Below are 57,671 nucleotides of genomic sequence, written 5' to 3'. Positions count from 1 at the left end.
TAGTGAGTTAGTTTATGAATATTTGATGACAAACGTTACTGAGAATACTGCTTAATTAATGATTATTTTCCCAAAGTCTCTTCTCGGGCCTTCCTGAGCAAGTGCAGGTGCCCGACGCACACTCTTTAGTAAAATATAAAGATTAACTCTATAGCGCTAAAGCCAACAAATATTTATTGAGGAGAACGTTTAAATAATTTCACTGAAATGACTTAATTTTATATCACTTTTTCAGTTTTCGTTTGAGCTCTTCCATTGTCAACATTGCTTGTGGAGACTGCAGTAATTCTGCGTTTAAGTCGGCAACGGCACTTAAGCCATTAGCCACAATAGTATCGGTATTTACATTTAAACTGCGTTTTGTCGCTTTTACGGCATAATTAGGTAATAAAGCAATGCGGTTGGCTAAACTGAAAGCAGCTTTCATTAAACGCTTACGTGTTAAATAGGTATCATTAATCATGCCCCATTTTTTTGCCTGACGTCCTGAGAAAATAGCCGAAGTGTATGCTAATTCTCGTAATCGCCCATCGGGTAAATTAAAATGCAAGCGTTGCAATGTTCCCATATCTGCAGGTATACCTAATTGCGTTTCCAAAATGCTAAAGTAAGACCGCATCGACGCTAAACGAATATCGCATGCCGAAATTAAATCAACCGCCCCCCCGATACATACACCATGGACCGCTGCGATTGTTGGAATAGAACAATCAACAATCGCTGAAAATGCTTGTTGCATATTAATGATTTCAGCCCTCAAGTGCGCTGTTTTATCATTTTGGCAATCTTGTGTTGACGCCATAACGTCTAATAAAAAGTTGATATCGGCGCCCGATGAAAATTGTTTCCCCTTGCCACTCAATACCACGACATGAATATCGTTTTGGTTATTTATCCAACGATAAGCGTCACCAATTTCAAACCACATTTTTTTATTCATCGCGTTCGCCTTATTCGGGCGTGCAAGTTGTAAATGTAAGACATTATTTTGGAGCGTTAAATCTAAATATTCAAATTCAGGCATGTTCAGTCCATAGTAAAAAATTTATTCTTATTGATTAAAGATGACACGTAGGTATCGAAGAGGGCAAGATAAAATTGCTAAACCAGTAAAGTGAATTTTATCTTGGTACTTAGCTGTTATCCAACTATCAAATATTACATTACATTTTCGTAAACGTTGAGAGTGCCAACAACACGCTTTTAATTTAAAGGGTTAAGTAATTAACCTTTCAAGCATATTACATCATCAAAATCTCTGTGTTAAACTGCTAAAAAATAACCCAATCATGCAAGTACCTAACTCATAATGAATGCAGAAGAATTATTAATACAAGCAAAAGAGTCTTGCAAGAAGCGTGGTGCACGATTTACTTTGGCTCGCGAACAAGTATTTAAACTATTAACCGGACATAGCGGTGCTATTGGTGCTTATGATTTGCTTGACGAATTAAAGCTAATTGACCCAGCAGCAAAACCAGCAACCATCTATCGTGCTTTAGATTTCCTTGGTAAGCAGGGCTTTGTTCATAAGATTGAGTCTATAAATGCTTTTGTGATGTGCCATCATTTCAGTGAATGTAATCATCCCGTGCAATTACTTATTTGTGACCGTTGCGGACATGTTGAAGAAATTCAATCGTCTAATTTAGACTTAGCTTTACGCTCGATGGCAGATGCAACCGGCTTTACCATTAGCCATCAAATTGTTGAAGCGCATGGTGCTTGTCAAAGCTGCAGTAAATAGCGTTATTATTCAGGAGTAATAATAACTTTAACACCCCATTAAACTCATATTTAGAGCTATTGGTCGCATAAGAAGTACCCTCCCCCTTAACTCAGTGAACTTATTTATGCTATAAGTACACGGTTAAACATGCCCATATTATAAAATATTCAGGAAGCCTATGAAATATTCAATCAAGTCAGCGTTAATTTGCTTATTTGTTGTTGCCAGTGGTAGCGCAATAGCGAAAAACACCATTAGTAGCGATAAATTTCGTCAATTAGAAGAATCTTTACCAACACCCAACACTTACAGAACTGCATCAGGCGCACCAGGTCACCAGTATTGGCAACAACAAGTTGATTATAAAATTAATATTCAACTTGATGATAAAACGCAAACCTTAACGGGTAGCGAAACAATGAGTTATACCAATAATTCACCTGACACTTTACGCTACTTGTGGATACAGCTAGATCAAAACCGCTTAAAACGTGACTCTGATAATCGCTTAACAGCGACAGCTCCTAGTAAAAAAATAACTTATAGCGGATTGCGTGGCGCTATCGAGTCAACTGAATTTGATGGTGGTAATACAATTACTGCAGTTACAGCATCAAACGGTAGTGCTCTTGACTATGTGATTAACGGCACAATGATGCGCGTTATCTTACCTAAGGCATTAAAATCCGGCGATGATGTTGAATTAAATATTAAGTGGAACTATAAGCTTCATGAACAAAAAGTGTTAGGTGGCCGTTCGGGTTACGAATACTTTAAAGAAGACGATAACTATTTGTATGAGCTTGCTGGCTGGTTTCCTCGCGCAGCAGCATACTATGACGTTATGGGCTGGCAAAACAAGCAGTTTTTAGGTAACGGCGAATTCACTTTAGAATTTGGTGATTACGACGTTAAGATCACCGTTCCTGCTGATCATATTGTTGCCGCTACCGGTGAGTTACAAAATGAAAGCAAGGTCTTAACAAAAACACAGCGTAAACGTTTAGAACAAGCTAAAAACGCAAAGAAACCTGTGCTTATCGTTACCGTTGATGAAGCACTTGAAAACGAAAAATCTCGCTCAACAAAAACGAAAACCTGGCATTTTAAAGCTAAAAATGTTCGTGATTTTGCTTTCGCATCAAGCCGTAAATTTATTTGGGACGCTCAAGGTTATAAAGAAGGCGGTACCGATACCATGGCGATGTCTTTTTACCCTAATGAAGGTAATCCATTATGGGAAAAGTACTCCACTGAAGCTATTATCCATACCATGCAACAGTATAATAAATACACCTTTGCTTACCCATACCCAGTATCAATTTCAGTCAATGGACCCGTTGGTGGCATGGAATATCCGATGATCACTTTTAATGGTCCTCGCCCAACACTTGACAAAGAAACAGGTGAAAAAACCTATTCTCGTGGTACTAAATACGGCTTAGTTGGAGTAATTATTCACGAAGTGGGTCATAACTACTTTCCAATGATCGTTAACTCTGATGAACGTCAATGGACTTGGATGGATGAAGGTTTAAACACTTTCCTACAGTTTTTAGCACAACAAGCATGGGAAGAAGGTTATCCTTCACGCCGTGGTCATGCTGCTGACATTACTAATTACATGAAAAGTACTAACCAGGTACCTATTATGACCAACTCTGAATCAATTCTTCAGTTTGGTAATAATGCCTATGGTAAGCCAGCAACAGCATTAAATATTTTACGTGAAACCGTTATGGGCCGTGAATTATTTGATTTTGCCTTTAAGGAATATGCACAACGTTGGATGTTTAAACGCCCAACACCTTCAGACTTTTTCCGCACCATGGAAGATGCATCAGCCGTTGATTTAGATTGGTTCTGGCGTGGTTGGTTCTACACAACAGATCATGTTGATATCGCTTTAGGTAATATTCATTTATATCGTCCTAATAGCCAAAACCCTGATACAGAAGCCGCTTGGAATCGTGCCTTAGAGAGTGAAAAGCCAACATTTATTAGTGACCTTCGTGATAAAGGTCAATGGCTTAGAACAACTGACAAGCCTGAATTGTTAGATTTTTACAATGAGCATGATAAATTTACGGCAACCAATAAAGCACGTAATACCTATAACAGCGCAAATAAAAAGTTAGAACAATGGCAAAAAGATCTCCTTGTTGATGAAAGAAATTTCTACATCGTTGATTTTGAAAATAAGGGTGGCTTGGTCATGCCTATTATTGTGCAATTAACTTTTGCAGATAAAACAACAGAACAAGTACATATTCCTGCAGAAATCTGGCGTAAAAACAGTAAAAATGTTTCTAAATTATTTATTACTGATAAAGAGATTACCGCTATCGCTATTGATCCAAACTGGGAAACAGCCGATGTAGATGTTAACAATAACTACTGGCCAGCACGCCCTATTAAATCAAGCTTTGAATTATACAAACGTAAGAAAAAAGACATGATGCGTGACTATAATGTTAAATTAAAGTCAGCTGATGACGAAAAAGAAGACAAGGAATAAGAAGATAAATAATGTCAAAAACCTCATTATTTAAAAGCTTTATTTTTTGTTTATTGTGTGGCGTTGCGCTTTCAAGCGCAGCCCACCGATACTTCTTTGGATTAACTGATTTATCAGTTAATCCAAGAACCCATAACATAGAAGTTATTCATCAATTTACGGCTCACGATATTGATAATGCTATTGCTGAGCAACAGCAAATACGCTTTTCAGCTGAGCATCCTGAATACGAAAAGTTCATTCAAAACTATGTTGAAGCACATTTCCAACTTATTGATGTTCAAGATAATAAAAAACAGCCAATCAAGCTCAATTGGATAGGTTTAGAAGTCGCTAAAGGTAATGTTTATATTTACCAAGAAGCTAATTTTGAAAACTTTTTATCCGGATTAGTGGTAAAAAATGATTTACTCATCGATACTTACCCTAAGCAAGTAAATACTGTAAATTATAAAGACGAAACAATTATTGGCAGCTTAACTTTTTCGAAATCAGTTAAAATTGCGATAATAAAAAACAATAACTAGTAGGAACGATTTACATTTGCTAAATTAACATGCAAAATAAAATGACTAGTATAACTAAGCCCTTGGGAAACATTCATGAATGTAGAGTTTATTAACCCTTTTTTATCTTCAATGCTCAATGTAATGTCTACTATGGCACAAATGGAATTAGTACCTGAAAAACCTCGTTTGAAAAAAAATGAAGTTGCTATGGGCGATGTTTCTGGTTTAATTGGTATGGTGAGCGCTCAAACAAAAGGCTCACTATCAATTACTTTTGAAGGAAAGTTAGCACTGGCCACCATGAAAAAAATGGTTGGCGAAGGTCCTGACGAAGTCAATGAAGAAATTACCGATTTAGTCGGTGAAATTACTAATATGGTCACCGGTGGCGCTAAGCGTATGCTGAGCGAAAAAGGCTTTGAATTTGACATGGCAACGCCTATGGTTGTTTCTGGTCAAAACCATACTATTCACCACAAAGCTGATGGCCCTATCATTATTATTCCGTTAAATTCTGAATTTGGTAAAGCTTTTATTGAGTTCAGTTTCGATAAATAGTGAATTAAGTAATTTGTAGTCATAGACCAAAACCTCGTTTAGCAATATACGAGGTTTTTTATTTTTTACGCTATATTTAGTTTATTGACTCAATAACAACTGACAATTAATGACATTATAATAAACAGTGGCGGTTAAGTGCGCTGTAAATGAATTTTTGGCGACTTTACCAAGAAGATTAGTAGTTTACTTAGTATTTAAAAAAGACCTTTACTGCGCTGACAAGGTGATTTGTACACGGCGAGTAATATTACATAAGAGCTCATAGGGAATGGTAGTTGCACATAGCGCTATTTCGGCAACAGATAATTGCTCTCCCCACAAAGTCACAACATCGCCAACCTGTTCTTGTGCATTTATCCCTAAATCAACAGTGATCATATCCATTGATACTCTTCCTACCAAAGGAACCCTTCGTCCATTGACCAAAACAGGTGTGCCATTTTTAGCATGCCGAGGGTAACCATCACCGTAACCAATGGCAACAACACCAATAATAGTCTTTTGCTCACTTGTCCAAGCATTACCGTAACCGACTGATTCGCCAGCGGCTAATTCACGTACGGCGATCAAACTTGACTTCAGCGTCATTACTGGCAGAACATCCAAGGTTATATCTTTATTGTGCAAAGCACTCTCTGGCGCACAAGTTGATAAATTTGCTGCGTTACTTTCAAAGGGTAAAGGAGAAATCCCGTATAATAATAAACCGGGGCGAAGCCATTGGTAATGGCTTGCTGGCCATGCACAAATACCGGCAGAGTTTGCCAATGTTCGTTCTTCGTTACAGCCTAACGTTACTTTTTCAAAGAGTGATATTTGTTGGCGAGTCGCCTGATTGCTTTTATCATCAGCACAACCTAAGTGACTCATTAGCACAATATTTTTTTGCACGTTTACTGAGTCCGTTAATTGCTGATAAAAATGGCTAAACTCCTCTGGATTTATACCTAAACGGTGCATACCGGTATCGATTTTTAGCCAAACCTTTAACGGAGAAGGAAGCGTTGCCGATAAAAGAGCATCAAGTTGTTGATGGTTATGAATAACCGTTTGTAAATTATTGACCGCAAGTATCGCTAAGTCTTTTGCATTAAAAAAACCTTCGAGCAAGACAATCGGTTGAGTAATACCTGAAGACCGTAATGCCAGCGCTTCATCAATTCTTGCCACGGCAATAGCATCAGCGGTGATCGATGAATGACCGTGTTCATTTATTTTAGCTTGCTCAGAAAACAATGCGTGCGCAATGCGTTCAAGGCCATGGCCATAGGCATTAGCTTTTAAAACGGCTAGCACCTTTGCTGTCGGTGCAAGTGATTTTATCTGCGCTAAGTTGTGCTTGAGCGCAGATAAATTAATAATTGCCGTTGCGGTCGTTAATGCCATTAATCTTCATCTAATACATGCGGGCCGGCATAATTATCAAAACGAGAAAACTGTCCTTGGAAAGTCAACGGAACACGACCAATAGGGCCGTTACGTTGTTTACCAATAATAATTTCTGCCATACCTTTAAACTCTGAATCATCGTGATAAACCTCATCACGATAGATAAACATGATCAAATCGGCATCTTGCTCAATAGAGCCTGATTCACGAAGATCCGAGTTAATCGGCCGTTTATCTGAGCGTTGCTCCAAACTACGGTTTAGCTGAGACAGTGCCACAACCGGCACTTGTAATTCTTTAGCTAATGCTTTTAATGACCGTGATATTTCGGCAATCTCTAAGGTGCGGTTATCAGCAAATTGTGGCGCGCGCATCAACTGTAAGTAATCGATCATGATCATACTTATACCACCGTGATCACGGGCAATGCGGCGCGCACGAGAGCGAACATCGGTTGGCGTTAAACCAGCGGCATCATCAATAAACATCTTACCTTTATCAATAAGTAACCCCATGGTTGATGATAAACGCGCCCAATCTTCGTCACCTAATTGCCCCGTACGAATTTTGGTTTGGTCAATACGGCCTAATGAGGCTAGCATTCTCATCATCAGTTGTTCTGCAGGCATTTCTAAACTAAAAATCAATGCGGGTTTATCTTCAGTCATCGCCGCGTTTTCTGCGATGTTCATCGCAAAGGTAGTTTTACCCATTGATGGACGTGCAGCAACGATAATAAGATCTGACTTTTGAAAACCAGCGGTCATCTTATCTAAATCAGAAAAGCCACTAGAAACCCCGGTAACACCATTATTTGGCGATGAACAAAGTTGTTCAATACGATCGACTGTTTTTTCTAGTACTGAGGTAATGTTTTCTGGCCCTTCGGACTTGTTAGCCCGTTGTTCAGCGATAGCAAATATTTTAGTTTCAGCAAAATCGAGAAGCTCTGCACTGGCACGGCCTTGAGGATCATAACCCGCTTCAGCAATTTCATTTGCCACACTGATCATTTCACGAGTAACTGCACGTTCACGAACGATGTCGGCATAAGCGGTGATATTGGCCGCACTGGGTGTATTCCTCATCATTTCGGCAAGGTAAGCAAAGCCACCAGCATCTTCAAGTCGTTGCTCGTTTTCTAAAGCTTCAGATAAGGTAATTAAATCAACAGGGTTGCCTAGTTCAATTAGCGCAGCTATGGTTTCAAAAGTAATACGATGTGAACGACTATAAAAATCCTGAGCGACAACACGTTCGCCAACACGATCCCACGTCTCGTTATCGAGCAATAAACCGCCCAATACAGATTGCTCTGCCTCAAGCGAATGAGGTGGAACTTTTAAAGCATTCATTTGACTATCTTGAGAATACTTTTTATCTTTGAAAAATTTATTTGGCTTGCGCTCTGCCATTTATATACCCTAAAACTCTATCGCAAATGCGAGATTAAAACTTTTGGTAGGTTAGCAGAATTTACTTTGAAACAGAATATAAATACGAGCCAGAAAGCGCCCTAACTCGTTCTATTTTCAATGCCAGAGTCATAAAAATTAATTGCTGACGCTAATATTGCCATTTACCGTATTTACACGTACGTTCGCGTTGGCACTACCGGTTTCAAAGTCTAATTTTGAGCTTGGTCCATACTTAGCTTTATTTGATTTTTGCGTGGTAATTTTATTAGTGATCTGACCACCAGCACTGGCTGATAATCTGAAGCTTGCTTGAACATTTTTTTGTAGTTTTAATGCTAAACCGCCACTAACACTAGACATCTTAACGACACCACCATCATTTAACGATAACGTTGCTGACAGAACGCCACTGACATTTGCAACGGTAAGTTCGTCAATCTCATTTAATCCTATGTTAATATCGCCACTGACATTTTCGATCGTCACTTCTTTTGCTGTTGATTGCGCGTCAATTTCACCACTGACCACGCGCAAACTTAAACGTCCACGTGACTGACGATCTTTAATATTACCGCTAACACTCGACAAACTCACTTTCCCTGATAATTTGCTGCTGTTAATATCACCACTAACTGAAATTAATTCAATGCGTTCACTCAAATTTACCGCTTTGATGTTACCACTTACTGTTTTTGCTTCGGCGCTGGCATGCAAGTTCTCAAAATTAATATCACTGGCAATCCCCTCAAAACTGACACGAATGTTTTTAGGCATATGAATCGTTAATACTGAGCCTTTAGCATTGTTACCCCAGAAGTTGTTGCTATGATTTTCAAGCTCAACCTTAATTTTTACACGCGATCCTTGTTGCTTAAAGAGTAAACCTTCGGCGTCGTCTTCCAATTCTCCCTTTATCGAAATAGTGTTTTTATCCCAACCAATAACCGTAATATTACCGCGTAAATTTTCAATATTTACACTACTGACATCACTGACCAGTAATGACTTGTCTATCTGCTCACCCGCAAAGCTTGAACAAGCGGCTGAAAATAACATCATCGGAATAACTTTTTGTAAAACTCTCATAACTACCTCTTTATAGTGTTATCTTTAAATACTCTGCCATTTAGGGCTGTATAGTTGGCTTAATAGATCTAATTCTTGTTTTTGGGTCCAACGTAATAAATTAAGTAAATCATTATTACTTGGGTCTTCATTTAGAGCCTTTTCAATCGTAGCTTGGGCTGAGCTTAGGTTTATTAACTCTTGTTGAATTTCTTTTGGCAGTGCCGATATTTTAGGCTGGCCAAAGCTAATCAACATCGATTGCTTGGTGTGCTTAAAATTTTCTTGCATTGCAGTTACTAAGGTCAGGGGTGAGTTATTTTGTTGCGCTAAATCCAGCGGCTGTTCTGAAAATTGAGGCGAAAAAGAAAACCAAGTAGCCAATACTGCGAGCACTAAAGATGCCGCCCATGCTGTAGGCATAAACACTTTTTTCACCGGTGATACAAAGACAGGTTTGTCTTGTGTTTTAACTTCAATCGCCCGTTCAATACCAGCCCATAAATCACGTTGTGGTGTCATTTCATCAGGTAATTTTGCCAGTGCTTTTTGTAAAGCTTGCTCTGATAATAATTTATTCATATCTCGATCCACTCCATTAACAAATTTCTAGCTCTATGGTATTGCGCTTTACTAGTACCTACTGCCATGTCGAGCATATTTGCAATTTCTTCATGGCGGTAACCTTCAACCGCGAACAACACAAAAACTAAGCGAGCTCTTTCAGGTAAACGAGCGATATGTTTATCTAATTCGGTTAGACCCGCACTATCTGGCATTTCTACGGCAATATCTGCCATGGTTTGATCTTCGATACTAAAGATACGTTGCAACCAGTTTTTATGTTTGCGCAAGTGTCCAAGTACAATATTGTTGGTGACACTGTGTAACCAAGTAGAAAATTTACTTTCACCACGAAAATTAGCTATTTTTTGCCATAGTTGTACAAAAACCTCTTGGCAAACATCCTCTGCACTATCTTTATCTGCAAGCATACGCCAGCAAATAGCATAAACTTTACGATGATACTGCTGATAAAGTTGATAAAAAGCCTGCTGATCACCCTGCTGTGCTCGACTAATAATTGCACGTTCTTTTGCACGGTTTACAGCAATATGGATCGGCGGTTCAGCACAGTTTTTAATGTTAATAACTTTCGGGTTATCCAAAGGTTAACTCTCAATAATGGTGTCGTTATAAAGTAAGATACAGTATTTATGAAAAGGGTTTAAAGAAAAGCGAAAAATATTATATTTTTTGAGATCACGCCAAAGCTGAATGGTATTTCAATGGATTTTTAGGCATAAAAAAAGCGTCTTACGACGCTTTTTTTACATTTTGATTTTAGCGCAAAATTACTTGCTGCTAAGTGCACCAAAACGTTTGTTGAATTTATCAACACGACCACCGGTCTCAGCAGCTTTTTGTTTGCCCGTGTAAAATGGGTGACAAGCTGAACATACGTCTAAGTGAATATCTTTTTTCGCTGTAGAACGAGTTACGATGATGTTACCGCAAGAACAAGTTGCCTTGAACTCAACATAATTAGGATGAATACCGTCTTTCATAGAAACCTCTGTATAAGGCCGTATCGCCACTTAGTCAGTCATTATTGCTGCTAAGCACCATACGAGTTAAAAATAATGGAGGCGAATTTTAAATCATCGACACATGCTTAGCAATAGCCTAATGACACTAATTGCTAAAAAATGAACAATTAATCCGTTAAGGTGATTAAAGTTAAACTTTCTATAAAATCGTACTTGGCATATTAACAACAAGTCGGCAGAATAAGCTTAATTATGGTCAAAAAAGTACTCGTTATGCAGGTTAGTTATATTCAAGTCGCTATTCCTGTACCTATGCGTCAGTTATTTACTTATATCGTGCCAAAAAGCATCAGTAATGACGAGATTCAAATAGGCGCACGAGTGATCGTACCTTTTAGTCATAGAGAAGTTATTGGTATTATTATAAGTACCAGTGAAGTCTGTGATATTGACGACAAAAAACTTAAGCCGATTATTGGCTTAGTCAATGACAACTTTCGTTTTCCTCCCGCGCTGTTAAAGTTTTTACTGCGTTGTGCTGATTATTATCATCACCCGATTGGAGACGTACTACAACTGGCTCTTCCCGTGTTGCTTCGTCAAATTGAGCAACCTACTATTGATTTAGCGACCACTTGGCATTGTTTCTTGCTTGAGCAAGACAGTGAAGAAAAGCTGGTATTAGAAAAAATAGTTAAGCGAGCCCCCAAACAAGCCGAACTGTATAATGTCATTAAAACCCACCCGGGGCTAACTTGGGCAGAAATTAGAACACTAGGCTATACAAAAGCACAATTAAATACGCTTGAAAAGAAAAAGTTAATTGAAGAAAGGCAACAAAAAGCTGAAACCTTTGTCTATCACCAAGACGCTTTAGCTGAGAATGAAAAGCTAACCTTAACCGTTGAACAAGCGGTTATTGTCTCAGCGGTTAAAGCGTCCTTTGAGCAGTTTTCTTGTCATTTAGTAGACGGTGTCACCGGTAGTGGTAAAACCGAAGTTTATTTACAAGCGATGGAAAAAACTCTCGCCGCCAATAAACAAGTACTGGTATTAGTGCCTGAAATTGGTCTAACACCACAAATGCTCAGTCGGTTTGAACAACGCTTTAATTTACCTATTTGTTTGCACCACTCAGGATTAAACGACAAAGAACGTTTACAAACTTGGCTGGCTGCACAACGGGGCACCGCCGCAATAATTATTGGCACGCGTTCAGCTGTTTTTGCGCCGCTACATCATTTAGGTTTAATTATTGTTGATGAAGAGCACGATGGCTCTTTTAAACAACAAGACAGTTTTCGTTATCACGCGCGCGACATTGCTATTTTACGCGCGGGTCAGTTAAATATTCCCATTGTACTCGGTAGTGCCACGCCTAGTTTAGAAACGCTACAAAATGCATTGTCGGGTAAATATCAATATCATCAATTAACTAAAAGACCCGGTCAAAGTACTCAAGCCAAAATCAGTCTTATTAATGTTGCCCAACAGCAAATGGAACATGGCTTATCAGGTACGTTAAAAAAGGCGATTGAAACAACACTTAAACGCGGTGAACAAGCCTTAATATTTTTAAATCGCCGTGGTTATGCGCCAGCGATTAATTGTCAAGAGTGTCACTGGGTAGCCGATTGTCAGCGTTGTAATAAACCTTATACTTTGCACCAAGGAAAAAAATTATTAATTTGTCACCACTGTAGTAGTCAAAAGCGTATCCCATACCAGTGTCCTAGTTGCGGAAGTGTCCGTATTAAACCTATGGGACAAGGTACAGAACAATTAGAAGAGCGCATCGGCGAACTTTTTGCTGACTATAGTACCGTAAGAATCGATCGCGACAGTACTCGTAAAAAAGGCGAATTAGCAAAATTATTACAAGAAGTCAGTGATAAAAAACATCAGTTACTGATTGGTACACAAATGTTGGCGAAGGGGCATCACTTCCCTGATGTAACACTGGTTGCAGTGTTAGACGTTGATGGTGCACTCTTTAGTTTTGACTTTCGTGCCGCCGAGCACATGGCACAATTATTAGTGCAAGTTGCTGGCCGTGCAGGTCGAGAAAGTAAGCCCGGAAAAGTATTAGTACAAACCAACTTCCCTGAACATCCATTACTGCAAGATTTAGTCAACAACGGTTACCCACACTTTGCTAAATATGCGTTAACTGAGCGCAAACAGGCCTTATTACCACCGTTTAGTTATCAAGCACTTTTTCGGGCAGAAGCTAACTATCCTTCTTATCCTGAAAAATTTCTCAGTGCATTAACCGAATTTACTTTTGATGGCTGCCAATTTGCCGGTCCGGTGCCAGCTGCGATGGAAAAAAAAGCAGGTAAATATCGCTATCATTTAATTGTACAAGCTAAATCACGCAAGCAACTTCATCTTGCTATTTATCAGCTGATTAACGCTATTTCTCAGAATGAATGGCAGAAAAAAGTACGCTGGACAGTAGATGTTGATCCACTTGATTTAAGTTGGTAACTTTAAGTAATAAGCCTTCTGTTACAATTTTCTTTTTAAACTAGTGTCATTTCCTTACCAGTTGGTTAGAATTACCCGACGTTTACCGGTATATTATTATTTCATGGCTCATCAAGATTACGTTTCCCGCGCACAAAACAAAAAGAAAAGTCCCTATAAAGGCAAGGTAGCGCCTAAACCAACCTTCACCTTAAAATTTAAGTTTTTACTCTTTTTAGTCATGTTATTGATCGGTGGTTTTATTTATGGATTATGGTCAATAAAAGACAATAAACCGCAAGTCTCTCCCGTGAAAATAGTCAAAGAAGCCCCACAAGCGGTGAAAGAAAAAGCATTACCCGCTCCACCAAAAGAGATATGGGCATATGTTGACAACCTAAAGAGTAAAGAAGTTGAAGTGGGTAAATATGAAGTTAAGGATAAAGGACCGTATAAGATGCAGTGCGCGTCGTTTAGAACGATGAGACAAGCCGAAGTATTAAAAGCCAATATTGCCTTTACTGGCTTAACGGCTCAAATAAGTGAATCTAAAGGTAAAAACGGAATTTATTACAAAGTGTTTTTAGGTCCTTATGAGCGTAAACGTGAAGCAGAAAAAGACAAACATAAGCTAAAAAGTAATAATGTTAATGGCTGCCAAATTTGGCTTTGGAAATAAAATCCAACGGATTAGTGAACAATAAGTTAGTCCGATTGACATAATAGACACATTTATCTAGCTCCCTCCTTGAAAAAGTCATAATTAGCCTTATCTATTCTTCATAGATATAAATAAATATTTGAGGTTAATTGTGACAACTATCGTATCCGTAAGACGTAATGGCAAAGTAGCAATTGGTGGTGATGGCCAAGTATCGCTTGGAAATACCGTAATGAAAGGTAATGCTCGCAAAGTTCGTCGTTTATATAACGGCAAGGTCCTTGCTGGTTTTGCTGGCGGCACTGCTGATGCTTTTACTTTATTTGAGCGCTTTGAAAGTAAACTTGAACAACACCAAGGCCATTTAACTAAAGCCGCTGTTGAGCTTGCTAAAGATTGGCGAAGTGACCGCGCCTTAAGAAAATTAGAGGCTTTACTTGCTGTTGCAGACGAAACAGCTTCATTAATCATCACCGGCAATGGCGATGTTATACAACCAGAGAATGACTTAATTGCTATCGGTAGTGGTGGTAACTTTGCACAGTCGGCAGCAACTGCACTGTTAGAGAATACCGAGCTTTCTGCGATTGAAATTGTTGAAAAGTCGTTAAAAATCGCTGGCGACATTTGTGTATTCACCAATCATCAACATACGATTGACGAGCTATAAAGCTCAACTTTCGTCTCGCTTAGTAAGTGTATCAAATAAGTAAAATGCTTAAGGAATTATCATGTCGAATATGACACCACGTGAAATAGTCAGTGAATTAGACAGCCACATTATTGGTCAAAGTGATGCCAAACGTGCTGTAGCCATCGCCTTAAGAAATCGCTGGCGCAGAATGCAGTTAAACGAAGAGTTACGCACCGAAGTTACCCCTAAAAACATTCTAATGATTGGTCCAACAGGGGTTGGTAAAACAGAAATAGCAAGGCGTCTGGCCAAACTTGCCAACGCTCCTTTTATTAAAGTTGAAGCAACTAAATTTACCGAAGTCGGTTATGTTGGTAAAGAAGTCGAAACGATCATTCGTGACTTGGCTGATATGGCAATAAAGATGACCAAAGAGCAAGAAATGGCTCGGGTAAAACATATCGCCGAAGAAGCCGCTGAAGAACGAATTTTAGATATATTATTGCCACCACCACGAGACGGTTTTGGCGCTGATGGAGCTACGGATAATAGTAGTACTCGTCAAGCTTTTCGCAAAAAGTTTCGTGAAGGTCAACTTGATGATAAAGAAATAGAATTAGATTTAGCTGCCCCACAAATGGGGGTTGAAATAATGGCTCCTCCTGGTATGGAAGAGATGACTTCGCAGCTGCAAAATATGTTTCAGGGCATGTCTAATGAAAAAACCAGTAAGCGTAAATTAAAAATTAAAGATGCTTTTAAAGCGTTGCAAGAAGAAGAAGCCGCCAAAATTGTTAACAATGACGATATCAAAGAAAAGGCTATTTATGCAGTAGAGCAAAATGGCATCGTTTTTATCGATGAAATTGACAAGATTTGTAAGCGTGGTGATAGCTCAGGTCCTGATGTTTCTCGCGAAGGGGTACAAAGAGACTTACTCCCACTGATTGAGGGCTCAACAGTAAGCACTAAGCATGGCATGATTAAAACAGACCATATTTTATTTATTGCTTCAGGCGCATTCCAGATGGCAAAACCATCTGATTTGATCCCTGAATTGCAAGGTCGATTACCAATTCGTGTCGAGTTACAAGCGCTAACTACCCATGATTTTGTTAGAATTTTGACTGAACCAAACGCATCATTAACTGAACAGTATATTGCTTTGTTGGCAACAGAAGGTGTACATGTTTCTTTTAGTGAAGATGGTATTCAGGCAATCGCTAATGCCGCATGGCAAGTTAATGAAAGTACAGAAAACATTGGCGCAAGACGCTTACATACTATGATGGAACGTTTAATCGAAGACCTATCATTTAATGCTGATAAGCGTGCTGGGGAAGTCATTATAATTGATCAAAAATACGTAGATGACACTATTTCTGAATTAGTTAAAAATGAAGATTTAAGCCGTTTTATTCTATAGAAAGAAAAGAGTAGGAAGTTAACTTCCTACTCTTTTAGCCAATATAAGCGCAGGAATTAATGAAAATCATTCAGTTTACGCTTGATCGCAAGCAAAAAAAATTAACCCTTAATTTTGATAGTAACCTTCAACTTAGTTTCTCCTTTGAATACCTAAGAGTATTTTCTCCTGTAGAAACGAAAGCTAAAAATGGCGTTAAAATACCAGAAGTGTTTCATAAAAAAGACGTGCTATTAACTGATATTGAACCGCTAGGTAAGCATGGCCACCGCTTAGTATTTGATGACAAGCACGGCGCTATTTTCACTGACCAAACATTCAAAAATCTCTTTGATAATTACGACATTAATTGGCAAAGCTATTGTTCAAGTTTAACCACAAGCCAAAATAGAGAAGCGTCGATTAGTTTTGTTGAAGTGAAATAAAATAGAATAAGTTAACACAAACATTCAAGATGGCTTTTATTTAGCGAACTTTGCCTAGTAATAACTAGACAGAGATAACGTTTTCTCTTGAAAACACCTGTTCGGTATCTTCAAGAGAAAAGTATATTTCTAAACTTTAAACTGACTCACTTCATTATTCAACACTGCCGCTTGCTGAGATAACTCTTCACTCATTTGTGCATTTTGATGAGATATTAGCCCGGCTTGTTCGGCGACGTCTCTTATCTCAACCACATGTTGATTAACTTCAGAAGCGACCGTACTTTGCTCTTGAATGGCTGATGCTATAGCTGTATTCATTTCCATGATGGTTGAAACATCATAGGTTATTTCTTCTAGCATTTTACCCGCTGAGCTTGCTTGGTCTGCGCTGTCTTGGCCTTGTGTTCGGCAAATAGCCATATGAGAAACAATTTCTTTGGTTCGTCCTTGTAATGAACTAATAATCGTTTCAATTTCTTGTGTCGAATCTTGAGTCCGACTGGCTAACGTTCTAACTTCATCAGCAACCACAGCAAAGCCACGCCCTTGTTCACCTGCCCTGGCAGCTTCGATAGCCGCATTTAACGCCAGTAAGTTTGTTTGCTCTGCTATGCCTCGAATAACATCTAATACTGAACCAATAGTATCGCTATCTTTAGCAAGTTCGTGCACTATATTTTCTGACTCTCTTAACTTTTCAGAAAGCTCATCAATTTTCGCAATAGTTTGCTCAACCCCTTCTTTACCACTAATCGCATTATTATTGGTTGCTTCAGCTTTACTCGCAGCGGCATTGGTATTATTAGCAATTTCATCAACGGTCGCAACCATTTGAGTCACCGCGGTAGCGACCATATCCGTTTGTTGAATTTGTGAGTCGACTCCGGCATTAGCAAGGTGAATATTTTTTGATAAACTATCTGTTGCTTCGTGCACAGTATCAACAGAAAGGTTAACGGCCGTAATTAAGTTTCTAAACTTACCCAGCATATTATTAAAAATAGTGGCCATTTCGCCGAGTTCATCATCACTGTGAGTAGATACGGTTAACGATAAATCCTGAGTATCAGCCACTTTTTTCATGGTCTCGTTTAGCTGATTTATGCTTAATAAAATACTTCTACTGACAAAAAAGGCAAAACTGATGGCAATAAGTAATATGCTAAAAAAGACACTGTAGGCAACCAAGTCAACAAATCTGGTGTGCTCAACAACCTCATTTTTACTCAGTAAAACAAGTTTATCTAAAATTTCATCCACTTGATGAACAGCGTTACGCATATCACCTTTTAAACCTTCTTTAGCGGTGAAACCAAGCCGTTTTTGTCCGGCAACAAAGTCTGTAAATGCTTGTTCATAGAGAGAGATATTATCAATAGCTTGTGATTTAGCATCACTGGATAAATCGCTTACGTTTATGTCTTGAACAAAAGAACTGGCATTATTATTCCAACGGTCGACGTATTTCGCATCAAGACGTAACATAAAGTCTTTCTCATTGCGTCTAAGTTGTAGCATATTGCTCAGCAATTTATAGTCACTATTACCAATCGACTCTTCAACTACATGAACAGCAGATCTTAATGAGCCGTATAGACCGTCGGTTGAAGATAAACCAAGATCTTTTTGTGCATCAACTAAGTCTTTAAAGAACTGTTGATAATCATTTAGCACAGCGCGAAGCTTATTTAATTCAGGAAGGTCTTTGCCTATCGTTTCGTAAGCTTGCTCAAGTGAACTAATATTTCTTATAAGCTCGGCATAATTTTCACTAAACGCCTCAAAATACTTGATATCTTTTCTAGCTAAAAAATCCTTTTCATTACGACGCAACTGTAAAATTTCGGTTTCGATATTGCCAATTTCTCGAGCAATTTTTATATCAGTTTCCAAAGACGACATAGTAAAATTAAGTAAGCCCAACATAAAGACCATTGATAAAACCAAAATACCGGTGTTAGCAATAAGCTTGTGCTTGATTAGCATAAAGGAGATCCTAAAAATATTAATAGATTGATATTTTTAGTATAGGTAGAAAATTAAAATTTGAAACAAATTTATATGTTTTTTTATATGAAATAATAAGATGATAATTATCGGGCAAAGTATTTTTTCAATGCTTCTTCGGGTATAGGTTTACTGATGTAATATCCTTGAACAGCATCACAGCCAATGTTGCGTAATACCCTTAGTTGTTCTTCGGTTTCAACTCCCTCGGCTAAAACACGCTTACCTAAACCATGAGAAAGCTCAACCATAGATTTAACAATCGTTAAATCTGAATCATTACTTGCGACTTCTTCAATAAAACTCCGATCAATTTTAATTTTGTCGATCGGCAGTTTACGCAGGTATGCCAATGAGGAATACCCTGTACCAAAATCATCAATTGAAACTTTTATGCCCATATTTTGCAAAATAACAATGGTATTCATTGCTGTTGCGATTTCAGTCATCACAACATTTTCGGTAATTTCTAAATCTAAACATCTTGGTGTTATTTGATATTTAAAAAGTAAGGCTTGGATATTTTCAATCAATTTTGGATCTTGAAATTCAACGGCGGTAATATTAACCGCTATGGTCACTCGTCGATGATATTCTTTTTGCAAACGTGCAATAGTTTGGCATGCTCGTTCAAGCACATAACTGTCTAGCTCACTAAGCAGGTTAAGCGATTCAATATCAGGTAAAAAACTTGCGGGTTGTAATAAACCACGTTCTTGGTGTTGCCAGCGAACAAGCGCTTCGAAGCCTTCTATACGATTATTTAATAAGTTAAGCTGTGGTTGAAAATAGAGTACAAATTCATTGTTTTCAAAACCATCGCGAATTTCTTTTTCCATGGCAAGTAATCTTCGACCATGCGATTGCATTCCCGTTTTATATTTAACCGTCGCCACATTTTGACTTTCAGCTTGCGCTAAGGCTAAATTAGCTTTCTGCAATAAATCTTCAGCTAATAGCCCATCCCCAGGATATAAACAATAACCAACAGAGCATTGTAATAATACTTTATGTTGTTTGATATGGTACGCCCGACTTATTAAGCCGTGTAAATGTTCTATTGCAGCCGCTTGTTGCTTTTCGTCAACACCATCAATAATAAAAGTAAAAGAATCACCACTTAATCGTCCAACCACCTGGGGTAAAAAAATACTTTCATCAAGTCTACGCGCTATTTCACCTAAAATAGCATCCCCAACCTTAAGCCCGTATGTATCATTTACAAATTTAAAGCCTTTAATATCTAGTAAAAAAACCGCTAAATTTTGTTGATTACAGGCGGTTTTTTCGATGATTAAAGGCAGTTTCTCCATGACTTGTTGTCGGTTTAACGCCCCGGTTAATGAATCGTGCTTACCTAAATATTGAGCCTTATTCATCGCAGAGGTCGCAATACTTCGCTCTGCCCCTTGCATCCAAATAAGCATAGTAAATGCTAATAAAGTAAAGGCACCCAAATCAAAATAAATCAGTACTTCTGCTAATGGCCTAAACCAATACTCATTGATAAGTACAATAGAAAGAAAGGAAAATAAAACGTACCTGCCCCCCATAATAAGACTATAAATAATAAAAATATGTGCAGAAAAATATTTTTTTGGCAAGTTATATAGATAAAAGGCCGTTAGCAATAAACTACAGCCCATCAAAAATGCAGGTAAACTCTCTCGCAGGTAAAAGCGGTTATAAACCTCGTTAACATCAAATCCATAGAGTAACGTTGCCGTTAGTGCGAACAAAGCACTGAGTATAAAGATGCTATTGGTGATTTTTTTAGAAATATTTTTTTTTGAAACTGCGCTATATATTCCGAGTAAAAGTGCGCAGAGATGAAAATAAAAACTAACTTGAATACCTACTGTAAGAAGAACTTTCTCTAAGGCGATAACACTGAGGTCGGTAAGTTGGGTTTCAATGGCAAGGCAAAGTTGATGGGCACTTAAAGAAAATAGGCTCACCGTCCAGTAGCTAACATACTGTCGACCTATCCCCCGATAATACAACAAAAAAAATGTAGCAAGTAAGCCAAAAACTACGGCTTCAACAGAAAATAATAGACCGTGATAAAAGTCTTTCTCACCTACCATGTTATATTCTCTATTAAGTTGCGGGCGACCATTAAATATTCTTTTGCTTAGCAATACAAGACAGTCGCTATTATTATTTGCTGATTATACGGTTATTTACCATTGAATATATTTCACACAACGTTTGTACATCGAGCTATACTAACAGCCAATCGATTAAATTTTTTCACACTTTATGTTTACTGTTGCCGTGAGCAAAAATTTAGTAGCATAGGTATAAGCATTCAATCATAGCATTAAGGAAAAATCATGGAATACAACACCTCAGAGCTTTGTAATATTTATGCCGACCTTATTGATGTTGTTGATCCTATCTTTTGTAATTATGGCGGGCGCAGCTCTTTTGGTGGTCAAGTTGTTACCATTAAGTGCTTTGAAAATAATGGTTTAATAGCACAAATTGTAGCGACAGATGGACGAGGAAAAGTACTTGTTATTGATGGTGGTGGCTCAACACGTAGGGCACTGATTGATTTTAACATTGCTGAACAGGCCGCTAACAATGCTTGGGAAGGAATTGTTTGCTATGGAAGTGTCCGCGACGTAGATGCAATAGAAGAACTCGACTTAGGTATTCAAGGCTTAGTCTCTATTCCTGTCGGTGCTAGCGACCAAGATATTGGCGAAAGTGATTTAGCAATAAACTTTGCTGGGGTAACATTTCTCCCTGAAGACCACATTTATGCTGACAATACTGGTATTATTTTGTCACCAGAGCCGTTAGACATTGAATAAATCATCTAGACTTTATATTCAGTAAGTTACGCCCACTGACTTAAATTGGGCTCACTTAGCTGGCTCACTATGTGGATATTGTTCGAGCCAACGTCGCGTCCAAATTTCAATTTCATCAAAAACAACCCCACGACTTAAATATCTACCCTGAGCATATTCACCACCCATTGATATAAATGCTTGTTCAATATTACTGTTATTAATTGAGGTGCCAATAAGGGGGAGTTTCATTGCCCGGGTTAAATTGATTAGCGCATTAATAATGGCCTTATCTGAGCTACCACTCTCAATATTATTATCACTATTACCCAACAAGCCACAATTAATTTTTACTTGATGGATACTCAGCTTTCGTAAGTATCGTAATGATTCATAGCTGCCTGAAAAATCCCCTATCGCGATCTTTATATTTAAAGATTTCAGCTGATCAATGATCGCTTTTGCTCTTTGGCTAGCAGATAAAATTAGCGCTTCTTTAAACTCGATAATTAAAGAATTTGTATTAATACTATATTCTTTAGCTTGCAAAACAATGTAGTCAATTAATGCCGGTTCAAGTAACTCTTTACTAGCAAAGGTAATGGTTACTGGCTTTTCAAAACCTACCTTTTGTAATTGAGCAATGGCCTTACATGCTTCAACAATCATCTGCTTTGTTAATAGATAGATATCGCCACTATGCTCAGCAATATCGACAAATTGGTTGAGTACACGCGGTGTTTGATCACCGCAATACCAATGCACCTCCATGTGAAAGCCTACTACTTTTTTATTTGCTAGACCTATTTGTGGTTGTAAATACCAATGTAATTTTTCATCGGCTATATCTTGTTTTAATTGTTCCATACGCTGTAATTGTTGTTCGGTATAGAGTGCACTATTGTGGTCAAAGTAACTGACAACTTGTTGAGTTTGTTCTGAAACGAGTAAGGCATCTTCAGCAAATGAAATAACCTCACTGACACTATGACTGTATTCACCCATATAAGCAGCACCAAAAGCCAATTCGAAATTGAGAGAAAAACTTTTAAAACTCATTGCACTGGGCACAGCAGCCATAAGCTCACGGCAAAGCTGATCAACTTTAGTATGGTCAGGATAGTTGTCAGTACTCAAATCTAGCACGACTAAAAAGTGTAACCCTTGTAGCCGAGCGATTTTTATCGGTGATTGTTCATCTGAAAAGTTAACTAATAAAATATTTTCAGCGACTTTTTTCTGTAAACAATACGCTAATTGTAATAATAAAATATCAGAATTATGGTGACCTAAAACGGTGTTAACCGCTTGAAAGTTTACCGGCTTAAAAACAATACTCACAAAGCGACTTTTAGGCTTCTGCTTTATAACATTGTCTAGTTTTTCTAAGGCTTGCTGATAACAGGGTAAATTTGTTGCTGGGTCTAACAAATATGCTGTTGATATTTTTTGACGAATATCATCGCTATTATTAAGTTCGACGCGAATGGCTTGCACTAAATACCAACAACCATTGACCAAAGCGGCTAGATAAGAAATAACGATTGCCGACACTAACCAAACAACACTGATAAAAGCATTTAACCACGCGAAAAGAATAACCACGAAACAAAGATGTATAAACCACTGTGCCGTTAATCTCACACTACTAGGCTCTTTAATTTTTTTTGATGAAAGCACCGTAACGCCAGCACATGCAAGTACCAGTAAACTTGCCGCCAGCCAGGCTAAATAACCATCAATATCGGGTAAAAACCATAAACTAAAAACAAAAGATACCGCTGTTGCGACAACAATAAAATTGATTAAATAATTTACTTTTTCTGCCGGTTGAGAATAAGTGCTTCGTAGCAAAAAAAATAACACCGAAGAAAAAATCATGGCTGATGAAAGTATCAATTCACTTTGATAGCTTTTTGGATAAGCCAAGGCATAAAGCATCAATAAAACACTCAGAGAAATCAGTAAGGGGTAACGAAGACGAATGTTTTTTAAGGGCTTAACTAAGGCGATAATTAATATAACAGGAAACATTAACCCCAAAACAAAGGCAATATTAAATTCAGTAAAAGAAAAAGAGGCGGCTTGTGCCGTACTCGAAAATAAAAACAAGCTTAACACTACCATCAAAAAACCAGTGAGTGATAAGCGCGTCGAGCGAAAGTGTTTCATATAAAGCCTTTTACCTAATGACAACAAACCTATACGATTGATGAGTTTAACTAGGAAATTAGATCAATTATTGCAATGCCAAACGGGGTTTATAGCTAAACACCATTAGACGAACCTGCGTATTGAAGTAGAACGGGTATATATTAAGACTAAGCAATATAGTGAAGTTTGTATAGGGTGTTTTTAACTAGGCTTATCGCAGAAAAAATTTTCGCCTGAATATAAGCCCATTTAATGAAATTAAATGGCTTTATTACCCGCTACAAATAATTCACTCAGTGGGTTTACGCCAAATTGATAACAAAGTTCCGCTGGTTGCTCTATATTCCACAAGGCAATATCTGCATCAAAGCCAAGCGCAAGCTGACCTTTATTAGCTAAACCGAGTGCTTTAGCACCATAACAAGTAACACCAGCTAGTGCTTCTGCCGGTGTTAATCGAAAGAATGTGCATGCCATATTAAGCATCAGTTGAATATTATGAATGGGTGAGGAACCGGGGTTTGCATCGGTAGCAATCGCCATTGGCACTTGATACTTGCGTAATAATTCCATTGGCGGTAATTGTGTTTCACGAAGAAAATAAAAGGCTCCGGGTAACAGTACTGCAGTCATGTCTGCATCTTTCATGGCTTTAATACCGGTTTCATCTAAAAATTCGATATGATCAGATGAAAGCGCATTATATTTTGCCGCTAATGCGGTAGCGCCTAAATTTGATAATTGCTCAGCGTGAACTTTTATCGGTAGATGATGCTTTTGAGCCGCAGCAAAGACACGTTCTGTTTGTACTAAACTAAAACCAATACTTTCGCAAAAAACATCAACCGCATCGGCTAATTTACCTTCGGCAATAATGGGTATCATTTCATCACAGACTAAGTCGACATATTCATCGGGATTATCTTTGTATTCAACAGGTAAAGCATGAGCGCCAAGGAAAGTCCGCTTAATAGTAACCGGCAGTTTTTCAGCTAACTGCCCTGCTACTTTAAGCATTTTAATTTCGTTTTCTGTATCAAGACCATAACCCGATTTAATTTCAATACTGGTCACACCTTGTTGATGTAATGCAGTTAACCTGGGTAAGGCACTGGCTAATAATTCACTTTCACTGGCTTTGCGTGTGGCAGATACTGTTGAGACTATGCCTCCGCCGGCATTAGCAATTTCTTGATAACTTTTCCCGAGTAAGCGCATTTCAAATTCATTGGCTCGGTTACCGCCATAAACGATATGAGTATGACAATCAACGAGTCCGGGCGTTAACCATTTGCCTTTTCCATCAATAACCCGTACTGATTTTTCATCATATGGGGGTAAAGAAGTTTCAGCGCCTAACCAAGCAATTTTACTTCCACTTATTGCTAAAGCACCATTTTCAATCGCACCATAGCTGTTAGCGCCATCAGTCATAGTCGCTAGATTTACATTAATGAAGAGAGTGTGCCAAGCAGAAGAATTAATCGTCATAATAGATCCAAAAGGTGATTTTAACGCTAAACTTTTAACCAGCGTTTATATCAAAAGATGGCGGCATTATAAGCGTAGTGTTTGATTGCTAATAACGCTACTTTACGCGATAGAGAATAGACAAGCAAGCTTGTATATACAACTATTGACATCAGCACTAATAAATGAGATTGTATATACAAGTTATAGCGTTAAGACGACAACAGTCTTATAAACAATAAACCTAGCGAATTAACATGACTAAAGTAAAAACAGCAAAATTTACCGTAATAAAGCAGCATATTTGCCAAAAAATTGAATCTGGCGAATGGCAACAACATGCAAAAGTCCCTTCTGAAAATGAACTCGCGGATCAATTTTCAGTAAGTCGTATGACAGCAAGACGTGCTTTACAAGAACTTACCGAGCAAGGACTATTGATTCGTTCGCAAGGCTCAGGCACTTTTGTTGCAACGTTTAAGTCACAGTCTTCGTTATTAGAAATTCGTAATATCGCTGATGAAATTCAAGAACGAGGTCATCGACATCACGCTAAACAGCTGACCTTGAAAGCGGTTGCTGTTAACGAAGAAATCGCTATTTTACTTAACTTAAAAACTAATTCAATTAATAGCGTGTCAGTTTTTTATTCTGAAGTACTGCATTTTGAAAATGATCAACCGATTCAACTCGAACAACGTTTTGTTAATAGCGACTTAGTAAAAAATTATTTACAGCAAGACTTCACGCAAATAACGCCTCACGAATATTTATCAAGTGAAGCACCATTAACAGAAGCAACACACGAAATAGAAGCTGTATTAGCAGAAGCCTATATTTGCCAATTACTTCATATAGAAGAATCAATGCCTTGTTTACAAGTGAAACGTCGTACTTGGTCAAGTAAAGGGGTGGTCAGTTTAGCGACCTTAACCTCTCCGGGTAATAAGTATCGTTTAGGCAGTCACTTAAAATTCTAAAGAAATAATCATCCTTTTTACAACCCATAGTTAGGAAAATATCATGACTATCGAAAATACCTCAATAGACCCAAGATTAGATAAAAGCCGAGTGATCAGAGCCGATCGTGGTAATAAAATTACCGCAAAAAGTTGGTTAACCGAAGCGGCTAAACGCATGTTAATGAATAACCTTGACCCTGAAGTTGCTGAACACCCGCAATCATTAGTGGTCTACGGCGGGATCGGCCGTGCCGCACGCAACTGGGCTTGCTATGACAAAATTATTGAAGTATTAAATCGTTTAGAAGATGACGAAACCTTAATGGTGCAATCAGGCAAGCCGGTTGGTGTATTTAAAACCCACTCAAATGCGCCACGTGTTTTAATTGCTAACTCAAACCTAGTGCCAAACTGGGGTAATTGGGAACACTTCAACGAGCTCGATAAAAAAGGCTTGATGATGTATGGCCAAATGACTGCGGGCTCGTGGATTTACATTGGTTCACAAGGTATTGTGCAAGGTACTTATGAAACCTTTGTCGCGATGGCTAAGCAACACTTTGGCGGAAGCGCTAAAGGTAAGTGGGTACTTACTGGTGGGTTAGGCGGTATGGGCGGTGCACAACCTCTCGCAGCAACTATGGCTGGTTTCTCAGCATTAGTGGTTGAATGTGATGAAACCCGAATCGACTTTCGTATAAAAACTCGTTATGTAGACAAAAAAGCAAAAACGCTAGATGAAGCTTTAGTCATGATCAACCAAGCATGTGCTAGAGGTGAAGCGATATCTGTTGGTTTATTAGGTAACGCCGCTGACGTTTTTCCTGAATTAGTAAAGCGTGGTATCACACCCGATGTAACCACAGATCAAACATCAGCACATGATCCATTAAATGGCTACCTTCCACAAGGTTGGACCATGGAATACGCAGCAGAGATGCGCTTAAAAGACGAAGCTTTTGTAGTAAAAGCGGCGAAAAAATCAATGGCGATACAAGTACAAGCCATGCTCGACTTACAAGCGGCAGGTTCTGCAACAACAGATTATGGCAACAACATTCGTCAAATGGCTTTAGATGAAGGGGTTACAAATGCTTTTGACTTCCCCGGTTTTGTACCTGCATATGTTCGTCCTTTATTTTGTGAGGGCATAGGTCCTTTCCGCTGGGTAGCATTGTCTGGCGATCCAGAAGATATCTATAAAACCGATGCAAAAGTTAAAGAATTGATCCCCAATAATCCTCATTTACACAATTGGTTGGATATGGCTCGTGAGCGTATCGACTTTCAAGGTCTACCAGCACGTATTTGTTGGGTTGGTTTAAAAGACCGTGCGCGTTTAGCGTTAGCCTTTAACGAAATGGTTAAAACTGGCGAATTATCTGCCCCCGTTGTTATCGGTCGAGATCACTTAGATTCAGGTTCAGTTGCTTCACCAAATCGAGAAACTGAAAGTATGTTAGATGGCTCAGATGCTGTTTCTGATTGGCCATTACTTAATGCCCTACTTTCAACGTCTGGTGGTGCTACTTGGGTAAGCATACATCACGGAGGTGGTGTTGGTATGGGCTTTAGCCAACATTCAGGTGTGGTTATTGTTGCTGACGGAACTGACGAAGCAGCACAGCGTATTGGCCGTGTTTTATGGAACGACCCTGCGACAGGTGTTATGCGTCATGCCGATGCGGGTTACGATATAGCCGTTGATTGTGCAATAGAGCAAGGCCTTGATTTACCTATGATTGAAGGCGCTAACGGTAAGTAACTTTTTCTTCGTGGCTGACGTAATGACTTAATGCAGCCACATTAAAGAAAACTCATTTAACGAATTAATTAGAATTAACGAGAAATACATGTCAGATATAAGCACATTAAACATTATTCCAGGGCAATTAACCCTAGCGCAATTACGCAACGTCGTTAAATACGAAGGTATTCAATATAGCCTTGACGAGAGTGCCTTTGATGCGATTCATCAAAGTGCTGAAGCGGTTCAACAAGTTATCCGTGAAAACCGTGTCGTTTATGGTATTAATACCGGCTTTGGCTTATTAGCCAGCACACGCATAAAGACAGAAGAGCTAGAATTATTACAACGCTCTATCGTACTTTCTCACTCAGCGGGTTTTGGCGAATATATGGAAGATGCCACTGTACGCTTAATGATGGTGTTAAAAATCAATTCATTGTCACGTGGCTTTTCAGGTATACGTTTAAAAGTCATCCAAGCCTTAATCACTCTGCTTAATGCTGAAGTCTATCCTTGTGTACCCAAAAAAGGTTCAGTTGGCGCATCTGGCGATTTAGCGCCACTTTCACATATGGTTTTACCTTTACTAGGTGAAGGTGAAATGTCGCATGACGGTGAAGTCATTACCGCCCTTGAAGGTTTAAAAATTGCAGGTCTTGAACCGGTAACACTTGCCGCGAAAGAAGGTTTAGCGCTACTTAACGGTACACAAGCATCTACGGCTTTTTCTTTGGAAGGTTTATTTCACGCTGAAGATTTATTTGCTGCTGCTGTGGTTATTGGCTCAATGTCTGTTGAAGCCGCATTAGGTTCACGTGCCCCTTTTGACGATCGCGTTCACCAAGTACGTGGGCAAATAGGCCAAATAGATGCAGCAACCGCTTACCGTTATGTTTTAGATACAAACTCTGAAATTGGTGGCTCTCATGTTGATTGTGAAAAAGTACAAGACCCTTATTCATTACGTTGTCAGCCACAAGTGATGGGGGCATGTTTAACACAAATTCGTCAGGCTGCTGAAGTGCTTCATATCGAAGCCAATGGAGTAACGGATAATCCACTGGTTTTTGCAAATGAAGGTGATTTTATCTCGGCAGGTAATTTCCACGCTGAACCTGTCGCTATGGCTGCTGATAATTTAGCCCTCGCCATTGCCGAAATAGGTTCGTTGTCTGAACGTAGAATGGCACTATTGATTGATGCAAACTTAAGTAAACTCCCTCCATTTCTTGTAGATAACGGCGGTGTTAACTCAGGTTTTATGATAGCTCAGGTGACCTCAGCAGCTTTAGCATCAGAAAATAAATCGTTAGCTCACCCTGCTTCGGTTGACAGTTTACCAACATCGGCTAACCAAGAAGATCATGTATCGATGGCTTGCTTTGCTGGTCGTCGTTTAGCTGATATGGCAGAAAATACCAATGGTGTCTTGGCCGTAGAGTATTTAGCCGCCGCGCAAGGTTTAGACTTTAGAGCTCCTCTTAAAGGTGCTGAAAAAGTTGAATTAGCCAAAGCTATTTTACGTCAAGAAGTAAGCTTTTATGATAAAGATAGATACTTTGCACCCGATATTGCAGAAGCCTCAGATATTATTGCTGATGGTGAATTAAATCAATTAATACCTGCTGGTATACTACCAAGCTTCTAGTATTTAATAAAAATATTAAATAATAAAGCCCGTTAATGAAAGTTAATGGGCTTTATATGTTCAGGATGAACGGTATGCTGTGATCACATGGATGTGAAAGAACAGCAATGTTCAGGATGAACGGTATGCTGTGATCACATGGATGTGAAAGAACAGCAATGTTCAGGATGAACGGTATGCTGTGATCACATGGATGTAAAAAGTAAAGCAACGTATATTTCTGCTAGGTACGCGCATTCACCTTATTAATACTTTCCTGTATATCAATTTTTGAAACAATAATATCAGAGCCAGACTAACTTAAGGGAGTTACCTAATAACCTAGACTTAACTAGGAAATATAATTTAACAACAAACTTGACATAATATGTCGTACTTGCTAACTTTATTTTTACAGAAGTGATCATAAATTTTACCTCTTCATAATAATATAACAACAGTATCTATATTTTTTTAACCTGTTAATCTATTAAAGCATTAATGACAAGGAGTTAGCGGTGGAGTACATACTTTTATTTGAAACGTGGATTGTTCTAGCCATATTATTTGCTTGCGCAGAAATTTTTGTTCCCGGTGGTATCCTCTTAAATTTAGGTATTGCCTCATTATTAGTCGCTATTGGTGTACAACAACAATTACTCGATACTTGGACTCTGACTTTAACGACTTGGTTTATTCTTGCTTCATTTCTACTATTTGTACTTTATTTTGTCACTGAGCGGTTTTTCAGTGGTGAATATACCGTTGAAAATATTTATGAAGAACTAGACATTTATGGCAAAGAAGTAACGGTTATAGAAAAAATTGGACCAGGGACTCATGCTGGTCGTGTAGAATTTCAAGGCACTACTTGGACCGCGCTGAGCGACGGTTCAGAGTTACCCAAAGGTAGTCACGCCACTATTGTTTGTAAAGAAAATATCTCTCTGGTTGTTGAACCGATAAAGTAACAACAACAAAACTATCATTCTAACTAAAAATATGGGAGCAACCTATGCTAGCCACACTCACCTTTGTCTTTCTTGGATTACTGTTTATTGTTGTCAAACTGGTCCTTATTGTGCCAATGAAAGAAGTTTGCATTATCGAACGTTTAGGTAAATTTCGCGCAATAATGCAACCTGGATTACATTTTCTTATTCCTTTTATTGACCGTGTCGCTTACCGTCATGAAACAAGAGAACAAGTCTTAGACATCCCTTCTCAAAGCTGTATATCTCGCGATAATATTCAAATTGAAGTCGACGGCTTAGTTTATATTCAAGTTATGGACGGTGCCAAAGCCAGCTATGGTATAGAAGATTACCGCCGAGCTTGTGTAAATTTAGCGCAAACCACTATGCGAAGTGAAATTGGTAAGCTAAAACTCGGACAAACGTTTTCAGAACGAGACACCCTTAACGAAACGATTGTCCGTGAAATAGACAAAGCATCAGATCCTTGGGGCATCAAAATGTTGCGTTACGAAGTTAGAAATATCACCCCTTCTGCTAATGTCATTCATACCCTTGAAAAACAGATGGAAGCCGAGCGAAAAAAACGTGCTGAAATTACTTTAGCTGAAGCTGACAAAGAATCGACAATAAATTTATCAGAAGGTGAGCGCCAAGAAGCCATTAATATTTCAGAGGGTGATAAACAACGACAAATTAATGAAGCACATGGTTTTGCAAAAGAAATTGAAATACTAACGCAAGCCACCGCAGAGGGCATGAACATGATTGCCAAAGCGTCAATGACTCCGGGTGGCGACAAAGCGATAAAAATGCGTTTACTAGAGCAATTCATTAAACAAACTGGGTCTATTTTAAAAACTGCAGATGTCTCAATTATGCCCGCTGAAATGGCGAAATTAGAAGGCTTTTTCGAAGGCATGGACAAAGTAACGCAAACCGTTCAAGGAGCAAAATAATGATCCAGCAAACTATAAGTAATATGGGTGGCAGTAACCTTGATATCGTGGTGCTGGCTATCTGGGGCGCTATATTTCTCTTTCTAGCCTACAAATTCGTACAAGCTATTTGCTTAGTACCAACAAAGTCTGCCTATGTCGTTGAACGTTTAGGCAAGTACCGCTGTACCTTAGAAGCAGGCTTTCATCTTTTATTGCCATTTATTGACCGTGTGGCTTTTATTCAAGATTTAAAAGAAGAAACAATCGACGTACCACCACAAGAATGTTTTTCAAAAGACGAAGTAAATGTTGAAGTTGATGGCGTTATTTACATCGAAGTCATTGATTCATTAAAAGCAAGCTACGGTATCACTGACTATCGTTTTGCCGCGATGCAATTAGCACAAACCACCACGCGTTCTGTTATTGGTACCTTAGACTTGGACAGAACTTTTGAAGAGCGTGATGTTATCAGTGCTAAAGTGGTAGAAGTATTAGATAAAGCAGGCGAAAGTTGGGGAATACGTGTTCATCGCTATGAGATAAAAAATATAACGCCACCTGATACCGTTAAAAATGCCATGGAGTTAGAAGTTAATGCGGAACGTGAACGCCGGGCAATTCTAGCAAAAAGTTTAGGAGATAAGGCGAGTCGAATTAACCGTTCAGAAGGCTTAATGACTGAAATGATCAATATTTCAGAAGGTGAAAAACAACGTCGTATAAATTCTGCAGAAGGTAAAGCGGCACAAATAATTGCTATTGCGCAGGCAACGGGGGATTCAATCACTAAAATAGCGATTGCCATTGAGCAACCGGGTGGGCAACAAGCACTTGATTTACAATTAACCGAGCAGTACCTTCAGCAAATGCAAGGCTTAAGCCAGGCAAACAGAAAAGTTATTTTACCGGCAAACTTGCTTGATTTTAACCAGTGGTTAGCCGTATCAGGTATTAAATAACAGCTAAGCTTAAAAATAGTAGAATAAATAAAGCACGTAGTTGACTCGCTTTTTAACTACGTGCTTTGATAGATGAATGGCATTATGTTACTCACTTGAAAATAAAAAAAAGCCAATGAGTAACACCATAACCACTGAGCCCACCACAAAAACATTATTACCCATCGTGAGTTTTTTTTCCGCTAAACCTATTCGTATTTTAGTGATGGCAATATAAATAATGGCCGCAATTAAAGCAGTAATAAAATGAGTAAGTAAGGTGTTCAGTTCGCTATTTTGTTGCCACAAAAACACAACGCCTCGTTTGTTAACAAAAAATAAGTTTAATAACGAAATATGCAACCATAGAACAAAAAACAACTGAGTGGCTTTGTTGGTTAACCAAGCTTTAAGCATCTTATAACCCTGCAACCGATTTATATAACCAAACAATTAAATCATCATGAGTAAATTGATAAGTAAAACTATTACGCAGTTTTTCATCATTAATACGTTTACCAAAACGCATTGATGTTTCAAACGAGAACTCTGGCAGCGGCAAATTTAAAGCTTCAGCAGCCGCATGGTAATAATGTTGTTTAGACGTTTCCGTAGCGCTGACCACGTTATAAATACCCCTAATGTTTTCATCTTTAATTATCTCCATTAAAACACCAACCGCATCGTCCTGATGGATTAGATTGATAAAGGCTTGTGGGTCAGAAAGTAATTTTCTTCCTTGCAAAAACCTACCGGGGTGGCGCTCAGGCCCAACTAATCCGGCCAAGCGCAATATAACTGTTTCGCCTGAAAAGGCCTCTGCTGCTTTTTCGGCGCGAATAAGAGTAGCCACTTTATCAGCGTTCATATCTAGCACTGATTGTTCATCAACTAAACCTGACAAACCATTATAGACAGCAGTACTACTTAACAAGACAATTTTTTTTACACGCCCTAGTTCAGCCATTTCAATTAACTGCGCAACTTTTTCAGGGTAATCGCTTCGCCCTTGGCGGATCTGTGGTGTTATAGAAATAATAAGCGTATCGTGACCAAAAACACTTAACACTGTTGATTTAGGATCTTCAACAGGTAAAATCAAAAGCTCTGTATCTATTTGCTCTTTAGCTAGTCTTTGCTTTTTCTCTTCACTTTGTACCGTTACAGTGACGCGATATTCTTCTCTCAACAATTGCTTTGCTAAAGCGTGGCCAAGCCAACCACAACCTATAATCGCAACATTTTTTACCATCGTATTCCCTTAATTTATTAACGATTCTTTTGATGATATTCTTTAATTTTACTGACAACGTCTGTTGAAATAATATTAGGAACTGGTATAGAAAGATTATACTGTAATATTTTCCAACCATCAGACGTCAACTTAAGCACGCCAGATCCCCGACATTCGCCATAGTGACTATTGTCGAGTAACTCGTCAAAAAACGCCAATTGTTCGCTATTATTTGCTGATGCAATAAGCGTAATATTTCTTTGACGAGATTTATAGCGCCAACCTTGTCCTTGACTGAAATAAGGAGTAACAAACTCAGTAAATTGTTTTTTTGTCCAGCGCTCTTGACCATCAGTGCCTAAAAATACGGCTTGCTCATCAAGTAAATCAAGATAAATTTTTTGGTCAGCATCGCCAGCAGCTTGATGAAAAGTATCTAGCACTTTATCTATGTCACTGTTTGCAAATACACTGGCGTTAAAAAGACAGAGGCCTATAAGACAAACTATAATTTTTATCATGGTATCAAATCCTAAATTTGGCTCATTTTGGTAGAACAAAATATAAGCCATTAAAAGTTGCGGCTACCTTTTCTCCACTCATTACCTGAACTTCAACGCAGAGTTTTATTTTCTGCTTGGTCACTAAGTTATCAATATTGCCAGAGCTTAACGAGCGTCCTGTTTTTGCAAAAGCTATTCCTGCTATTGGGCTATGATATCTAATCTTGGCATCAGCTAACACTATATTGCCCATAAGATTTTTCTGTTCCATTAACAAATAAACCCAGCCCCATCCCGTTAATGTTGCTAATGTGTAGATACTGCCCGCAAACATAGTATTGTGTAAATTTTTATTAAAAAGCTCATCACAAGTCGTGACTAAATTTTGTTGATCATAATAACCAACCGTCACTTTCATCGCTTTGCTCATTGGTATAGTGCTATGCCAAGTATTTTGCAGTGCTGTTGATAGTTCATCACAATGAAAATCATCGCTTACAAGCGTTTTTTCCATATTGAAATGCTTAATTTTATTGAATAATAAGTGCGAAAAGCCAATGTTTTTATAAGATTGTTTTTCATAGAAGCTGATCGCTTGTTCTCGCGCTTTCAAAGAGAGCTTAGTGACACCTAAACGGCTCGCAAACTGTTCAAGGGCGAGTATTAACTGCTGCCCTAACCCTTTGCCCTGAAAATCATCAGCAACCGCCATATAACGAATTTGCCCTGCTAACAAGCTACAAAAGTGAAGACGGGCAACAGCGATAATATTACCTTTATCATCAAAAATCGCTCGATGAATCGCTTGTTTTTCCAAGTCATCTTTTTCACTTCCTTGTTTTTGTTGTGATGGTTTACGTAATATTGTCCAGCGTAAGTGGTAGTATTGGTCAAATTCTTGCTGGCTTATGGGTGCTCGACACTCAAACATTGGTTATGCTTACCTATAACAATTAAAAAGATTCGTTCGTATACGCTATTATGAAATTAGTTAAAAATATCCAACAGGGTCAATTAAGTTACTACACGCAAAATGATGACTCCATTTCGGTGAGTGAAAACCAACACTATCGTTGGTTAGCTTTTGATAATGTCGTACAAAGCATGATGCTAAAGCGCAAGCCCTCACAGCTCACATTTCCTCATCAAATCAGCTTATTATCACCTTTACTTTTTTTTCGCCCTAAAAAAGTTGTGGAATTTGGCTTAGGTGGTGGTAATTTAGCACGATTTTTATTGCATTATTTACCTGATTTAACCTTACACACCATTGAATATTCACAAGAAGTTATTGAATGTTTCGAACGCTTTTTTAATCCACAAGCTACCAAGGTTAATTTGCATCATTGCTCGGCACTAGATTGGCTTCATCACCATAAAAAAATGAAACCTGATTGGTTTATTTGTGATATTTACCATAAAAATCAGTCTATTAACGACTCATTGATTTTAACCAAAAATATCTTAAAAAAAGTGGACGAGCAAGCTGTTTTATCACTTAACTTGCCAAGCCCATCAAACGAAGAAATTAATTATTTTCTCGCCGAGTTAAAAGTACTCGCTCCAACTAAACAGCTAGTGTACTTTCATATTCCTCATTACTTAAATGTTATTATTCATTTACTGCCCTACGATATGTTAAGTCAAGCTGAAGAGAGCTTACTTGCTAACACCGTGCTACCCGCGAGAACATTTAAACGCTGGCGTAAATATTGGCGACATGGCATGCAATAGTTCATTGCGCTTAGCAAGTGAGTGTAAAGGTAACGGGACCATCATTCACTAGTGCTACTTTCATATCAGCACCAAACTCGCCCGTAGGCACGGCAAAACCATGACCACGCAATTGTAAACAGAAATAATTATATAGTGGGATGCTGACTTCTGGTTTAGCTGCAGAAGTAAAGCTTGGGCGCATACCTGAACGCGTATCGGCGGCTAGTGTAAATTGTGAAACAACTAAAATTTCTCCGTCAATATCGCTAACATTTAGGTTCATTTTTCCTACTTCGTCTTCAAAGATACGATAACCGGCAATCCGTTGCGCTAATCGTTTCGCTTTAGTTTCGTTGTCGTCAGGCTCAATGGCAAGTAACACTAAAATCCCTCGATCAATTTTCCCTATTACTTGTTGATTAACCGTAACGCTTGCTTGTGAAACTCTTTGAATAACTGCGATCATTTTATTGCTCGGCTAGAAAATTTGCCATAGTATCGCTCGCTCGACAAAATGCATCAATAGTTTGTCGCTCAAAACCACTATGTCCTGCACAAGGCAAAATTTGTAATTGCGCGTTATCCCAAAATTTAGTCAGTGAAAAAGCATTATTAAGCTGACAAACCATGTCGTAACGGCCATGAAGAATAATCGCAGGGATCGCGGTTAGTTTATCAATATTTTCTAAAATGTAATTCTCATTGATAAAACAATCTTGAGTAAAGTAATGACTTGATACCTTTGCCATGCATAGAGCTTGATGGGCGTCATCAACATGCGCCAGACCTATATGGTGATGCTCAAGGGTTGATAACCTTAATTCCCATAATGTCCAAGCTTTACTGGCCGAGATCACCGCGACCTCATTACTTGAATTGAGTACTTGGTGGTAACCTGACAGTGGAGAATGTTGTAGCTCGGCTGGTAAGTGTTCAACAAATTCTTGATAGTACTCTGGGAAAAAATTTTTTGCCCCCTTCTGACTGTAAAGCCATTGATATTCAGATCGAGTCCCGAGGAATACACCACGTAAGATAAAAGCTAAGATTTTATCTGAATGAGCGATACCATAGGTTAGTGCTAAAGTTGTTCCCCATGAGCCACCACAAATTAACCACTGTTCAATATTTAGGTGTTGACGAATAACTTCGATATCGTCAATTAAATGAACGGTGGTATTATCTAGTACGGACGGAGAGGGCTTTGAGCGCCCACAACCTCGCTGATCAAATAAAATAATACGATACAGTTCAGGATCAAAATAACGCCGATGGTTCTCGCTTGAACCGCTACCAGGACCACCATGAAGGTATAACACAGGTATTCCTGTTGGGTTACCCGACTGCTCGAGATATATTTGATGCTGCCCCCCAACAGGTAACAACTCTTCAGAATATGTTGCTATTTTAGGATATAAAGACCGTGACATGTATTTACTCTGTTTATTGAGACCATAAATAATATTATGGCGCAAAATATTAAAAACTGTCAGTTTCAAACAAGCCTTTATAAATTAACTTATCTGATGCTTATCTAAGTGTTCTCTTTGGTGATCTTCTGGTTTAAAATTTTCTAAGCTGACCGTAAACAATGCACCGAAAAGCACGACTAGCCAAGATAAATACACCCATAAAAAAAGAATCGGAATACCCGCTAGAGCACCGTAAATAGCTTCATAAGAAGGGAGTTGCGTGATATAAAAAGCAAAGCCTTTTTTTGCGACTTCAAATAAAAGTGCCGCTAATGTTGCACCAAACAAGGCATGTTTAAGCGGTACCACTTTATTAGGCACCACCATATATAAAATAAGGAATGCGCCAATCGAAGCAAAAATAGGCAAAGCTCTTAACGCTATATTGGTAAGGCCGAAAACGTCATAATTCCCTATCGATATCAAAGAAACAATATATGAAGTTGCCGCTATACTACTGCCCATTAAGACGGGTCCAAGAGTCAGTACCATCCAGTACATAGAAAAAGCGGTAACAATGCGTCTTTTGGTTGTGACCCGCCAAATTTTATTTAAGCTGGTGTCAATGGCAGAAATTAGCAATAGGGCAAATAAGAATAAAAAACTAATGGCGATAGCTGACATCTCTGAAGCATTCGTGACAAAACCGGTAATATGTTCTTTAACCACATCACCCGCAGCAGGCATAAAATTTTGATAAACAAAATTTTCAATAATTTCTTTAATATCAGTAAAGATAGGAAAAGCGGTCATAACTGACAACATGACTACAATCAAAGGCACCAGCGACATCAGGGTTACATAAGATAAGTAACCGGCAGTAATGTGTATTTGCTCTTTTAATATTCTATTTATAAAAAACAAACAAAAGTGCCAAATAGTCTGACTTTGCTGGTTGTTTTTAATGCTTTTAATCCAGTTCATTACAAATTAGTTATTATCTTATGGTGTACAATATATTATGATAATTGCTAAGCAAGTGATAGTGATAATAATCGTAATAAAATTTAACGTAGGAGTAATGATGTCTAATCAAGGTTCAGGTGGTAATGTTTTAGCGGCAATATGTAGTTTTTTTATTGCAGGTTTAGGTCAATTAGTTCAAGGGAGGATCCTCGCAGCAATCCTGTTTTTCCTGTTAACCTGGGTTAACTACACATTAGCAGCGACAGGAATCTTATTCTTTATGGCGGTTCCTGGTCTTATTTTTCATCTGTGGGCAGTCATCGATGCTGCTCGCTATAAAGGTAGGAACTAATGAATAAGATTACAATTAAGGTCTCGTTATTTTTTCTTTTACTGTCAATAGTCGGCTGTCAATCTGCTTACTATTCGGCCATGGAAAAAGTAGGTAAACATAAACGTGATATATTGATCGATCGTGTTGAAACTGCTACTGAGTCACAAGAGGAAGCAAAAGAAGAATTTAAAAATGCCTTAGAACAGTTCTCTGCATTAGTAAATTTTGATGGTGGTGAACTGCAACAACAATATGAAATAAGTAATGATCACTATCATACGAGTAAAGTTGCTGCTGAGGATGTAACTGCTCGTATTAATTCAATTGAAGCTGTCGCTGAAGCTTTGTTTAATGAATGGAATAGTGAATTAGAACAATTTACTAATCAATCATTAAAACGTCAAAGTCAATCGCGTTATAACGAAACACAAAATCGTTATACTTCAGTGATTGAATCAATGCGTAATGCGGAGAAGAGAATGCAACCTATTCTTGATGCGCTTAAAGATAATATGCTTTATTTAAAACATAATCTTAATGCGCGAGCTATCGGTGAGCTTAAAACAGAATATAAATTAATTGAACAAGATGTTGAACGCTTAATTAACGAAATGAACAATTCAATTAACAAATCACAAACATTCATAAAATCACTTAAGAACCCTTAGTACAAAAGGAGCACTTTTATGAGTGTCTGCTTAGTACTGGTGAGTGATAATAGATGGTAGCTTGTTTATGTTAAATGAGCCGCCATCAACTTAATGACAGAGACTTACTCTTTATTGGTAGGGTTTTATGTTGCTGAGATTATAAGTTATAACGTGTCATTACTTGATCTAGCGTGTGAAAAGGGGGGATTAGCAAAAACATCACTTCGATCTTGGTTTTGGTTAATAGCAGTAAGTAAGCTTGACAGCTCTCTTATTTGACTCGGACCCGCTCGGCCTTCTTCAAAAAGTTGACTTAATCGTTGTAACACTTTGAGTTGCTCTGGAGACATTTCGAAATTCCCTTTCTTAATAATATTCTTTAAAGATACCGCTTGGTCGTTATGAAGCCGTGGCATGTTGGTGGTAAATAGCGACTTGTACCGGCAAAACTATTTCCCTGCCATCATCGATGTACTCTTGATAAAGGACTTTTAACTCTCTGCGTTCGATAACGTTAGCTTTATCAGCAACAGCTTTTTCAAATAGATCATTTAAACGAGTTAATTTTCTCTGCTCCATAATAAGTTTGCTCCCTGCACCGTTACTTTCAAAGTTCACATGCAACTAATCGTATCACTAAAACTAATATTCACCAGTGAGGTGTAATGATTAGCGTCAACTCAACATTTAGACATAACTGACTCACTTAATTAATTTTCATTAAAAAACAATAGATTAAAACACAGTCATCCACTTTATTAACCGTGTATTGTGTTACTTCCTATATATTTTTAAGACATGTCTTACGCAATATTACGTTTAGGCTTACTCAAATTTACTGACAAAAAAACCAGCCGAAGCTGGTTTTTATCAATCGTCTAGATAAGAGGCTTATTTAGGACGAGTATCACGCTTACGTTCATTTTCTTTTAAAAGCTTTTTACGAATACGAATGCTCAGTGGTGTAACTTCAACTAGCTCATCGTTATCAATAAACTCAAGCGCTTGTTCAAGTGACATAACGATAGGCGGTGTTAACGTTTGTGCTTCATCAGTACCTGATGAACGAACGTTAGTTAACTGCTTACCTTTAAGAGCGTTTACTGTTAAATCGTTGTCGCGGCTATGAATACCAATAACTTGACCTTCATAAATATCAACACCGTGTCCGATCAACATACGACCACGTGATTGTAAGTTGAATATTGCATTCGTTAATGCTTTACCTGTTGCATTACCGATCATTACACCATTTTTACGCTGGCCAATATCGCCACCTTTATGAGGTCCGTATTCAAAAAATGTATGATAAATTAAGCCAGAACCTGACGTTAATGTCATGAATTCAGTTTGGAAACCGATCAAACCACGACTTGGCATGATGAAGTCCATACGAATACGACCCGTTCCATCAGGTGCCATATCTGTTAATTCAGCTTTACGAACACCCATTCTTTCCATGATAGGTCCTTGATGCTGCTCTTCAACATCAATAGTCACGTTTTCATAAGGTTCTTGTATTTGACCATCAATTTCACGAATAATAACTTCAGGACGTGATACCGCTAACTCAAAACCTTCGCGACGCATGTTTTCGATTAAAATGCCTAAGTGAAGCTCACCACGACCTGATACTTTAAATTTATCAGCATCAGGAAGTTGCTCAACACGTAAAGCAACGTTGTGAATTAATTCTTTGTCTAAACGGTCTTTGATGTTACGTGAAGTAACATACTTACCTTCTTTACCACAAAATGGTGAAGTGTTTACTTGGAAAGTCATATTGATAGTAGGTTCATCAACAGATAATGCTGGTAAGCCTTCAACTTCTGTAGGACAACAAACCGTATCTGATATTTTTAACTCGCCTAAACCAGTAATAGCAATAATATCGCCAGCAAAACCTTCTTCGATATCAAGTCTTTCTAGACCTAAGTAACCAAATACTTTACCAACTTTAGCGTTATGGATCTTGCCAGTTGCTAATTTAATCGTTACTTGTTGGTTTGGTTTAACAGAACCACGAGTAATACGGCCAACGCCAATTACACCTAAGTAAGAGCTGTAATCAAGTTGAGATATTTGCATTTGGAATGGACCATCTGGATCCGCTGTTGGTGCAGGCACTTCTTTAAGAATAGTATCAAATAAAGGAGTCATGTCTGTGCCGGTTACGCCTTCTTCAAGCGAAGCCCAACCATTGATTGCTGAAGCGTAAACAACTTTAAAGTCAAGCTGTTCATCTGTAGCGCCAAGGTTGTCAAACAATTCAAAAACTTGGTCCATAACCCAATCAGGACGAGAACCAGGCTTATCAACTTTATTAATAACAAGGATTGGCTTTAAACCTTGAGCAAACGCTTTTTTCGTTACGAAACGCGTTTGTGGCATAGGGCCTTCTTGTGCATCAACAATAAGTAAAACCGAATCTACCATTGACATAACACGCTCAACTTCACCACCGAAATCAGCATGGCCAGGAGTATCTACGATGTTTACACGGTAACCGTTCCAGTTAATAGCCGTATTTTTAGCTAAGATTGTGATACCACGTTCTTTTTCGATATCATTCGAATCCATCGTGCGCTCTTCAAGACCGCCGCGGGCATCAAGGGTACCTGATTGTTCTAATAATTTATCAACCAAAGTTGTTTTACCATGATCAACGTGGGCTATGATGGCAACATTACGTAATTTATCTAACACGGGTTTTACTCACTTCTTGCAAGACTTTTTCATCAAAAGAATATAGGGCTATAATTGGGCGCGAATTATACAGCAACGAAGTCAACAAAGACAGCAACAAATATTTCAGCTCCTATTAAATTCTCCATACACGAATCGTAATGCCCTGTTATACTCTTAAGCACCAACAACCAGCAGGCGCACCAATTTAGCGCAGCTCACGCACAGTAGTGGTGCAAGTAGGCTTTAGTAAATAAGTTAACACCTTATATATAAAGGCTTTATCTATTGGCATGAATTTCGCTTTATGCCCATCATGCGAAATGCAAACGTATTTTATTTTAATGACACTGGAGACTTTACATGTCACAAGCCGTATTAGATTTAATCAAAGACAACGATGTTAAATTTGTAGACCTACGTTTTACTGATTCAAAAGGTAAAGAGCAACACGTTTCAATTCCTTATCACCAAGTAAATGAAGACTTTTTTGAAGACGGTAAAATGTTCGATGGTTCTTCTATTGAAGGTTGGAAAGGTATTAATGAATCTGACATGGTAATGATGCCTGATGCTGATTCAGCGGTATTAGATCCTTTTACAGATGCAGTAACATTAAATATTCGTTGTGATATTTTAGAACCAAGTACAATGCAAGGTTACAGCCGTGATCCTCGTTCAGTTGCTAAACGCGCTGAAGAGTACTTACGTAGCACAGGTATCGCTGATACTGTATTAATTGGTCCTGAGCCAGAATTCTTCTTATTTGATGATGTACGCTTTAGTACTGATATGAGTGGTTCTTTCTATAAAATTGATGATAAAGAAGCCGCTTGGAATTCAGGTACTGAATACGAAGAAGGCAATATGGGTCACCGTCCAGGCGTTAAAGGCGGTTACTTCCCAACATCTCCTGTAGATTCATCACAAGATATTCGTTCAGCCATGTGTTTAGTTATGGAAGAAATGGGCTTAGTTGTTGAAGCGCATCACCATGAAGTAGCAACGGCTGGTCAAAACGAAATTGCATGTCGCTTCAATACCTTAGTTAAAAAAGCTGATGAAGTTCAAATATACAAGTATGTTGTTCATAACGTTGCTCACGCTTACGGTAAAACAGCGACTTTCATGCCTAAGCCATTAGTTGGCGACAACGGCTCTGGTATGCATGTTCATCAATCACTTGCTAAAGACGGTGTTAACTTATTCGCTGGTGATAAATACGGCGGCTTATCTGAAATGGCGCTTTATTATATTGGCGGTATTATTAAGCATGCTAAAGCATTGAATGCTTTTACTAACCCAGCTACTAACTCTTACAAACGTTTAGTTCCACATTTTGAAGCGCCGGTAATGCTTGCATATTCTGCACGTAACCGCTCTGCATCAATTCGTATACCGATTGTTCCATCACCAAAAGCAATGCGTATTGAAGCTCGCTTCCCTGATCCAGCAGCAAACCCATATTTAGCTTTTACTGCTTTATTAATGGCTGGTCTTGATGGTATTAAAAACAAAATTCATCCTGGTGATGCGATGGATAAAGATTTATACGATTTACCAGCAGAAGAAGCTGCAGCTATTCCACAAGTAGCAACATCACTTGAAGATGCTTTACAAAGCTTAGAAGCTGATTATGAGTTCTTAATCGCTGGTGGTGTTATGGATAAAGATATGATTGATGCATACATTGCTATTAAACGTGCTGAATCACAACGCGTAAACATGACAACTCATCCATTAGAGTTTGAATTATATTACAGCGTATAATCTCGACTATATGATTAAATGAAAAAAAAGCTCACTTCGGTGAGCTTTTTTGTGGCAAATAGACGATTAATTATATAAGTTTAAGGTAAGTATCTTAAGTTGAGCTAAATTTTTGCGTTATTCTTTATTGTTATTAACTTTAATTATCACATTACTTAGTTGTAATACCTTTGCGACGGCAACCAAAATTTATGTTTGGAGAAGTGATGATGGTATCTTAGTTTTTTCTGACAGCCCTCAAACTGGTGCGGAAGAAGTTGAAATAAGAGAACCCAATACTGCCTCTTCTGTTGATACCTCAATGCTAGATTTAACACCAAAAATTATCAAAGATGATTACCAAGTTGAAATCAACCAACCTAAACAAAATGCCACGGTTAGAGACAACACTGGCTCTGTTTACATAGCAGGTAGTATCAAACCTATCTTTAAACAAGGCTTAGCTATTCAACTTTTTTTAGATGGTAAACCCCATCAACCTCCGCAATCTCACTCGATGTTTGTGCTACGAAATATAGATCGAGGCGAACATATCATAAAAATGCAATTACTTAATGAAAAAGGCAAGATAATTGCATCGTCAAAACCTATAACCTTTTATATGCATAGAGCATCGGTTAATAACGCAAATTAAGTAGCATTTGCTGCAACTTGCACCAAATGTAACTACATTACTATTTTGTCGCACTACATCAGTGCAAAAGGTTTTTATGTCTAGCAACAGCAGTAGAGATCAACAATTAAAATTTAGCTACCAACAAAAGCTGCCAAATCAGATGGTTACAGCACTTGTAGTGCTAGATAATAAATTAACGATTAAATATGTTAACCCTGCAGCAGAAGCGCTATTAGTTAAGAGTTTTAACAAGCTGTGCAACTTACCAATAACAACAGTCTTCTACAATTCTCCGATTAAAAAGGAACGTTTAGAGCAGCTGCTGACTTCAGGCCAAGAATTTAGTGACAGTGATGTCACCATTGAATTTTTTGATCACAGCCGTATTACCGTGGAAATAACAGCCTCGTCTGTTGAATTCAGCAAACAGCCACATATTATCTTAGAATTCAAACAGATTGATCAGCAAAAACAAATGAGTATCGAAGCATTTCAACACCAGCAATGGGAGTCGTCTCGAGATTTGATACGCGGGCTTGCTCATGAAATTAAGAATCCATTGGGCGGTCTTCGTGGCGCTGCACAATTATTAAGTAAAGAATTGACGCAAGAGCAACAAGAATATACTGAAATGATTATTGAACAAGCCGACCGTTTAACTAATTTGGTTGATAAGCTTTTAGGCCCTAATCAATTACCTCAGATGGCAGAACAAAATATTCATATTGTCTTAGAAAAAGTTTTTAAGCTGATTAATTTTAACAACCCTAAAAATATTAAATTTATTAGAGACTATGACCCCTCTATTCCTGAAATAAGTTTTGATCAAGATAAGCTTCAACAAGCTGTTTTGAATATTGTTAACAACGCCGTTCAAATTATTGATGAGGGTTGTAACATAACCCTAAAAACAAGAGCCGCTAGTAATAAAACCATTAATGGAAGACGGGTAAAGCTCTGTGTTCAAATCAGTGTTATTGATAATGGCCCTGGTATTCCAAAAAAGATTCAAGACACTCTATTTTACCCTATGGTATCTGCACGCGATAACGGTACAGGTTTAGGCTTGTCTATTTCACAAACCTTAGTGCAACAGCACAAGGGTAAATTATCTTGCTATAGCCGACCGGGTCATACTGAGTTTTTAATTTTACTGCCTTTACAAGAAGAGAATAATAATGAATGTTGAGCAAGTTTGGATTGTAGATGATGACAGTTCTATTCGCTGGGTGTTGGAAAAAGCCTTATCAGGAGCAAATATATCTGTAGCCTCTTTTGAGAAACCTGAAGACTTACTCATCGCCCTAGAGCATCAACAACCAGAAATAATAATTTCTGATATAAAGATGCCAAATATTGATGGTATGACTTTACTTAGCCGTGTTAGTGAGAATTTCCCTAACCTACCGGTGATCATAATGACTGCACATTCTGATCTCGATAGTGCTGTAAATGCCTATCAAGGTGGGGCATTTGAATACTTACCTAAACCTTTTGATACTGACGAAGCTATCTCTCTAACAAAACGGGCGCTAACACATGCTCGAGAACAAAGTGCTAAACGTAAGCATTCTATAGTAGCACCTGATCCTGTTGGGATAATTGGTGCGGCTCCAGCTATGCAAGAAGTTTTCAGGGCAATTGGACGACTATCACGTTCGAGTATCAGTGTACTCATTAATGGCGAGTCTGGTACAGGTAAAGAGCTTGTTGCACATGCGCTTCACACGCATAGTCCACGATCGAATGCTCCCTTTATTCCCTTAAATATGGCTGCAATACCAAAAGATTTAATTGAATCAGAGTTATTTGGCCATGAGAAAGGTGCGTTTACTGGCGCGAATGCCGTAAGACAGGGTCGCTTTGAACAAGCGCATAAAGGAACCTTGTTTCTTGATGAAATTGGCGATATGCCTTTAGATATTCAAACACGTTTGTTACGTGTGCTCGCCGATGGACAATTTTATCGCGTTGGTGGTCATTCACCGATTAAAGTTGACGTAAGGATCATTGCGGCTACACATCAGAACCTAGAAGTTCAAGTCAGTAATGGTGATTTTCGTGAAGATCTATTTCACCGTTTAAATGTCATTAGAATACAGTTACCCAGTTTACGTGAACGCAAGGAAGATATTGAACAGCTTATTAATCATTTTTTACATTTAGCAGCAAAAGAATTAGAGGTTGAACAAAAAACCCTGCATAAAGCCACTCTTAGTTATTTACAGCAATGTGCGTGGCCAGGAAATGTTCGTCAGCTTGAAAATATTTGTCGTTACTTAACGGTAATGGCAAGTGGTAAAGAAATTATATTAGATGATTTACCGAGCGAACTTGCTGAGAACACATCATTAACAAACCCTACTGCAGAAGCTTCATCATGGCCAGTTGCGTTGCAAGAGTGGGTTGATGAGCAATTAGCCAAAGGGAATAACAATATTATTGATACCGCTTTGCCTGAATTTGAGAAAATACTATTAGAACGTGCGCTTCATTATACACAAGGCAGAAAGCAAGAGGCTGCTAAAAAATTAGGTTGGGGAAGAAATACCCTAACAAGAAAGTTAAAAGAGCTTAATATGTAAAGACATATGTGAAGGTAGCTGTTTAGCTACTTTCACATGTATCACTGATACACTGTTTACAACTGTTACATAATTTCAAGTTAATGATGTGGGCAGCTACAATCAAACTTGCGCCAATCACAATAAAGAATGGCTGAATATCTTCTGAAAAATCATGCTTTATCCAGTAAATACCAACGCCTAAAAAAAGTAAGTAGAAAGGGTAATATTTTCTATGGTATTTTTTAAAACCGGAAAACAAGGCTAAAGTACCTAGTGCAGCGGTCATTAATAAAAATACATGTTCCCATGCATGGTCAGCTAAAAAGCTTAATCCTAGTAAAGGCAGTGCCGGTAACAATACCGGTAATAAGATACAATGAAGCGCACAAAGTGATGTTGCGGTTATTCCAATACGATCAAGCACTTTATACTCCCCTTACAATTAGATAATAATTACTGTTAAAAGTGGATAATATCACAATTGATATAGTATCACAAAACTTTTAAGCGCGTTCTATCGGAAAAGAAATTACATCCTCAATAGCACTTTTTTCTAGCGCGATCATCATTAAGCGGTCGATACCTAAAGCTACTCCTGCACATTGTGGTAGCCCTGATTGTAGAGCTTTAATAAAGTTCTCATCTATATTTTTAGTAACAAGTCCTAGTTGTTGACGTTTACTGTTATCTTGTTCAAATCTTGTTATTTGAATATCAGCATCTGTTAATTCATTAAAGCCATTTGCTAACTCAACGCTCTTAAAATAGCATTCAAATCTTTGGGCGACACGGTTATCTTCAACACATTCTTTAGCTAAAGAAGCTTGCGCAATTGGAAAATTATAGACAAAGCATGGTCGAGATAAGCCAATATTCTTTTCTATAATTTCTGAAAAGATAAACTGTAGTAATAAGTCACAATCATCTGATTCATACAACCAATCTGCGGCTTTACCCTGTAACTCGATAACCTCATATAATTGATTAAAAGTTGCTGTTAAAGGATCTATACTGACGAATTTAATGAATAAATTTTGATAGGATATTTTTTCAGATTTTGGCGTTTTTACGACTGTAGATAATAGTTCATCAACTTCAGCCATTAAATCGTGTTGATCAAAACCTATACGGTACCATTCTAATAGGGTGAACTCAGGATTGTGATAACGGCCTGAATCTTCATGACGAAATGCTTTACAGATTTGGAAAATACAGCCATAACCTGAAGCAAGTAGTCGTTTCATATGAAACTCAGGTGAAGTTTGTAAATATAGTTGTTGAGATTGATTTATATCGCTGTTATCTAAATAGTTGTATTGGGTGCTAAAGGCATCAAGGTAAGGGTCTGTTACTGTTCCCATAGAGAGTGATGGTGTTTCAACTTCGATAACATTTTTATTTTTAAAAAAATCTCTGATCTCATTAATAACACTTCCTCTAGACTTAGCTACTTCCCACTTCATTTACGTACACTACTTAGAATAAAAAATATAATTCTATAGAGTATATACGAAAAGCTAATCATCTGAGAAGTAGACAGATAACTATAAGAAATATCTAAAGCGCTATATTGAAAAAGAGGGGAATAACTTTTCAACGCTATCGTATAATTGTTAGCGATGTACGTTCAATGAGTAAGTTACTTGGTGAGTCTCAATACTTAAAAAACTCACAAATAGCCTATAAAATAGTCGTATATTCTGATTGTACTTAAAATATTCACTGGTGGTTTAAGCGAGTTTGGCCTAATACCTGACCGTCAAGCAGATAGATCTTACGTTTTGCCATTTCAGCATAATCTATGTCATGAGTAACAACACAAAGTGTAGTCCCTTGATTATTTAAAGCCTCTAGTATTGCCATAACGTGGTCACTACTTTTAGAATCCAGATTCCCCGTCGGCTCGTCCACTAATAAAATAGCAGGGTCAGCGACTAGGGCGCGAGCAATAGCAACACACTGCTGTTGGCCGCCAGAAAGTTGGGTAGGCCTACGCCTGGCCAGTGGGGCTATACCAACTACATCCAAGCAGTAATCAACTTTTTTATTTATATCTTCTTCACTAATAGGTTGCTTTGCATAACGTAATGGCAGGGCTATATTGTCGTATACGCTTAATTCATCTATCAGGTTAAATTGCTGGAAGATAAAGCCAATTTTCTTATTCCTGATTGCAGCAGTTTGTTCTAAAGTGAGGTTGCTGACATCAACACCTTCGAAAAAAAGCTTACCTGTAGTAGCAAAATCTAGCAGCCCCATAATAGATAGTAAAGTCGATTTCCCACAACCTGAAGGGCCAGAAATTGAAATATACTCACCTTGTTGGATTTCAAGGTCTATGCCTTGCAGTGCATGGGTTAGCATGTCATCGTTGCTAAACACCTTGTCTAATTTTTGCACTTTAATTATGGGTATTGTCATTGAAACGCTTAGTCTCCCTGTAATTTCGAAATAAAGAGATAGTCATAGGTGTCTATAAATCATAGTTTAAGCTAAAAATGTGCTTTTGTATTTACCAGCTTATTCTATAATTTAAGGTAAACGAATTAAGTTTAGCTAAATGACTAACAATAAAAAAGGTGGGCCATGCCCACCTTTATTTTATAAAATCGCGTCACGTCCACGTGTATTATTAATTCATAGAGTTACGCTAAAATTTTAATTTTAAACATGACATTATTCAAAGTCATGAACTTAATCACTACCACGCAAACTAAATATCGCTGGCTTGTTAATGTATTGCCTTAAAGGCCAGTAACAGGCGAATAAAGTAACCATTATAATCAAGACTAAACTAGCCACTACCATAGGTAATGCTTGCCAAGTAATAAATGGTTGAATGTATTCACTCATTCCAATGTAAGCGATAGCAAACAATACGACACTACCGACAAAACCAATCAATACAGCTTTCGTATTATCGTTAATTATCATTGAAAGCAAGTGTTTACGTGTTGCACCTATGGCCATGCGGGCGCCAAGCTCAAAGCATCTAAGTTGAGTGCCGTAGCTCAAAATTCCATATAAACCTATGCCTGCCAGTAAAAATACCAAACTCGCTAAAACTGCAGTAGTAACGGCTGTAGTAATTTCAGCAAACAATCTTTGAGTTAGAATGTCATCAGCAGATTTATAACTAAAAACAGAATATCTAGAATCAACCGAGGACAATAATTTACCGAGTTGTTCACGACTAACAGTCTGACCAGGTTTAACCTTAAGCATAAAGCTTTGGTTGCCTAGGTTATTGGGTATATAAGCTCTTGGAACTCCTATATCAGCATTGTCGCTTCCTATAGGTGTATCGTTAGGAATAGAAATGTCTTTTACAATACCCACGATTTTAAATGGCTCAGGGCGACCTGTCGATATTTGCAAACCAATGACATCACTATCAGCTTTCAACTGCTTAGCAAAGGCTTGGTTAACAATCATAATATTATTGCCATCTTTACGGTCTATTTCAGTAAAGTTGTCACCCTGTAATATCTGCTGCTCAATCATATTAAAATAAGTATGATCAATCCCATTAAAATAAGGAGTATACCTTTCATTATTACTAACATTTGTTAGTGCTCTAACATTAAAGCCATCAAGTGGTGATCGTGTCTGACTAATCGATTCTACTTGAGGAAGTGCTTCAAGTTTATCCATTATTTCAGCCATGATTGGAATCGCTTCTTCCTCAGTTGGAAATTCTGTCGATGAAAAGTTTAAAATTAAAGTAGAAATGTTATTTGTTGTAAAACCAATGGGTGCATTAATGGTTTTAACCGCATCTTTAAGTAAGCTAATATTAGCAAATACTAACACTGTTGCTAATGCTACCTGACTGGCAATTAACACCTGACGAATTTTTTTAGATACCTGTAAACCACTGCCCTTACCACTGCTTTGCAACGTGGTATTTAGTGCGCGGTAATTGATCATACTGGTACTTAATTTTGCGAAAAACAATGCAAATACAACGGTAATTAACACTGCACTACCAAAGGTTACCGGGTTAATAGATAACTCGCTAACCCTAGGTAATATAGCACCCAAATATTGTTGCATTACACTAAATCCGACTTTAGCAAGCACCAAGGCAATGATTATAGACATAAACATCAACAAACTTGTTTCAGCAAGCATGCCTTTAAATAAATGTTTTTTAGTCGCCCCAATCGCCGCTTGAATAGCCATTTGTCGTTGCTTTTCGGCCGTACGTGCCATAAACAGATTTGTGATGTTAAGACAAGCGATCAAAACTAAACCAATCACACCCGCTAACAGCTTTATCGCAATAGATTCACTGTCACCGAGAATAATTTCTTTAACTGGGGTTACAATCATAACAATTGACCAACCCTTGAAAAAACCTATCTCAGCAACACCTTCTTGCCAACGATCACTTACTAAGGGAGTTAACAGTTGTTCTGCTTGGCTTTTACTCACATCATTTTTTAATTGACCAATAAACTTAAGACCACCGTTTATATTGCCAAAGCTTTGTCTCTGACCATTACCTGTCTGATTATAGTCCCATGGCATCCAAACTTGTGTTTCTCGTCCAATTCCGTTCAGTTCAGGTTCAACAAAATTTTCAGATAAAACGCCAACAATTCGGTAACTGATACCACTAAGGTTAATTTTTTGATTAAGAATATCAGCACTACTTTTATACTCTTTCTTCCAAGTATTATAGCTAAGCATTGCAACAGGATTATTAGTATCCATTGCTTCACTGGCTTCAAACATTCGACCCATTGCCATTGGAGATGCTAAGATCTGGTGCAATTCAGGTGTTACATATGCAGTATTAACAAGCGGTTGACTGCTGTGAGAAATAATAACATCTTGCCCATAAATCATGATGGCAGCTTGTTCAAATGCTTCTTTACTCTTGTATAAGTGCACTAATCCAGGATAGGTATAAGCAACACCTTTGGTTTCTTTTTCAGCGCCAATAAGTTTATGTTGAGCGACAAAAAGTCTGTCTTGCTCTGGGTAAGGTAATGGCTCAACTAATAACAAATAGTTTAATGTTACAGCACATAGCAAAGCGCCTAAAGTAATACCCATGGTCATTAATACGGTTAATACAAAGCCAGGTTTCTTTTTCAGACTGGCCCAAGCTTGTTTATGTCGAAGAATTAATTTCCTCATACTGCCACCTTTAATGCTTCATCTTTGACAATTTGCCCATCAAGCAATCTAAGTTGAATATTAGCCATGTCAGCGTAACGCGCATCATGTGTAACCATACAAATAGTCGTGCCGTTTTTATTGAGTTCAGCTAATACTGCCATTACAGTGTCACCACTTTGTGAATCAAGGTTACCTGTTGGCTCATCAACGAGTAATATTGCAGGATCGGCAACCAATGCACGAGCAATAGCAATACGCTGTTGCTGTCCACCCGACAACTGGTTAGGTTTATGGTCAGCTCTATGGCTCATTTCTACCATTTTTAAACAGGCTTCAACTCTTGCTTTAATAAATTCGTCTGTTGGAAGTTCTTTTTTATATTGTAAGGGTAACGCCACGTTATCAAACACAGAGAGTTCATCAATGAGATTAAATGATTGAAAAACAAAACCTATTTTTTCATTACGAATAGCAGCAGCTTCATCAAGAGTGAGTGAGCTGACGTCGAGCCCTTCTATTGTATAAGAACCTGAACTAGACATATCTAATAAACCCAATAGAGAAAGTAGCGTAGACTTACCACACCCTGACGGGCCTGCAATAGAAACATATTCTCCTGCACGAATAACAATATCAACGTCTTTTAATGCATGGGTTTCAACATCATCAGTTTCAAATACTTTACTAATACTCTTCATTTCAATTTTTATTTCAGACATATTCATTTTCCTTAAATGTGTGGGAATTTTTTAAATTATTTGTAATTAACGTTATTGACTAAATAGCATTTAAAAGCTGTCTATAGTCAGCTCTGAATTTTTCACAAGCGACAAATCAGACACAATAAAAATGTCATTAACTTTGCCTCCTTTAATTATTTGGATGTAACGACCGGCTTCTTTACCGAATTCTACTTTGGTTCTTATTGCTGCGTTATTTGAATCATCAAGTAGGAATAAACTTGAATTTGAATTAGCTAGACCGTTGACCGGTCGTTCCATATAGGTGATGTTAGCTAAGGTCTCTGTAATGATAACGGCATCAACACTTAGTTGCGGGCGAGCACTCGCTGGCAGTTGATCAGGTAACGCTATTTCAACTTCAACGGTATTGTCTACTACGACGGGATCAATGCGTGAAACGGTGCCTACAATTTTGTCTCGACGTGTATCAACAATAGCCTTTTGACCAATAAATATTTGTTGCGCTTTACTTTGAGGCACTCTAACTAAAGCAATAAGATTTTCGACGCTTCCTATAAGAGCAATTTCTTGTCCCGCTGCGAGGCTTTGACCCAACTCAACTGATAGGCGTTGTAATACACCATCAAAACCCGCTTTAACGGTAAGGCGTTCGAGTCGGTTTTGCGCGATATCTAACTGCCCTTGTTGTTGCATTATTTGTTCGTTCTGTATATTTATAGCTTCTTGATTAACTAACTTTAGAGCCGTAGTACGTTGTTTATGGATTTTGATACGCTTATTAAGCTGCGCTTCTTGAACAAAGCTTTCTTTATAATCAAGTACTGAAACTATGCCCGATTTAACCAAACCAGACTGTGCTTCTAGTTTAACTTTCGCTGTTTCGTAACGCGCCTCCAATTCTGCAAAATTGCCACTTTCGTTAAGAATCTCACGTTTTTGATTTAACTTTAGTTGTCGTAAGTTTGCTTTTTGTTGAGATAGCTCTCTAACTGCACTATCTACCTGTTGTTGTAATTCAGGATTAGCCAGTTGAATAATAATACTATCCGCTGTTACTAGAGCGCCAGGTTTAAGAACAATTTCCTGAACTGTGGCACTTGTTAGTGAAGTAATGAGTACCTGTTTATCACTGCGTAGTGCACCATATCCTTCGATTTCCACCTGTAAATCACCATGTTTTACTGTGCCAAAAAGCATGTCGTCACGCTTAACCGAAGTACCACCAGTTTGAGTACTCACATACCAAGTCAGGGCAGCGAGCAAAAAAATCGCAACAGCACTGTACACTGGCATTGATTTGAGTTTGCTTTGCTTGGTTTTTACTTTTTTCACATCCATTTAGGAGACACCTTGAATAAATATTTTCTAATAATTAATACTTATAGCGAAATTTGTGCCAACAAACATTAAGCAACAATATCAATGAGATATATTTGTTTTTACATTATTTTATTATAAAGTAGACCGCTATCGAACTAAACGAACCGAATATGAACCAGTTATAGTGAAAGGTAAAAAAATTACTCTATCAGTAAAATATAAAACAATTGAAAAATTAATAAGAAGTGACGTAAAGATTCAGTGATTAAAATAACTGATAAATATTTGTAGTAGAGTTAGTAGATGTAATTAAATTTTAAGATGTAATTGAAGGCAATGGGAGGGATATTGAAACCGTAACACCGGACGCATTAGTGTTGTTTATAAGTTCAATGGTGCCCTTGTGATGTTCTATAATATTTCGGCAAAAACTCAATCCTATACCCTGACCATTTTGCTTAGTTGAATACAATGGAACAAAAAGGTTATCTAAATTAGCAAATCCGTGACCGTTATCAACGACTTCAATTAATGATGTGTTTCCTTTTTCCCTAAAGACCAGTTTTATTTTCTCTCCAGGTTCAGAAGCCTCGTCGGCATTTTTAATCACATTTAACAAAACCTGTTCAATAAAAGCAGGATCAGCCCAAAAATTTTCTGTTTTTATTTCAATTTCAAAATCAATATCTTTAAGTAGTCTCTGAATACGTTGAGCGATATTAGTGACCGAAATCATTTGGCAATTTAAATGAAATGGTTTGGTGATAGAAGCATATCTACTGACAAATTCTTCCAAGTGCTGGCATCGTTCGGTGATAACATCTAGGGCTTTTTTTTCTCTTTCACCCTCTGCTTTTAAACTTAATCCTTGTGCTAATGCAGATACTGGCGTTAATGAATTACGAATTTCATGTCCGAGTACTCGAATAAGCTGTTGCCAAGCACTAAGCTGGCTTTGCCTCAATGCGGATTCAATATTAACAAAAACCATTAAATGATGAGTTTTACCTTGATCAATAAACTCGCTGTGGCGTATTTGCCATTTATTGTCACATGGTTTTTCTTTGAAACGCCAATTATTATCTACATATTCAAGACCTAATAACCCTGGAGAGGAATTTCTAAAAATCTGCCACGGTTGGGGGAATAATTCATTAAAGGCTGTATTGGCATAAGTAAGTTGAGGTCGTTCATCAAAGACCATAATAGGGCTGTCAAGTTGTTCGATAAGTCGATAAACAAGGAAAATATGTTGATCGTAGCGTGACTTGAGTAATTGTAAATGAGAACTCAAATTTTTGAGATCTTGATGAAACTCTATGACCTTACCTTTAGTGAAAGCAGGTTTCGAATACTGACAATAATCATTATTACGAACAGCGTCAAGATGCATACTTGCACGTTTAAAAGCAATAATGGTTCTACTATATATATAAGAGAATAATAAGAAAAAAACTGCAGCAACTCCAGTACTGGTTAAAACAATATTTAACGCTGTCCAATCCTGAATTATTCCAATAACCATCCACAAGCTTACTATAATAAAACTCGTGGTAATAAAACAAACTTGTAAAAGCTGCTCTAAGGATTTAAAGATAAATAATTTCATAAGATCGGACTCGTATTTTAAGACGGTATAACATTTCGATTTTAACTTTAATGCTACTACTGAATGTTTATACCGTGTTTTTCTAGTCGGCGGTACATAGATGATTTAGTTAACCCAAGCATTATCGATGCTTTAGGCACATTATTATGATTTTGCTCGAGTGCTTGTTCGATTAGAGTTTTTTCAGCCTGCTCTAGTGTCATCATAGGCAACCTGTTGTTCTGTTTAATCATAGAAAGATGTAGATCTTCTGGTTCCAAGTTATCCCCCTGAGCTAACAAAACCGCACGCTCCATTAAATGACTCATTTCTCGGACATTACCAGGCCAATGATATGCTTCCAACGCTTTTATTGCTGCAAGTGAAAGGTTTAATTCTTCACGTTTATACTTTTTACCATGTTGAGTCATAAAGTGCTTTGCAAGAGGAGCTATATCTTGAAACCTTTCTTGCAACGACGGCACTCTCAACTCTATAGTATTAAGACGAAAATAGAGATCTTCACGAAAATCTCCATCTCTTATTAATTTGGAGATATCACCATTTGTAGCGCAAATAACTCTACTATCAGCAATCTGTGTTTGGCTAGAACCTAATACTTCATATTCCCCAGATTCCAATACTCTAAGTAATTTAGCTTGTTGCGAGTGGGGAATATTAGCAATCTCATCTAAAAAAAGAGTACCGTGTTTGGCAAGTTCAAAACGACCAATACGATTTTCTTTAGCATCTGTAAATGCGCCTTTTTTGTGTCCGAAAATTTCGCTTTCAAATAAAGATTCTGAAATAGCGCCCATATTTACCGAAATAAATGCATCTAAAGCACGATTAGATTGTTCATGAATACGTTTAGCTAAATGACTTTTACCGGTACCGTTGTCACCCGTTAGTAAAATACTGGCATCAGTTGCAGCAACAGAATCTATTTGGTGTAACAATTTCTCCATTGATTCAGACCGCCACGTAAAATCTTGTTCCGTAACAGACTCTAACTGCTGTTTAAGCTTTTGATTCTGAACTTGCAGACCAGACATTTTTAGCTGTTGGCGAATAATTTGGATTAATCGTTGATTATTCCATGGCTTTTCAACAAAGTCACAAGCTCCAAGTCTCATAGCACTTACAGCAAGGTCAACATTAGACCAACCAGTCATGGCTATTACAGGGATAACAAAATCTGATTTACTTAACCAAGTTAAGAAACGTAAACCTTCCTCGCCAGAGGTAGTATCAAGTGAAAAATTCATGTCCAGTAAAATTAGATCGACACTGTTGTCAGCTAATATTGCTTGGGCATAGTGGTGATTTTCTGCTTCAAGTATCGAAAAACCTTGGTCTTCTAGAATAAAGGCTGCACTTAAACGGATTTCAGGGCTGTCATCGACAACCAGTATTTGAGGCTTAGACATCACTATTTATAATAACTCACTGACAATATGAATTAATATAATAAGTTGCCAATCATTATTGAACAAGACAAATATTGTTACTTTAAGTTAATCATATTTTACTTGGCTTATAAGAGAAAAATTTATACTTAGCAAATAATACAACTTAAATAAATTAGTCGAAGTCACCTACTAATAAAATTTATAAAGTGCTAATAGTTATGGTTATCCCCCCAAATTGAGCAGCGAAATTGATGTATAAATATAATACTTATGTCCGCTTCCTCTAGAAATCGTGAGCATAATATTGGTAATAATTGATATGAAAAGTAGGACCGTTCTATAGCAGAAGTCTGTATTAGCAGAGTTTAATTTATCAAAAGGTAACAGGTTTAATAGTGCCAAGATATTGTGGCGTAGTTAAATGTAATTGGTTGGCTTAGGTAAATGCAATTAGGCGGCAAGAATGCTAAAGATTGCCCCTTCTAATGAGAAGTGGTGAATGTCAGACTCTGACATGGGCCTGTCGAACATGAGTCACACTACCGTTGACGCTACTGCTCTACGGTATAAATGCTGTCTTTTTTAAACGTCAGAAAGCAAAAAACCCGTTACGTTAGTAACGGGTTTTTCCTAATTAGAAGCCAAGCAATGTCCTTCTCTCATATGGGCCTGTCGAACATGAGTCACACTACCGTTGACGCTACTGCTCTACAGTTATAAATACTGTATTTTTAAACGCCAGAAAGCAAAAAACCCGTTACGTTAGTAACGGGTTTCTGACGTGTAGGGATATACTAATGTCGCGTTGCCAAGGATGGCAAAGAGCGACCTAAATAGAAGCGGAGAATGTCCTACTCTCATATGGGCATGTCGAACATGAGTCACACTACCGTTGACGCTACTGCTCTACGGTATAAATGCTGTATTTTTAAACGTCAGAAAGCAAAAAACCCGCTACGTTAGTAACGGGTTTTTCTTAATTAGAAGCCTAGCAATGTCCTACTCTCACATGGGAACTCCCACACTACCATCGGCGCTACTGCGTTTCACTTCTGAGTTCGGAATGGGATCAGGTGGTGC

The 57,671-nt window shown here is 38.0% G+C and carries 52 protein-coding genes and 1 rRNA gene; 23 read left to right on the top strand and 30 right to left on the bottom strand.

Annotation, left to right across the window (positions count from 1 at the left end):
- Positions 1–223: 223 nt before the first annotated feature.
- A complete protein-coding gene (locus tag H4J62_RS07040; RefSeq protein WP_182214748.1) occupies positions 224–1,024 on the bottom strand; it encodes an enoyl-CoA hydratase-related protein in 801 nt (266 codons plus the stop codon).
- Between the two features lie 285 nt (positions 1,025–1,309).
- Between H4J62_RS07040 and zur the strand changes: the two genes are divergently transcribed.
- From zur to H4J62_RS07020, 4 genes are all read left to right on the top strand, one after another.
- Positions 1,310–1,747 (top strand): zinc uptake transcriptional repressor Zur, encoded by a 438-nt coding sequence (gene zur / locus H4J62_RS07035; RefSeq protein ID WP_070374992.1) that lies wholly within the window; start codon positions 1,310–1,312, stop codon positions 1,745–1,747.
- Positions 1,748–1,907: 160 nt separating this feature from the next.
- A complete protein-coding gene (locus tag H4J62_RS07030) occupies positions 1,908–4,247 on the top strand; it encodes a M1 family metallopeptidase (RefSeq protein WP_182214749.1) in 2,340 nt (779 codons plus the stop codon).
- Between the two features lie 11 nt (positions 4,248–4,258).
- On the top strand, positions 4,259–4,774 hold the full coding sequence (locus H4J62_RS07025; RefSeq protein ID WP_182214751.1) for a DUF6702 family protein: 516 nt from the start codon (positions 4,259–4,261) through the stop codon (positions 4,772–4,774).
- Between the two features lie 75 nt (positions 4,775–4,849).
- Complete coding sequence (locus H4J62_RS07020; protein WP_146798820.1) at positions 4,850–5,314, top strand: chemotaxis protein CheX; 465 nt, start codon at positions 4,850–4,852, stop codon at positions 5,312–5,314.
- Between the two features lie 210 nt (positions 5,315–5,524).
- Here the strand turns inward: H4J62_RS07020 and alr are convergent, their stop codons facing one another.
- From alr to rpmE, 6 genes are all read right to left on the bottom strand, one after another.
- A complete protein-coding gene (gene alr / locus H4J62_RS07015) occupies positions 5,525–6,703 on the bottom strand; it encodes an alanine racemase (RefSeq protein ID WP_182214753.1) in 1,179 nt (392 codons plus the stop codon).
- Positions 6,703–8,121 carry a replicative DNA helicase gene (dnaB, locus tag H4J62_RS07010; protein ID WP_070374997.1) on the bottom strand — a complete coding sequence of 473 codons (1,419 nt, stop codon included), beginning with the start codon at positions 8,119–8,121 and terminating at the stop codon, positions 6,703–6,705. Before dnaB ends, alr begins: the two co-directional genes overlap by 1 nt.
- 138 nt (positions 8,122–8,259) lie before the next feature.
- Entirely contained in the window at positions 8,260–9,210 is a 951-nt protein-coding gene (locus tag H4J62_RS07005) for a DUF4097 family beta strand repeat-containing protein (protein WP_182214755.1), read from the bottom strand.
- Between the two features lie 24 nt (positions 9,211–9,234).
- On the bottom strand, positions 9,235–9,771 hold the full coding sequence (locus tag H4J62_RS07000; RefSeq protein ID WP_182203265.1) for a hypothetical protein: 537 nt from the start codon (positions 9,769–9,771) through the stop codon (positions 9,235–9,237).
- Entirely contained in the window at positions 9,768–10,358 is a 591-nt protein-coding gene (locus H4J62_RS06995; protein ID WP_220465912.1) for a sigma-70 family RNA polymerase sigma factor, read from the bottom strand. Before H4J62_RS06995 ends, H4J62_RS07000 begins: the two co-directional genes overlap by 4 nt.
- A gap of 186 nt (positions 10,359–10,544) precedes the next feature.
- Positions 10,545–10,757, bottom strand: coding sequence for a 50S ribosomal protein L31 (gene rpmE, locus H4J62_RS06990; RefSeq protein ID WP_070374999.1), 213 nt, complete (start codon positions 10,755–10,757; stop codon positions 10,545–10,547).
- A gap of 255 nt (positions 10,758–11,012) precedes the next feature.
- Here rpmE and priA point away from each other — a divergent pair, with 255 nt between their 5' ends.
- From priA to H4J62_RS06965, 5 genes are all read left to right on the top strand, one after another.
- A complete protein-coding gene (gene priA / locus H4J62_RS06985) occupies positions 11,013–13,229 on the top strand; it encodes a primosomal protein N' (RefSeq protein ID WP_182214756.1) in 2,217 nt (738 codons plus the stop codon).
- Between the two features lie 103 nt (positions 13,230–13,332).
- A complete protein-coding gene (locus H4J62_RS06980) occupies positions 13,333–13,887 on the top strand; it encodes an SPOR domain-containing protein (RefSeq protein WP_182214758.1) in 555 nt (184 codons plus the stop codon).
- 133 nt (positions 13,888–14,020) lie between these two features.
- Positions 14,021–14,539: an ATP-dependent protease subunit HslV gene (gene hslV / locus H4J62_RS06975; RefSeq protein WP_070375002.1), complete on the top strand. Its 519-nt coding sequence runs from the start codon at positions 14,021–14,023 to the stop codon at positions 14,537–14,539.
- A 61-nt stretch (positions 14,540–14,600) separates the two neighbouring features.
- Entirely contained in the window at positions 14,601–15,929 is a 1,329-nt protein-coding gene (hslU, locus tag H4J62_RS06970) for an HslU--HslV peptidase ATPase subunit (RefSeq protein ID WP_070375003.1), read from the top strand.
- Between the two features lie 59 nt (positions 15,930–15,988).
- A complete protein-coding gene (locus H4J62_RS06965) occupies positions 15,989–16,354 on the top strand; it encodes a gamma-butyrobetaine hydroxylase-like domain-containing protein (protein ID WP_182176480.1) in 366 nt (121 codons plus the stop codon).
- A 129-nt stretch (positions 16,355–16,483) separates the two neighbouring features.
- Here H4J62_RS06965 and H4J62_RS06960 read toward each other — a convergent pair whose 3' ends face one another.
- Together H4J62_RS06960 and H4J62_RS06955 are read right to left on the bottom strand one after the other, a co-directional pair.
- The gene (locus tag H4J62_RS06960; protein ID WP_182214760.1) at positions 16,484–18,343 is read right to left on the bottom strand and encodes a methyl-accepting chemotaxis protein; all 1,860 of its coding nucleotides are present in this window, start codon (positions 18,341–18,343) and stop codon (positions 16,484–16,486) included.
- 107 nt (positions 18,344–18,450) lie between these two features.
- The gene (locus tag H4J62_RS06955) at positions 18,451–20,451 is read right to left on the bottom strand and encodes a bifunctional diguanylate cyclase/phosphodiesterase (protein WP_182214761.1); all 2,001 of its coding nucleotides are present in this window, start codon (positions 20,449–20,451) and stop codon (positions 18,451–18,453) included.
- 249 nt (positions 20,452–20,700) lie between these two features.
- Between H4J62_RS06955 and rraA the strand changes: the two genes are divergently transcribed.
- Complete coding sequence (gene rraA, locus H4J62_RS06950) at positions 20,701–21,186, top strand: ribonuclease E activity regulator RraA (RefSeq protein WP_070375007.1); 486 nt, start codon at positions 20,701–20,703, stop codon at positions 21,184–21,186.
- Between the two features lie 51 nt (positions 21,187–21,237).
- On the opposite strand, the gene H4J62_RS06945 is transcribed toward rraA, so the two are convergent.
- Together H4J62_RS06945 and hutI are read right to left on the bottom strand one after the other, a co-directional pair.
- Complete coding sequence (locus H4J62_RS06945; protein ID WP_182214763.1) at positions 21,238–23,337, bottom strand: EAL domain-containing protein; 2,100 nt, start codon at positions 23,335–23,337, stop codon at positions 21,238–21,240.
- 240 nt (positions 23,338–23,577) lie between these two features.
- Positions 23,578–24,810, bottom strand: a complete 1,233-nt coding sequence (gene hutI, locus H4J62_RS06940; RefSeq protein ID WP_182214764.1) for an imidazolonepropionase — start codon at positions 24,808–24,810, stop codon at positions 23,578–23,580.
- A 236-nt stretch (positions 24,811–25,046) separates the two neighbouring features.
- Between hutI and hutC the strand changes: the two genes are divergently transcribed.
- The 6 genes from hutC (at position 25,047) to H4J62_RS06910 (ending at position 32,005) form a co-directional block, all read left to right on the top strand.
- A complete protein-coding gene (hutC, locus tag H4J62_RS06935; RefSeq protein WP_182214766.1) occupies positions 25,047–25,769 on the top strand; it encodes a histidine utilization repressor in 723 nt (240 codons plus the stop codon).
- 64 nt (positions 25,770–25,833) lie between these two features.
- Positions 25,834–27,516 (top strand): urocanate hydratase, encoded by a 1,683-nt coding sequence (hutU, locus tag H4J62_RS06930; RefSeq protein WP_310733506.1) that lies wholly within the window; start codon positions 25,834–25,836, stop codon positions 27,514–27,516.
- 88 nt (positions 27,517–27,604) lie between these two features.
- Positions 27,605–29,149, top strand: a complete 1,545-nt coding sequence (gene hutH / locus H4J62_RS06925; protein WP_182214769.1) for a histidine ammonia-lyase — start codon at positions 27,605–27,607, stop codon at positions 29,147–29,149.
- A 497-nt stretch (positions 29,150–29,646) separates the two neighbouring features.
- Complete coding sequence (locus H4J62_RS06920; protein ID WP_182214770.1) at positions 29,647–30,099, top strand: NfeD family protein; 453 nt, start codon at positions 29,647–29,649, stop codon at positions 30,097–30,099.
- Between the two features lie 44 nt (positions 30,100–30,143).
- Complete coding sequence (locus H4J62_RS06915; protein ID WP_070375014.1) at positions 30,144–31,061, top strand: slipin family protein; 918 nt, start codon at positions 30,144–30,146, stop codon at positions 31,059–31,061.
- Complete coding sequence (locus H4J62_RS06910; protein ID WP_259364904.1) at positions 31,061–32,005, top strand: SPFH domain-containing protein; 945 nt, start codon at positions 31,061–31,063, stop codon at positions 32,003–32,005. Before H4J62_RS06915 ends, H4J62_RS06910 begins: the two co-directional genes overlap by 1 nt.
- A gap of 87 nt (positions 32,006–32,092) precedes the next feature.
- Here H4J62_RS06910 and H4J62_RS06905 read toward each other — a convergent pair whose 3' ends face one another.
- From H4J62_RS06905 to H4J62_RS06890, 4 genes are read right to left on the bottom strand one after another with little or no spacing between them, the layout of a single operon-like run.
- Positions 32,093–32,401: a hypothetical protein gene (locus H4J62_RS06905; RefSeq protein WP_182214772.1), complete on the bottom strand. Its 309-nt coding sequence runs from the start codon at positions 32,399–32,401 to the stop codon at positions 32,093–32,095.
- A gap of 1 nt (position 32,402) precedes the next feature.
- Complete coding sequence (locus H4J62_RS06900) at positions 32,403–33,236, bottom strand: SDR family oxidoreductase (RefSeq protein ID WP_182214773.1); 834 nt, start codon at positions 33,234–33,236, stop codon at positions 32,403–32,405.
- A gap of 17 nt (positions 33,237–33,253) precedes the next feature.
- Positions 33,254–33,739, bottom strand: a complete 486-nt coding sequence (locus H4J62_RS06895; RefSeq protein WP_182214775.1) for a nuclear transport factor 2 family protein — start codon at positions 33,737–33,739, stop codon at positions 33,254–33,256.
- Between the two features lie 22 nt (positions 33,740–33,761).
- Entirely contained in the window at positions 33,762–34,652 is an 891-nt protein-coding gene (locus H4J62_RS06890; protein WP_182214777.1) for a bifunctional GNAT family N-acetyltransferase/hotdog fold thioesterase, read from the bottom strand.
- A gap of 50 nt (positions 34,653–34,702) precedes the next feature.
- On the opposite strand from H4J62_RS06890, the gene H4J62_RS06885 reads away from it, so the two are divergent.
- Complete coding sequence (locus H4J62_RS06885; protein WP_182214779.1) at positions 34,703–35,455, top strand: spermidine synthase; 753 nt, start codon at positions 34,703–34,705, stop codon at positions 35,453–35,455.
- A 10-nt stretch (positions 35,456–35,465) separates the two neighbouring features.
- On the opposite strand, the gene dtd is transcribed toward H4J62_RS06885, so the two are convergent.
- The 3 genes from dtd to H4J62_RS06870 all read right to left on the bottom strand — a co-directional run bounded on the left by dtd (position 35,466) and on the right by H4J62_RS06870 (position 37,833).
- Positions 35,466–35,903 (bottom strand): D-aminoacyl-tRNA deacylase, encoded by a 438-nt coding sequence (gene dtd, locus H4J62_RS06880; RefSeq protein ID WP_182176497.1) that lies wholly within the window; start codon positions 35,901–35,903, stop codon positions 35,466–35,468.
- Between the two features lies 1 nt (position 35,904).
- A complete protein-coding gene (gene pip, locus H4J62_RS06875; RefSeq protein ID WP_182214780.1) occupies positions 35,905–36,867 on the bottom strand; it encodes a prolyl aminopeptidase in 963 nt (320 codons plus the stop codon).
- An 84-nt stretch (positions 36,868–36,951) separates the two neighbouring features.
- The gene (locus H4J62_RS06870; protein WP_182214782.1) at positions 36,952–37,833 is read right to left on the bottom strand and encodes a virulence factor BrkB family protein; all 882 of its coding nucleotides are present in this window, start codon (positions 37,831–37,833) and stop codon (positions 36,952–36,954) included.
- Positions 37,834–37,933: 100 nt separating this feature from the next.
- Here H4J62_RS06870 and H4J62_RS06865 point away from each other — a divergent pair, with 100 nt between their 5' ends.
- On the top strand, positions 37,934–38,167 hold the full coding sequence (locus H4J62_RS06865) for a hypothetical protein (protein WP_070377078.1): 234 nt from the start codon (positions 37,934–37,936) through the stop codon (positions 38,165–38,167).
- A complete protein-coding gene (locus H4J62_RS06860; protein WP_070375023.1) occupies positions 38,167–38,817 on the top strand; it encodes a DUF2959 domain-containing protein in 651 nt (216 codons plus the stop codon). Before H4J62_RS06865 ends, H4J62_RS06860 begins: the two co-directional genes overlap by 1 nt.
- A 146-nt stretch (positions 38,818–38,963) precedes the next feature.
- Here H4J62_RS06860 and H4J62_RS06855 read toward each other — a convergent pair whose 3' ends face one another.
- From H4J62_RS06855 to typA, 3 genes are all read right to left on the bottom strand, one after another.
- Positions 38,964–39,149 carry a hypothetical protein gene (locus H4J62_RS06855; RefSeq protein ID WP_070375024.1) on the bottom strand — a complete coding sequence of 62 codons (186 nt, stop codon included), beginning with the start codon at positions 39,147–39,149 and terminating at the stop codon, positions 38,964–38,966.
- 49 nt (positions 39,150–39,198) lie between these two features.
- Positions 39,199–39,378, bottom strand: coding sequence for a hypothetical protein (locus tag H4J62_RS06850; RefSeq protein ID WP_182214783.1), 180 nt, complete (start codon positions 39,376–39,378; stop codon positions 39,199–39,201).
- 312 nt (positions 39,379–39,690) lie between these two features.
- Entirely contained in the window at positions 39,691–41,505 is a 1,815-nt protein-coding gene (gene typA, locus H4J62_RS06845; RefSeq protein ID WP_070375026.1) for a translational GTPase TypA, read from the bottom strand.
- A gap of 342 nt (positions 41,506–41,847) precedes the next feature.
- Here typA and glnA point away from each other — a divergent pair, with 342 nt between their 5' ends.
- The 4 genes from glnA to glnG all read left to right on the top strand — a co-directional run bounded on the left by glnA (position 41,848) and on the right by glnG (position 46,455).
- Entirely contained in the window at positions 41,848–43,254 is a 1,407-nt protein-coding gene (gene glnA / locus H4J62_RS06840) for a glutamate--ammonia ligase (protein ID WP_070375027.1), read from the top strand.
- Between the two features lie 112 nt (positions 43,255–43,366).
- Positions 43,367–43,888: a DUF4124 domain-containing protein gene (locus tag H4J62_RS06835; protein WP_182214785.1), complete on the top strand. Its 522-nt coding sequence runs from the start codon at positions 43,367–43,369 to the stop codon at positions 43,886–43,888.
- A gap of 76 nt (positions 43,889–43,964) precedes the next feature.
- Positions 43,965–45,059, top strand: coding sequence for a nitrogen regulation protein NR(II) (gene glnL / locus H4J62_RS06830; protein WP_182214787.1), 1,095 nt, complete (start codon positions 43,965–43,967; stop codon positions 45,057–45,059).
- Complete coding sequence (gene glnG, locus H4J62_RS06825; protein WP_182214788.1) at positions 45,049–46,455, top strand: nitrogen regulation protein NR(I); 1,407 nt, start codon at positions 45,049–45,051, stop codon at positions 46,453–46,455. Before glnL ends, glnG begins: the two co-directional genes overlap by 11 nt.
- A gap of 22 nt (positions 46,456–46,477) precedes the next feature.
- Here glnG and H4J62_RS06820 read toward each other — a convergent pair whose 3' ends face one another.
- The 9 genes from H4J62_RS06820 to rrf all read right to left on the bottom strand — a co-directional run.
- Positions 46,478–46,861 carry a MerC domain-containing protein gene (locus tag H4J62_RS06820; RefSeq protein WP_182214790.1) on the bottom strand — a complete coding sequence of 128 codons (384 nt, stop codon included), beginning with the start codon at positions 46,859–46,861 and terminating at the stop codon, positions 46,478–46,480.
- Positions 46,862–46,940: 79 nt separating this feature from the next.
- Complete coding sequence (gene epmA / locus H4J62_RS06815) at positions 46,941–47,900, bottom strand: elongation factor P--(R)-beta-lysine ligase (RefSeq protein WP_182214791.1); 960 nt, start codon at positions 47,898–47,900, stop codon at positions 46,941–46,943.
- Between the two features lie 256 nt (positions 47,901–48,156).
- On the bottom strand, positions 48,157–48,858 hold the full coding sequence (locus tag H4J62_RS06810; protein ID WP_182214793.1) for an ABC transporter ATP-binding protein: 702 nt from the start codon (positions 48,856–48,858) through the stop codon (positions 48,157–48,159).
- A gap of 273 nt (positions 48,859–49,131) precedes the next feature.
- Positions 49,132–51,585 (bottom strand): ABC transporter permease, encoded by a 2,454-nt coding sequence (locus H4J62_RS06805; RefSeq protein WP_182214795.1) that lies wholly within the window; start codon positions 51,583–51,585, stop codon positions 49,132–49,134.
- Positions 51,582–52,286 carry an ABC transporter ATP-binding protein gene (locus tag H4J62_RS06800; RefSeq protein WP_182214797.1) on the bottom strand — a complete coding sequence of 235 codons (705 nt, stop codon included), beginning with the start codon at positions 52,284–52,286 and terminating at the stop codon, positions 51,582–51,584. Before H4J62_RS06800 ends, H4J62_RS06805 begins: the two co-directional genes overlap by 4 nt.
- A gap of 69 nt (positions 52,287–52,355) precedes the next feature.
- Positions 52,356–53,609 carry an HlyD family secretion protein gene (locus H4J62_RS06795; protein ID WP_182214799.1) on the bottom strand — a complete coding sequence of 418 codons (1,254 nt, stop codon included), beginning with the start codon at positions 53,607–53,609 and terminating at the stop codon, positions 52,356–52,358.
- Positions 53,610–53,907: 298 nt separating this feature from the next.
- A complete protein-coding gene (locus tag H4J62_RS06790; RefSeq protein WP_182214801.1) occupies positions 53,908–55,200 on the bottom strand; it encodes a PAS domain-containing sensor histidine kinase in 1,293 nt (430 codons plus the stop codon).
- Positions 55,201–55,256: 56 nt separating this feature from the next.
- On the bottom strand, positions 55,257–56,609 hold the full coding sequence (locus H4J62_RS06785) for a sigma-54 dependent transcriptional regulator (RefSeq protein WP_182214803.1): 1,353 nt from the start codon (positions 56,607–56,609) through the stop codon (positions 55,257–55,259).
- Between the two features lie 968 nt (positions 56,610–57,577).
- Positions 57,578–57,671, bottom strand: a 5S ribosomal RNA gene (gene rrf, locus H4J62_RS06780); the annotation flags it as partial.

The sequence above is a fragment of the Colwellia sp. BRX8-5 genome, assembly GCF_014077325.1.
Taxonomy (GTDB): Bacteria; Pseudomonadota; Gammaproteobacteria; order Enterobacterales; family Alteromonadaceae; genus Colwellia_A.
This window is presented reverse-complemented; position numbering and strand designations above follow the sequence as displayed.

Coding starts and splice junctions, on each gene's coding strand:
- H4J62_RS06805 (WP_182214795.1), bottom strand. CDS start 51,585: ATGAGGAAATTAATTCTTCGACATAAACAAGCTTGGGCCAGTCTGAAA.
- H4J62_RS06855 (WP_070375024.1), bottom strand. CDS start 39,149: ATGTCTCCAGAGCAACTCAAAGTGTTACAACGATTAAGTCAACTTTTT.
- rraA (WP_070375007.1), top strand. CDS start 20,701: ATGGAATACAACACCTCAGAGCTTTGTAATATTTATGCCGACCTTATT.
- H4J62_RS06860 (WP_070375023.1), top strand. CDS start 38,167: ATGAATAAGATTACAATTAAGGTCTCGTTATTTTTTCTTTTACTGTCA.
- hslU (WP_070375003.1), top strand. CDS start 14,601: ATGTCGAATATGACACCACGTGAAATAGTCAGTGAATTAGACAGCCAC.
- hutI (WP_182214764.1), bottom strand. CDS start 24,810: ATGACGATTAATTCTTCTGCTTGGCACACTCTCTTCATTAATGTAAAT.
- rpmE (WP_070374999.1), bottom strand. CDS start 10,757: ATGAAAGACGGTATTCATCCTAATTATGTTGAGTTCAAGGCAACTTGT.
- H4J62_RS06795 (WP_182214799.1), bottom strand. CDS start 53,609: ATGGATGTGAAAAAAGTAAAAACCAAGCAAAGCAAACTCAAATCAATG.
- H4J62_RS06905 (WP_182214772.1), bottom strand. CDS start 32,401: ATGCTTAAAGCTTGGTTAACCAACAAAGCCACTCAGTTGTTTTTTGTT.
- H4J62_RS07000 (WP_182203265.1), bottom strand. CDS start 9,771: ATGAATAAATTATTATCAGAGCAAGCTTTACAAAAAGCACTGGCAAAA.
- H4J62_RS06790 (WP_182214801.1), bottom strand. CDS start 55,200: ATGAAATTATTTATCTTTAAATCCTTAGAGCAGCTTTTACAAGTTTGT.
- H4J62_RS06945 (WP_182214763.1), bottom strand. CDS start 23,337: ATGAAACACTTTCGCTCGACGCGCTTATCACTCACTGGTTTTTTGATG.
- dtd (WP_182176497.1), bottom strand. CDS start 35,903: ATGATCGCAGTTATTCAAAGAGTTTCACAAGCAAGCGTTACGGTTAAT.
- H4J62_RS06785 (WP_182214803.1), bottom strand. CDS start 56,609: ATGTCTAAGCCTCAAATACTGGTTGTCGATGACAGCCCTGAAATCCGT.
- glnL (WP_182214787.1), top strand. CDS start 43,965: ATGTCTAGCAACAGCAGTAGAGATCAACAATTAAAATTTAGCTACCAA.
- dnaB (WP_070374997.1), bottom strand. CDS start 8,121: ATGGCAGAGCGCAAGCCAAATAAATTTTTCAAAGATAAAAAGTATTCT.
- H4J62_RS06865 (WP_070377078.1), top strand. CDS start 37,934: ATGTCTAATCAAGGTTCAGGTGGTAATGTTTTAGCGGCAATATGTAGT.
- glnA (WP_070375027.1), top strand. CDS start 41,848: ATGTCACAAGCCGTATTAGATTTAATCAAAGACAACGATGTTAAATTT.
- pip (WP_182214780.1), bottom strand. CDS start 36,867: ATGTCACGGTCTTTATATCCTAAAATAGCAACATATTCTGAAGAGTTG.
- hutH (WP_182214769.1), top strand. CDS start 27,605: ATGTCAGATATAAGCACATTAAACATTATTCCAGGGCAATTAACCCTA.
- H4J62_RS06850 (WP_182214783.1), bottom strand. CDS start 39,378: ATGGAGCAGAGAAAATTAACTCGTTTAAATGATCTATTTGAAAAAGCT.
- H4J62_RS06965 (WP_182176480.1), top strand. CDS start 15,989: ATGAAAATCATTCAGTTTACGCTTGATCGCAAGCAAAAAAAATTAACC.
- zur (WP_070374992.1), top strand. CDS start 1,310: ATGAATGCAGAAGAATTATTAATACAAGCAAAAGAGTCTTGCAAGAAG.
- H4J62_RS07005 (WP_182214755.1), bottom strand. CDS start 9,210: ATGAGAGTTTTACAAAAAGTTATTCCGATGATGTTATTTTCAGCCGCT.
- H4J62_RS06980 (WP_182214758.1), top strand. CDS start 13,333: ATGGCTCATCAAGATTACGTTTCCCGCGCACAAAACAAAAAGAAAAGT.
- H4J62_RS06910 (WP_259364904.1), top strand. CDS start 31,061: ATGATCCAGCAAACTATAAGTAATATGGGTGGCAGTAACCTTGATATC.
- H4J62_RS06960 (WP_182214760.1), bottom strand. CDS start 18,343: ATGCTAATCAAGCACAAGCTTATTGCTAACACCGGTATTTTGGTTTTA.
- H4J62_RS07030 (WP_182214749.1), top strand. CDS start 1,908: ATGAAATATTCAATCAAGTCAGCGTTAATTTGCTTATTTGTTGTTGCC.
- priA (WP_182214756.1), top strand. CDS start 11,013: ATGCAGGTTAGTTATATTCAAGTCGCTATTCCTGTACCTATGCGTCAG.
- H4J62_RS06885 (WP_182214779.1), top strand. CDS start 34,703: ATGAAATTAGTTAAAAATATCCAACAGGGTCAATTAAGTTACTACACG.
- H4J62_RS06810 (WP_182214793.1), bottom strand. CDS start 48,858: ATGACAATACCCATAATTAAAGTGCAAAAATTAGACAAGGTGTTTAGC.
- glnG (WP_182214788.1), top strand. CDS start 45,049: ATGAATGTTGAGCAAGTTTGGATTGTAGATGATGACAGTTCTATTCGC.
- hutC (WP_182214766.1), top strand. CDS start 25,047: ATGACTAAAGTAAAAACAGCAAAATTTACCGTAATAAAGCAGCATATT.
- alr (WP_182214753.1), bottom strand. CDS start 6,703: ATGGCATTAACGACCGCAACGGCAATTATTAATTTATCTGCGCTCAAG.
- H4J62_RS07040 (WP_182214748.1), bottom strand. CDS start 1,024: ATGCCTGAATTTGAATATTTAGATTTAACGCTCCAAAATAATGTCTTA.
- H4J62_RS07020 (WP_146798820.1), top strand. CDS start 4,850: ATGAATGTAGAGTTTATTAACCCTTTTTTATCTTCAATGCTCAATGTA.
- H4J62_RS06900 (WP_182214773.1), bottom strand. CDS start 33,236: ATGGTAAAAAATGTTGCGATTATAGGTTGTGGTTGGCTTGGCCACGCT.
- H4J62_RS06955 (WP_182214761.1), bottom strand. CDS start 20,451: ATGGTAGGTGAGAAAGACTTTTATCACGGTCTATTATTTTCTGTTGAA.
- H4J62_RS06870 (WP_182214782.1), bottom strand. CDS start 37,833: ATGAACTGGATTAAAAGCATTAAAAACAACCAGCAAAGTCAGACTATT.
- epmA (WP_182214791.1), bottom strand. CDS start 47,900: ATGAAGTGGGAAGTAGCTAAGTCTAGAGGAAGTGTTATTAATGAGATC.
- H4J62_RS07025 (WP_182214751.1), top strand. CDS start 4,259: ATGTCAAAAACCTCATTATTTAAAAGCTTTATTTTTTGTTTATTGTGT.
- H4J62_RS06800 (WP_182214797.1), bottom strand. CDS start 52,286: ATGTCTGAAATAAAAATTGAAATGAAGAGTATTAGTAAAGTATTTGAA.
- H4J62_RS06895 (WP_182214775.1), bottom strand. CDS start 33,739: ATGATAAAAATTATAGTTTGTCTTATAGGCCTCTGTCTTTTTAACGCC.
- H4J62_RS06890 (WP_182214777.1), bottom strand. CDS start 34,652: ATGTTTGAGTGTCGAGCACCCATAAGCCAGCAAGAATTTGACCAATAC.
- H4J62_RS06915 (WP_070375014.1), top strand. CDS start 30,144: ATGCTAGCCACACTCACCTTTGTCTTTCTTGGATTACTGTTTATTGTT.